The sequence below is a fragment of the Vulcanisaeta sp. JCM 14467 genome, from assembly GCF_001316245.1.
Classification (GTDB): domain Archaea; phylum Thermoproteota; class Thermoprotei; order Thermoproteales; family Thermocladiaceae; genus Vulcanisaeta.
Map to the genome: position 1 here is coordinate 1 of NZ_BBDM01000004.1, position 56,552 is coordinate 56,552.

The 56,552-nt window shown below is 46.5% G+C and carries 62 protein-coding genes, 1 tRNA gene, 12 pseudogenes and 1 CRISPR repeat array; of the genes and pseudogenes, 46 read left to right on the top strand and 29 right to left on the bottom strand.

The window, feature by feature from the left end; all coding sequences use genetic code 11:
- Positions 1–934, top strand: a pseudogene (locus JCM14467_RS04980) (hypothetical protein); the annotation flags it as partial.
- A 76-nt stretch (positions 935–1,010) separates the two neighbouring features.
- On the opposite strand, the gene JCM14467_RS04985 reads toward JCM14467_RS04980, so the two are convergent.
- Together JCM14467_RS04985 and JCM14467_RS04990 are read right to left on the bottom strand one after the other, a co-directional pair.
- Positions 1,011–1,787 (bottom strand): ARMT1-like domain-containing protein, encoded by a 777-nt coding sequence (locus JCM14467_RS04985; RefSeq protein WP_252900766.1) that lies wholly within the window; start codon positions 1,785–1,787, stop codon positions 1,011–1,013.
- A gap of 5 nt (positions 1,788–1,792) precedes the next feature.
- Positions 1,793–2,455 (bottom strand): sulfite oxidase-like oxidoreductase, encoded by a 663-nt coding sequence (locus JCM14467_RS04990; protein ID WP_252900767.1) that lies wholly within the window; start codon positions 2,453–2,455, stop codon positions 1,793–1,795.
- A 108-nt stretch (positions 2,456–2,563) separates the two neighbouring features.
- On the opposite strand from JCM14467_RS04990, the gene JCM14467_RS19875 reads away from it, so the two are divergent.
- Together JCM14467_RS19875 and JCM14467_RS19880 are read left to right on the top strand one after the other, a co-directional pair.
- Positions 2,564–2,899 carry a trimeric intracellular cation channel family protein gene (locus tag JCM14467_RS19875; RefSeq protein WP_342765470.1) on the top strand — a complete coding sequence of 112 codons (336 nt, stop codon included), beginning with the start codon at positions 2,564–2,566 and terminating at the stop codon, positions 2,897–2,899.
- A gap of 20 nt (positions 2,900–2,919) precedes the next feature.
- Positions 2,920–3,243: a trimeric intracellular cation channel family protein gene (locus JCM14467_RS19880; RefSeq protein ID WP_342765471.1), complete on the top strand. Its 324-nt coding sequence runs from the start codon at positions 2,920–2,922 to the stop codon at positions 3,241–3,243.
- Here the strand turns inward: JCM14467_RS19880 and JCM14467_RS16035 are convergent.
- Both JCM14467_RS16035 and JCM14467_RS05000 read right to left on the bottom strand, forming a co-directional pair.
- Positions 3,224–3,451: a hypothetical protein gene (locus tag JCM14467_RS16035; protein WP_252900768.1), complete on the bottom strand. Its 228-nt coding sequence runs from the start codon at positions 3,449–3,451 to the stop codon at positions 3,224–3,226. The genes JCM14467_RS19880 and JCM14467_RS16035 overlap by 20 nt on opposite strands.
- Entirely contained in the window at positions 3,402–4,709 is a 1,308-nt protein-coding gene (locus JCM14467_RS05000; protein WP_054849374.1) for a replication factor C large subunit, read from the bottom strand. Before JCM14467_RS05000 ends, JCM14467_RS16035 begins: the two co-directional genes overlap by 50 nt.
- A gap of 107 nt (positions 4,710–4,816) precedes the next feature.
- Positions 4,817–5,858: a CRISPR direct-repeat array (repeat unit 24 nt; unit sequence ATTTTAGTTTCTTATTGTTGTTAC).
- Positions 5,859–6,066: 208 nt separating this feature from the next.
- Here JCM14467_RS05000 and cas2 point away from each other — a divergent pair.
- Positions 6,067–6,357: a CRISPR-associated endonuclease Cas2 gene (gene cas2, locus JCM14467_RS05005; RefSeq protein WP_054849375.1), complete on the top strand. Its 291-nt coding sequence runs from the start codon at positions 6,067–6,069 to the stop codon at positions 6,355–6,357.
- Positions 6,338–6,832, top strand: coding sequence for a hypothetical protein (locus JCM14467_RS05010; RefSeq protein WP_054849376.1), 495 nt, complete (start codon positions 6,338–6,340; stop codon positions 6,830–6,832). The genes cas2 and JCM14467_RS05010 overlap by 20 nt, the downstream gene beginning before the upstream one ends.
- Here the strand turns inward: JCM14467_RS05010 and JCM14467_RS16040 are convergent.
- From JCM14467_RS16040 to csa3, 5 genes are read right to left on the bottom strand one after another with little or no spacing between them, the layout of a single operon-like run.
- Positions 6,820–7,194, bottom strand: coding sequence for a CRISPR-associated endonuclease Cas1 (locus JCM14467_RS16040; protein WP_252900769.1), 375 nt, complete (start codon positions 7,192–7,194; stop codon positions 6,820–6,822). The two genes, JCM14467_RS05010 and JCM14467_RS16040, sit on opposite strands and share 13 nt — an antisense overlap.
- 19 nt (positions 7,195–7,213) lie before the next feature.
- Complete coding sequence (locus JCM14467_RS16045; protein ID WP_252900770.1) at positions 7,214–7,723, bottom strand: CRISPR-associated endonuclease Cas1; 510 nt, start codon at positions 7,721–7,723, stop codon at positions 7,214–7,216.
- Positions 7,724–7,768: 45 nt separating this feature from the next.
- On the bottom strand, positions 7,769–8,332 hold the full coding sequence (gene cas6, locus JCM14467_RS05020; RefSeq protein ID WP_252900771.1) for a CRISPR system precrRNA processing endoribonuclease RAMP protein Cas6: 564 nt from the start codon (positions 8,330–8,332) through the stop codon (positions 7,769–7,771).
- Positions 8,287–8,610 carry a hypothetical protein gene (locus tag JCM14467_RS16050; protein WP_252900772.1) on the bottom strand — a complete coding sequence of 108 codons (324 nt, stop codon included), beginning with the start codon at positions 8,608–8,610 and terminating at the stop codon, positions 8,287–8,289. The genes cas6 and JCM14467_RS16050 overlap by 46 nt, the downstream gene beginning before the upstream one ends.
- A 4-nt stretch (positions 8,611–8,614) precedes the next feature.
- Positions 8,615–9,253, bottom strand: coding sequence for a CRISPR-associated CARF protein Csa3 (gene csa3, locus JCM14467_RS05025; RefSeq protein ID WP_054849377.1), 639 nt, complete (start codon positions 9,251–9,253; stop codon positions 8,615–8,617).
- A 112-nt stretch (positions 9,254–9,365) separates the two neighbouring features.
- On the opposite strand from csa3, the gene JCM14467_RS05030 reads away from it, so the two are divergent.
- The 9 genes and pseudogenes from JCM14467_RS05030 (at position 9,366) to JCM14467_RS19380 (ending at position 16,093) form a co-directional block, all read left to right on the top strand.
- Positions 9,366–11,225, top strand: a complete 1,860-nt coding sequence (locus JCM14467_RS05030; RefSeq protein WP_252900773.1) for a hypothetical protein — start codon at positions 9,366–9,368, stop codon at positions 11,223–11,225.
- Between the two features lie 29 nt (positions 11,226–11,254).
- Positions 11,255–11,464, top strand: a complete 210-nt coding sequence (locus tag JCM14467_RS16055) for a hypothetical protein (protein WP_252900774.1) — start codon at positions 11,255–11,257, stop codon at positions 11,462–11,464.
- Positions 11,465–11,498: 34 nt separating this feature from the next.
- On the top strand, positions 11,499–11,891 hold the full coding sequence (locus JCM14467_RS16060; protein ID WP_252900775.1) for a hypothetical protein: 393 nt from the start codon (positions 11,499–11,501) through the stop codon (positions 11,889–11,891).
- A gap of 21 nt (positions 11,892–11,912) precedes the next feature.
- Entirely contained in the window at positions 11,913–12,359 is a 447-nt protein-coding gene (gene cas7d, locus JCM14467_RS16065; RefSeq protein ID WP_252900776.1) for a type I-D CRISPR-associated protein Cas7/Csc2, read from the top strand.
- Positions 12,334–12,944 (top strand): annotated as a pseudogene (gene cas7d / locus JCM14467_RS16070) (type I-D CRISPR-associated protein Cas7/Csc2). Before cas7d (JCM14467_RS16065) ends, cas7d (JCM14467_RS16070) begins: the two are co-directional and overlap by 26 nt.
- Positions 12,945–12,950: 6 nt before the next feature.
- Complete coding sequence (cas5d, locus tag JCM14467_RS05040; protein ID WP_252900777.1) at positions 12,951–13,637, top strand: type I-D CRISPR-associated protein Cas5/Csc1; 687 nt, start codon at positions 12,951–12,953, stop codon at positions 13,635–13,637.
- 96 nt (positions 13,638–13,733) lie between these two features.
- On the top strand, positions 13,734–14,927 hold the full coding sequence (locus JCM14467_RS16075) for a DEAD/DEAH box helicase (protein ID WP_252900778.1): 1,194 nt from the start codon (positions 13,734–13,736) through the stop codon (positions 14,925–14,927).
- A complete protein-coding gene (locus JCM14467_RS16080) occupies positions 14,887–15,702 on the top strand; it encodes a hypothetical protein (protein WP_252900779.1) in 816 nt (271 codons plus the stop codon). Before JCM14467_RS16075 ends, JCM14467_RS16080 begins: the two co-directional genes overlap by 41 nt.
- 262 nt (positions 15,703–15,964) lie before the next feature.
- Entirely contained in the window at positions 15,965–16,093 is a 129-nt protein-coding gene (locus JCM14467_RS19380) for a hypothetical protein (RefSeq protein ID WP_256359210.1), read from the top strand.
- Between the two features lie 384 nt (positions 16,094–16,477).
- On the opposite strand, the gene JCM14467_RS05050 is transcribed toward JCM14467_RS19380, so the two are convergent.
- From JCM14467_RS05050 to JCM14467_RS05060, 3 genes and pseudogenes are all read right to left on the bottom strand, one after another.
- Positions 16,478–17,473, bottom strand: coding sequence for a replication factor C small subunit (locus JCM14467_RS05050; RefSeq protein ID WP_054849470.1), 996 nt, complete (start codon positions 17,471–17,473; stop codon positions 16,478–16,480).
- 118 nt (positions 17,474–17,591) lie between these two features.
- Positions 17,592–18,261 (bottom strand): annotated as a pseudogene (locus JCM14467_RS05055) (30S ribosomal protein S7).
- A gap of 87 nt (positions 18,262–18,348) precedes the next feature.
- Positions 18,349–19,802 (bottom strand): annotated as a pseudogene (locus tag JCM14467_RS05060) (RtcB family protein).
- Positions 19,803–20,061: 259 nt separating this feature from the next.
- Between JCM14467_RS05060 and JCM14467_RS05065 the strand changes: the two are divergent.
- From JCM14467_RS05065 to JCM14467_RS05080, 5 genes and pseudogenes are all read left to right on the top strand, one after another.
- Complete coding sequence (locus JCM14467_RS05065; protein ID WP_252900780.1) at positions 20,062–21,054, top strand: hypothetical protein; 993 nt, start codon at positions 20,062–20,064, stop codon at positions 21,052–21,054.
- 122 nt (positions 21,055–21,176) lie between these two features.
- The gene (locus JCM14467_RS16085; RefSeq protein ID WP_252900781.1) at positions 21,177–21,317 is read left to right on the top strand and encodes a hypothetical protein; all 141 of its coding nucleotides are present in this window, start codon (positions 21,177–21,179) and stop codon (positions 21,315–21,317) included.
- Between the two features lie 176 nt (positions 21,318–21,493).
- Positions 21,494–23,049 (top strand): annotated as a pseudogene (gatE, locus tag JCM14467_RS05070) (Glu-tRNA(Gln) amidotransferase subunit GatE).
- 151 nt (positions 23,050–23,200) lie between these two features.
- A complete protein-coding gene (locus JCM14467_RS05075) occupies positions 23,201–24,394 on the top strand; it encodes an acetyl-CoA C-acetyltransferase (protein WP_054849472.1) in 1,194 nt (397 codons plus the stop codon).
- A gap of 80 nt (positions 24,395–24,474) precedes the next feature.
- On the top strand, positions 24,475–24,909 hold the full coding sequence (locus JCM14467_RS05080) for a hypothetical protein (protein WP_054849379.1): 435 nt from the start codon (positions 24,475–24,477) through the stop codon (positions 24,907–24,909).
- Positions 24,910–24,955: 46 nt separating this feature from the next.
- Here JCM14467_RS05080 and JCM14467_RS05085 read toward each other — a convergent pair.
- Positions 24,956–25,818, bottom strand: a pseudogene (locus tag JCM14467_RS05085) (KaiC domain-containing protein).
- An 87-nt stretch (positions 25,819–25,905) separates the two neighbouring features.
- Here JCM14467_RS05085 and JCM14467_RS05090 point away from each other — a divergent pair.
- The 5 genes from JCM14467_RS05090 (at position 25,906) to JCM14467_RS05100 (ending at position 27,224) form a co-directional block, all read left to right on the top strand.
- Positions 25,906–25,999, top strand: a tRNA-Gly gene (locus JCM14467_RS05090).
- Positions 26,000–26,171: 172 nt separating this feature from the next.
- On the top strand, positions 26,172–26,300 hold the full coding sequence (locus JCM14467_RS19385) for a hypothetical protein (protein ID WP_256359211.1): 129 nt from the start codon (positions 26,172–26,174) through the stop codon (positions 26,298–26,300).
- Between the two features lie 14 nt (positions 26,301–26,314).
- Positions 26,315–26,584: a PaREP1 family protein gene (locus JCM14467_RS16090; protein WP_252900782.1), complete on the top strand. Its 270-nt coding sequence runs from the start codon at positions 26,315–26,317 to the stop codon at positions 26,582–26,584.
- 180 nt (positions 26,585–26,764) lie between these two features.
- On the top strand, positions 26,765–26,893 hold the full coding sequence (locus JCM14467_RS19390) for a hypothetical protein (RefSeq protein ID WP_256359212.1): 129 nt from the start codon (positions 26,765–26,767) through the stop codon (positions 26,891–26,893).
- A gap of 13 nt (positions 26,894–26,906) precedes the next feature.
- On the top strand, positions 26,907–27,224 hold the full coding sequence (locus tag JCM14467_RS05100; protein WP_252900783.1) for a SixA phosphatase family protein: 318 nt from the start codon (positions 26,907–26,909) through the stop codon (positions 27,222–27,224).
- Here the strand turns inward: JCM14467_RS05100 and JCM14467_RS05105 are convergent.
- Complete coding sequence (locus JCM14467_RS05105; RefSeq protein WP_054849380.1) at positions 27,221–27,421, bottom strand: DUF1922 domain-containing protein; 201 nt, start codon at positions 27,419–27,421, stop codon at positions 27,221–27,223. The genes JCM14467_RS05100 and JCM14467_RS05105 overlap by 4 nt on opposite strands.
- A 161-nt stretch (positions 27,422–27,582) precedes the next feature.
- On the opposite strand from JCM14467_RS05105, the gene JCM14467_RS05110 reads away from it, so the two are divergent.
- Genes JCM14467_RS05110 through JCM14467_RS05115 form a run of 3 tightly spaced genes read left to right on the top strand, consistent with a single transcriptional unit; the run spans position 27,583 to position 30,262 of the window.
- The gene (locus JCM14467_RS05110) at positions 27,583–29,289 is read left to right on the top strand and encodes an adenosylcobalamin-dependent ribonucleoside-diphosphate reductase (RefSeq protein WP_252900784.1); all 1,707 of its coding nucleotides are present in this window, start codon (positions 27,583–27,585) and stop codon (positions 29,287–29,289) included.
- Positions 29,274–29,456 (top strand): hypothetical protein, encoded by a 183-nt coding sequence (locus tag JCM14467_RS16095; RefSeq protein WP_252900785.1) that lies wholly within the window; start codon positions 29,274–29,276, stop codon positions 29,454–29,456. The genes JCM14467_RS05110 and JCM14467_RS16095 overlap by 16 nt, the downstream gene beginning before the upstream one ends.
- Positions 29,378–30,262: a hypothetical protein gene (locus JCM14467_RS05115; RefSeq protein WP_054849382.1), complete on the top strand. Its 885-nt coding sequence runs from the start codon at positions 29,378–29,380 to the stop codon at positions 30,260–30,262. Before JCM14467_RS16095 ends, JCM14467_RS05115 begins: the two co-directional genes overlap by 79 nt.
- Here the strand turns inward: JCM14467_RS05115 and rgy (JCM14467_RS05120) are convergent.
- From rgy (JCM14467_RS05120) to rgy (JCM14467_RS05130), 3 genes are read right to left on the bottom strand one after another with little or no spacing between them, the layout of a single operon-like run.
- Complete coding sequence (gene rgy, locus JCM14467_RS05120; RefSeq protein WP_252900786.1) at positions 30,259–31,665, bottom strand: reverse gyrase; 1,407 nt, start codon at positions 31,663–31,665, stop codon at positions 30,259–30,261. The two genes, JCM14467_RS05115 and rgy (JCM14467_RS05120), sit on opposite strands and share 4 nt — an antisense overlap.
- A 52-nt stretch (positions 31,666–31,717) precedes the next feature.
- Positions 31,718–31,921 (bottom strand): hypothetical protein, encoded by a 204-nt coding sequence (locus JCM14467_RS05125; protein WP_054849384.1) that lies wholly within the window; start codon positions 31,919–31,921, stop codon positions 31,718–31,720.
- Entirely contained in the window at positions 31,905–34,037 is a 2,133-nt protein-coding gene (gene rgy, locus JCM14467_RS05130; protein ID WP_342765477.1) for a reverse gyrase, read from the bottom strand. Before rgy (JCM14467_RS05130) ends, JCM14467_RS05125 begins: the two co-directional genes overlap by 17 nt.
- Before the next feature lie 122 nt (positions 34,038–34,159).
- Here rgy (JCM14467_RS05130) and JCM14467_RS05135 point away from each other — a divergent pair, with 122 nt between their 5' ends.
- Positions 34,160–34,699, top strand: a complete 540-nt coding sequence (locus JCM14467_RS05135) for a hypothetical protein (protein WP_054849386.1) — start codon at positions 34,160–34,162, stop codon at positions 34,697–34,699.
- 77 nt (positions 34,700–34,776) lie between these two features.
- Positions 34,777–35,118: a hypothetical protein gene (locus JCM14467_RS05140; RefSeq protein ID WP_054849387.1), complete on the top strand. Its 342-nt coding sequence runs from the start codon at positions 34,777–34,779 to the stop codon at positions 35,116–35,118.
- On the opposite strand, the gene JCM14467_RS05145 is transcribed toward JCM14467_RS05140, so the two are convergent.
- Together JCM14467_RS05145 and JCM14467_RS05150 are read right to left on the bottom strand one after the other, a co-directional pair.
- Positions 35,106–35,450 carry a hypothetical protein gene (locus JCM14467_RS05145; RefSeq protein WP_054849388.1) on the bottom strand — a complete coding sequence of 115 codons (345 nt, stop codon included), beginning with the start codon at positions 35,448–35,450 and terminating at the stop codon, positions 35,106–35,108. The two genes, JCM14467_RS05140 and JCM14467_RS05145, sit on opposite strands and share 13 nt — an antisense overlap.
- Positions 35,451–35,529: 79 nt before the next feature.
- Positions 35,530–36,405, bottom strand: coding sequence for a serine protein kinase RIO (locus tag JCM14467_RS05150; protein ID WP_054849389.1), 876 nt, complete (start codon positions 36,403–36,405; stop codon positions 35,530–35,532).
- 204 nt (positions 36,406–36,609) lie between these two features.
- Here JCM14467_RS05150 and JCM14467_RS05155 point away from each other — a divergent pair, with 204 nt between their 5' ends.
- The 15 genes and pseudogenes from JCM14467_RS05155 (at position 36,610) to JCM14467_RS19395 (ending at position 45,943) form a co-directional block, all read left to right on the top strand.
- The gene (locus JCM14467_RS05155) at positions 36,610–36,948 is read left to right on the top strand and encodes a 4Fe-4S dicluster domain-containing protein (protein WP_252900787.1); all 339 of its coding nucleotides are present in this window, start codon (positions 36,610–36,612) and stop codon (positions 36,946–36,948) included.
- A pseudogene (locus JCM14467_RS16100) lies at positions 36,932–37,641 on the top strand (2-oxoacid:acceptor oxidoreductase subunit alpha); the annotation flags it as partial. The gene JCM14467_RS05155 and the pseudogene JCM14467_RS16100, both read left to right, overlap by 17 nt.
- Positions 37,642–37,782: 141 nt before the next feature.
- Positions 37,783–38,112, top strand: coding sequence for a hypothetical protein (locus JCM14467_RS16105; protein WP_252900865.1), 330 nt, complete (start codon positions 37,783–37,785; stop codon positions 38,110–38,112).
- The gene (locus tag JCM14467_RS16110; RefSeq protein ID WP_252900788.1) at positions 38,109–38,402 is read left to right on the top strand and encodes a hypothetical protein; all 294 of its coding nucleotides are present in this window, start codon (positions 38,109–38,111) and stop codon (positions 38,400–38,402) included. Before JCM14467_RS16105 ends, JCM14467_RS16110 begins: the two co-directional genes overlap by 4 nt.
- Positions 38,403–38,404: 2 nt before the next feature.
- Positions 38,405–38,944, top strand: coding sequence for a thiamine pyrophosphate-dependent enzyme (locus JCM14467_RS16115; RefSeq protein WP_252900789.1), 540 nt, complete (start codon positions 38,405–38,407; stop codon positions 38,942–38,944).
- Positions 38,945–39,057: 113 nt separating this feature from the next.
- On the top strand, positions 39,058–39,648 hold the full coding sequence (locus JCM14467_RS05170; RefSeq protein ID WP_054849390.1) for a 2-oxoacid:acceptor oxidoreductase family protein: 591 nt from the start codon (positions 39,058–39,060) through the stop codon (positions 39,646–39,648).
- A 4-nt stretch (positions 39,649–39,652) separates the two neighbouring features.
- On the top strand, positions 39,653–42,043 hold the full coding sequence (locus tag JCM14467_RS05175) for an FAD-dependent oxidoreductase (protein ID WP_252900790.1): 2,391 nt from the start codon (positions 39,653–39,655) through the stop codon (positions 42,041–42,043).
- Between the two features lie 14 nt (positions 42,044–42,057).
- A complete protein-coding gene (locus tag JCM14467_RS16120) occupies positions 42,058–42,549 on the top strand; it encodes a hypothetical protein (protein WP_252900791.1) in 492 nt (163 codons plus the stop codon).
- Positions 42,465–43,040 carry a hydrogenase iron-sulfur subunit gene (locus tag JCM14467_RS16125; RefSeq protein WP_252900792.1) on the top strand — a complete coding sequence of 192 codons (576 nt, stop codon included), beginning with the start codon at positions 42,465–42,467 and terminating at the stop codon, positions 43,038–43,040. Before JCM14467_RS16120 ends, JCM14467_RS16125 begins: the two co-directional genes overlap by 85 nt.
- The gene (locus tag JCM14467_RS05180; RefSeq protein WP_252900793.1) at positions 43,040–44,023 is read left to right on the top strand and encodes a (Fe-S)-binding protein; all 984 of its coding nucleotides are present in this window, start codon (positions 43,040–43,042) and stop codon (positions 44,021–44,023) included. The genes JCM14467_RS16125 and JCM14467_RS05180 overlap by 1 nt, the downstream gene beginning before the upstream one ends.
- Positions 43,993–44,169: a hypothetical protein gene (locus tag JCM14467_RS16130; protein ID WP_252900794.1), complete on the top strand. Its 177-nt coding sequence runs from the start codon at positions 43,993–43,995 to the stop codon at positions 44,167–44,169. The genes JCM14467_RS05180 and JCM14467_RS16130 overlap by 31 nt, the downstream gene beginning before the upstream one ends.
- 2 nt (positions 44,170–44,171) lie before the next feature.
- Complete coding sequence (locus JCM14467_RS16135) at positions 44,172–44,504, top strand: hypothetical protein (protein ID WP_252900795.1); 333 nt, start codon at positions 44,172–44,174, stop codon at positions 44,502–44,504.
- A complete protein-coding gene (locus JCM14467_RS05185; RefSeq protein WP_252900796.1) occupies positions 44,489–45,151 on the top strand; it encodes an electron transfer flavoprotein subunit alpha/FixB family protein in 663 nt (220 codons plus the stop codon). Before JCM14467_RS16135 ends, JCM14467_RS05185 begins: the two co-directional genes overlap by 16 nt.
- A gap of 29 nt (positions 45,152–45,180) precedes the next feature.
- Positions 45,181–45,830 (top strand): annotated as a pseudogene (locus JCM14467_RS05190) (electron transfer flavoprotein subunit beta/FixA family protein).
- Positions 45,809–45,943, top strand: a complete 135-nt coding sequence (locus JCM14467_RS19395) for a hypothetical protein (protein ID WP_256359213.1) — start codon at positions 45,809–45,811, stop codon at positions 45,941–45,943. Before JCM14467_RS05190 ends, JCM14467_RS19395 begins: the two are co-directional and overlap by 22 nt.
- Here the strand turns inward: JCM14467_RS19395 and JCM14467_RS05195 are convergent, their stop codons facing one another.
- The 3 genes from JCM14467_RS05195 to JCM14467_RS16145 are packed head-to-tail and all read right to left on the bottom strand — an operon-like array spanning position 45,944 to position 47,245.
- On the bottom strand, positions 45,944–46,261 hold the full coding sequence (locus JCM14467_RS05195; RefSeq protein WP_054849391.1) for a translation initiation factor aIF-1A: 318 nt from the start codon (positions 46,259–46,261) through the stop codon (positions 45,944–45,946).
- A 44-nt stretch (positions 46,262–46,305) separates the two neighbouring features.
- Positions 46,306–46,611: a hypothetical protein gene (locus JCM14467_RS16140; protein ID WP_252900797.1), complete on the bottom strand. Its 306-nt coding sequence runs from the start codon at positions 46,609–46,611 to the stop codon at positions 46,306–46,308.
- Between the two features lie 49 nt (positions 46,612–46,660).
- Positions 46,661–47,245 carry an NMD3-related protein gene (locus JCM14467_RS16145; RefSeq protein WP_252900798.1) on the bottom strand — a complete coding sequence of 195 codons (585 nt, stop codon included), beginning with the start codon at positions 47,243–47,245 and terminating at the stop codon, positions 46,661–46,663.
- A 261-nt stretch (positions 47,246–47,506) separates the two neighbouring features.
- Here JCM14467_RS16145 and JCM14467_RS19885 point away from each other — a divergent pair.
- A pseudogene (locus JCM14467_RS19885) lies at positions 47,507–48,252 on the top strand (S1C family serine protease); the annotation flags it as partial.
- A 61-nt stretch (positions 48,253–48,313) separates the two neighbouring features.
- Entirely contained in the window at positions 48,314–49,459 is a 1,146-nt protein-coding gene (locus JCM14467_RS05210; RefSeq protein WP_054849392.1) for an alkaline phosphatase family protein, read from the top strand.
- 13 nt (positions 49,460–49,472) lie between these two features.
- Here the strand turns inward: JCM14467_RS05210 and JCM14467_RS05215 are convergent.
- From JCM14467_RS05215 to JCM14467_RS05240, 7 genes and pseudogenes are all read right to left on the bottom strand, one after another.
- Positions 49,473–50,800, bottom strand: a pseudogene (locus JCM14467_RS05215) (signal recognition particle protein Srp54).
- Between the two features lie 35 nt (positions 50,801–50,835).
- Positions 50,836–51,889, bottom strand: a pseudogene (locus JCM14467_RS05220) (ATPase domain-containing protein).
- 56 nt (positions 51,890–51,945) lie between these two features.
- Positions 51,946–53,533 (bottom strand): annotated as a pseudogene (locus JCM14467_RS05225) (ATPase, T2SS/T4P/T4SS family).
- Positions 53,534–53,599: 66 nt separating this feature from the next.
- A complete protein-coding gene (gene mvk / locus JCM14467_RS05230) occupies positions 53,600–54,355 on the bottom strand; it encodes a mevalonate kinase (protein WP_252900799.1) in 756 nt (251 codons plus the stop codon).
- Between the two features lie 8 nt (positions 54,356–54,363).
- Positions 54,364–54,591 carry a galactokinase family protein gene (locus tag JCM14467_RS16160; RefSeq protein WP_252900800.1) on the bottom strand — a complete coding sequence of 76 codons (228 nt, stop codon included), beginning with the start codon at positions 54,589–54,591 and terminating at the stop codon, positions 54,364–54,366.
- Between the two features lie 26 nt (positions 54,592–54,617).
- Positions 54,618–55,226 (bottom strand): hypothetical protein, encoded by a 609-nt coding sequence (locus JCM14467_RS05235; RefSeq protein WP_252900801.1) that lies wholly within the window; start codon positions 55,224–55,226, stop codon positions 54,618–54,620.
- Positions 55,227–55,308: 82 nt separating this feature from the next.
- Positions 55,309–56,508 (bottom strand): MFS transporter, encoded by a 1,200-nt coding sequence (locus JCM14467_RS05240; RefSeq protein WP_054849394.1) that lies wholly within the window; start codon positions 56,506–56,508, stop codon positions 55,309–55,311.
- Positions 56,509–56,552 lie beyond the last annotated feature (44 nt).

A 56,552-nucleotide genomic window follows, 5' to 3' on the forward strand; every position in this document is an offset into this window, starting at 1 on the left:
ACAGACGGTAATTACGAGGTTTATCAACATAACTAGGGAATTGAACAGCGCTGGACTATCTAATTTAACGCCGTACTTACTCAATCAGTACCTTCAGTGTAGGTCTGAGCTAGTTAATGCCTTCAGTAGTGGTAATGTTACGTTAATAGGGCAGGTACTGAGTAAGTGCGAGACAAGGATTCACAATTATGAGAGGGAGACGTACTACGCAGTCTGGGCCATGAACTCGACCAGGAATTACTTATCATACATAAACTACACCATTTGGAACCTGGCGAAGCAGCATGGAATTGTTGGTACAGTACCCATGCTGTGCTACGTTAAACTTAACAGCAGTATAGTGGGTAATATAACCTCAATACTTAAGGCGATGCTTAACGGGACGATAACGCCGATGGAAGCTCAAGCACTAATAAATGAATACTTAAACAGTATAATTAATTCTACACCATCACTAATCGCTGGCTGCCTAGGCATAGCACCAACACCACCACACACCTACATACCGATGATCAACTCAACAATCACGATGCCCAGCACCAGCGGTAAATTGTCAATAAGCGCTAATGGGAATGCTGAATTGATCATTAACATAACAAACCCAACCCAGGAAAACCTATACATAAGTGGGTTCAGCATTGGGGAATTAACATGCACGTTCTCAAGCAACATAGAGGTTCTCGCCAACTCCCAGGGAACCCTAGAGCTGGGGTTAACAGCCAGTAATGGCGTAATCACTGGTGTGTCGAGTTTAAGTGGGTCGGGTAGTGTCGTGATTCCGCAGGGAACGACCGTGAACTGTATTGGGCGTTCAATAATTACGTACATACCCACATTGAGTGGAAGGCTTTACCTAAGTAATGGTTTATGGATACCATTCTTCATAGTAATTAACGGTGGAACAAACGCAATAAGCGGCTACGGCTGGTGGTAGGGATAAAGAGACACTTAAATACTCAGTCCCATTGATATGACCGGTTTATTCCTCTCGACATTAAACAGCCTAGCTATTAACGGGCACTTAGCCTAAATAGGAATAATACGTTATCAAGCCCCGGCTTCCTCTCCATAAAGGTCTCCAGGTTATCAAGGCCCTTGGAAATAACCAAGTCATAACCAGCCAATTCATTAACCACATCGCCGTACCAAAAGGCCGAGTAATTACCAGGTAATGCCCTAACCCTGAAATTCCTTGCTAAACTAGCGACGTAGTCGTAGGTAACATCAACCTCATACGGCCTACTCCTCGCATACACCACGACATCGACACCCATTGAGGATAACTTCCTAATTAGGAGTAGGTCAAATTGAAACTCACCAGCATTATCAACGAGGTAAGCCACAGACCTCACATTACCAAGCCTACTCCTTAGGCTGGCTGGGTCCGTACCAAGCCAAATCGGCTCCTCAAGTATCCTATCCACGAAATCCTCAACCCTAAAGTCATAACCCTCATGTATATCCACAGAGTTAGCCGAGGCTGCGAGTCTCACGTAATCAAGAACATCATCACCGAGCCTCAACCTACCAATCAACTCACTGGCAACTCTCTCGAGCATTGCCTTCTCATCAGCATGAGGATCGGCATTACCAATCATCCTCACCATGCTATTAAAGGACTCAATGAATACAGCAGCCCTACCGAGGGAAGCCAGGTCCATAACCGCCTTACCAAGGTCAGCGAAGACCCTAACATCACTAATGCCCAACCTCCTCAACTCGCTGAATCTCGACTCAAGGGCGCAGAGCAAACAATCACTAACACTAACGTACCGTGGACCACCCACGAGAATCACCTCAACACCCTAACCCTCCTTCTCATGGTCGCTGGGCCCGTGCGAAACCTCTCCTCAAGCCATGGATCACCATTCTCATGATAACCAAGCAACTCCCAATAGCCGGGCTCATCCTCATCCATAATTACCAACTCATTAACGTACTTCGCGGACTTCCAACCGTAGCGAGACGGCACCACGAGCCTCAGTGGAAAGCCATGTTCCCTGGGCAGTACCTTACCGTTCATTGCGTAGGCTATTATCGTGGTCTCCTCAAGCAGGGCACTTAGCGGTAAGTTCGTGGTATACCCATCAGCTCCAACGGCCATTACATAACCACCCCTCGGCTTAGCCATGTCCATTATATACCTAGTCGGCACCCCTCTCCAGGTCACGTTCAATACCGACCAGCCCGTGACGCAGTGGAAGTCAGTGGTTAGGTCTATGCAGGGTGCCTTAGTGATTAGGTCGATATATGGGATCTCGACCCTATTCTCAACGAGTCCCGTAACCTTCAACTTATAGTTAAGTAGGTCGATATTCTCGGGAGGATCATAGACGTCGTAGATTATGAACTTGGGGATGACCCTCTGGTTGGGTGGTAATTCGCGTTTGTAGACCAACTTATTGCAGGGTCTGGTCAATGCCTCCTTAAGGGCTTCCTCAACGGTATTAAGCACGACTAATACATAGGGGCATTCCTAATTAAGGTTTGGGCATGGCCCATTGAAATTAACACGCTAATGGGGTAGTTAGGATTAAATACCTTAATACGTACCTTGCCTACCGTGGGTTTCGTAGACCTATTGATAAACCTATTTAATTATATCGGGATAATAGCCTTCGCAGCCTCAGGCGCCTTCAAGGCCTATGAGAAGAACCTAGACATCCTCGGCGGGATAGTCCTAGGCTCCTCCGTAGCCCTGGCAGGAGGTGTGATTAGGGACGTGCTTGTCGGAGTATTCCCACCCGTGAACATAGCATACCTGCCATACCCAATCACCGCCGCACTCGCCTCACTGGCGGCCTACGTATTCTACCCATGCATATCCAGGTATAGAAACGCCCTAATGTACGCAGACGCCATTGGCTGGGGACCTTCGCGGCAATTGGGGCCGAGGTAGCTGTTGAGCATCACCTAAATGTGCTGGGCGTGATGCTCCTGGCAGCCGTCACAGCGGCGGGCGGCGGCGTGGTTAGGGATGTCCTGGCCAATGAGGTGCCCATAATATTTAGACAGGACATCTACGCAACCCTGGCAGCGGTGGGTGGCCTGATATACCTAGCATTCAACTCACTACTCGGTAGTGAGGTCGCAATCCTCACCACGGCAATAACGATAATAGTCATTAGGTTCATAATAATAATGAGGGGCCTCGACAAGTCATACCTAACAATACGCCTAACCCACGGATTACACGGCGAGGCGAGAAGTAGGGAGCAGGACATCAATCCTCATACACACTAATGCCCAACTCACGGGCAGAATTCACGAGCCTCCTTATACGGCTCCACGACTTATCCCTAACAATCACGACGTTACCCACAGTCTCCACCGAGAGGCCGAGCCTATTAATCAATTGCTTGAGCAATTCGTAGGTTTCCAGATCCATGGTAACTACGTAATTACCCCCTGGATCTCTTCGACGACCTACGTTGAGCCCCCTCACCCTCACCACTGGCTCCCACCCCCTCGATACCCAACGCCTTCTCAACACTCTCCAGGGAGTAGCCCATGACCTTCATCAACCGCTCAAGTAATTTCTTCTTGAATACGTCGCTCGTAGCCATCAACCTTAGTAGCGGCATGTAGTAGAGCGAAACCTCGGAGCTACTCACGTGGAGCTCGACCTTAAGCCTATTGATCAGCGCATCCCTAATCTGCCTAACCTCCTTGGTACTCGCCAACAACCTAATCCTCTCAGGGAATGAGAGCCTAACGAACCTGGCAAGCCCAGGCTTATTACGCACCAACGCAACGCCCGCGGTCATTAACTCAAGCATGTAAGGCATCAACTCCCACTCCTGGGTCTTAACAATCCTACCCCTAACCACGTCGGATAGGGATAGGTTATCGAGAGCATCACTAACGGCCTCAGGGGACTTCGCATACACCGTGGGTATATTGTCCAGGGCCCATGGGTAATAACTCTCCCAGTCGAAACTCGGTAGGAAGGTTACGGACCTAGCATCCTCAAACCTCCTCGCATGGAACACCCTATCAAGGACCTTGAACATGTCGAATTGGTGGGCCCTCTCCGTAACCGCAACATCATCCCTGGTAAGGACCCTCTTACCCTCCGCAGCAGCCTGAAGGTCATTAATCGCAGCCCTAACATCACCGCCCGATGCCTCGGCAATGAGCTTCAGAGCATCCTCCTCACACTTAATGCCCTCGGCATTGCAAATCCTCCTCAGTATAGTCATTATGTCACCCTCACTCAACGGCTTAAGCTGAATGACCTCAGCCTCATCCCTCAACTCCCTAAACTTCGGGTCCCAGGGATTGTTAGCCGTCATTATGATGGGCCAGGTGGACTCCCTAATCAACTCCACAATGGCAGCCAAGCCACCGCGATCCTCCCTAACATTAAGCCCATCAACCTCATCAAAGAGTATGATCCTACCCCTAAAACCAAACAACGAACCCATCCTCATGGAACCACCAATGACCTGCCTAATCCTCTCACCAGTCCTAACATCACTGGCATTCAACTCAAGAACCTCATAACCCCTCTCATTAGCCAGGGCATAGGCAAGCGTCGTCTTACCAACACCAGGAGGACCAGCAAGCAACACAGCCTTCTTACCAGGCCTACCCTTCTCCCAAGCATTAATCCAATCAAGCAAAGCCCTCTTAGCCTCCTCCTGATCAACAACATCATTAAGCCTCCTAGGCCTATACTTCTCAACCCAAGGCACTCTACTAGACATTACAGAAAAACAAGGGCAAGTAACTAAATAAACGTTTCCAAACAAAAACAAAGTACTACAACAAATCAACTAAGCCAAGAATACGATAATTCAATCCACCACGAAGAATTTTAGTTTCTTATTGTTGTTACTGGATGAATGAGCCACTACTGACCTCGCTAATCACTATTTTAGTTTCTTATTGTTGTTACTTGATGCCTAATGTTGGGCCTTGGACTGAGTACAATTTTAGTTTCTTATTGTTGTTACGTAATAATAAGTCAGCCACGTCATATAGGTCAATAATTTTAGTTTCTTATTGTTGTTACATCTTGATTGGCATAGCCCTACTCACGGTATTTGTGTATTTTAGTTTCTTATTGTTGTTACCTGCAGGCTCGTGTAGTTAGTCTTCAACGCCTGGTACTATTTTAGTTTCTTATTGTTGTTACCCCTATTGGGACGAACGTGTATGTGAGACGACGATAGATTTTAGTTTCTTATTGTTGTTACTCTGTTCCTGTTGCTGCTGAACAAGGGTTATCGCTGGATTTTAGTTTCTTATTGTTGTTACACCTAAGCAAGATGGCTGTGGTGAGGCTACACATCCATTTTAGTTTCTTATTGTTGTTACCGGCAACATCGCGGTCTACCCAACCACAGGCGTAGGATTTTAGTTTCTTATTGTTGTTACAGCTTTATCCTTCGTGTAGACCACGAATCTGGATTAATATTTTAGTTTCTTATTGTTGTTACAGAAACTATGTCATTCAACGGCTCCAACTCTTTCGAATTTTAGTTTCTTATTGTTGTTACCGCCTTTCCTAATCTGCTCTCTGAGGGCCATGTAAATTTTAGTTTCTTATTGTTGTTACACGATAGACCAAGCCCACGATAATCATAGGCCTAATTTTAGTTTCTTATTGTTGTTACAATTCCCTCAAGGTCGTCATGCTAAATCACCCATATTTTAGTTTCTTATTGTTGTTACAATGATGCACTTGGTAGTGGTGTAATTGAGAAATATTTTAGTTTCTTATTGTTGTTACATACGTAATGAGTAATCAGACAAACACGGAGATTATTATTTTAGTTTCTTATTGTTGTTACCTTGACCAAGTACTATGGGGAACAATACTTGATTGGATTTTAGTTTCTTATTGTTGTTACTGGATCGTGGCTGTTCGCCGCACCTACGCCCCACTCAACGATTTATAAGCATTTCTGGGCATTAAATATCGTAGAAACTCCATAACTCATTTAACGGCGGATTTACGAGAAGCAGAATGATGGGTCGAAAACGAGGAAGTAAACTCATTTAACGAGTAAGGGGTCGTGGAGGTAAGGAATTTATAGTTTATTAAGTGGGTGTTGTTGCATGTATGTTGTAGTTTCTTATGACATTTCTGATGAGAAGGTACGTGGAAAGGTTCGGCGATTATTACGGCGTTACGGTCTATCATTTATATCCAGATCAACCTATGCAGGAAGAATTTCTTGGAACAGGATCAATTTCCTATCAGAGAAGATTAGTAGAATTATTGGAGAGGGAGATATCGTGGCTTTCATACCAGTCCAGAACGTTGACTTTGAAAGAACACTTATCGTCACCAAAAATAAGGTATCGGGATACGAGGTACAGGTTGTCTTTGCCGGCGAGGATATTTGATGACTTACTGGTTTGTAGGTTACGGAGTAGATTTGCGATTGAGAGGGTTAAGGCTTTGGAGGATCCTAGGATGGAGTATGAGAGGAGGGAGGGTGATGTTAGGTTTGGCGAGAGGAGAAGGATGGAGCTTTACTTCTATGCAGGGGAGTGGGTTAGGATCGTGGGCATACCCGACGCAATAATTAATAACGTAGTTATTGAATTCACAATTACTAGGCAGAATATTAGGCACATCCTGGGTAGGGCCGTGATCTACGCATACATGTGCATGAGGGAGAATACGGGCTGTGCAACCCTGATAGTCCCTACGACGGGAGGTGGTGATGAGGTGGGCTACCTGGTAATACCAAACTCCGGGTTTCTTGAGTACTTATCTAATGAGTTGGCTGAGGTATTGAAGGGCGAGGTTGAGGGGTTGAGGAATCCCTTCTGTAAATCCTGTCTCTACAGGAATGTATGTCCCTATGGTTTATAAATGAATGGTTGAAAGTCGATGGACTCGACCACGAACTTCCTTAGGTCATTGGCCTTACTATAGATTTCTCCCCTCACTGTTCTCTTACCCTTCTTCTTATGCAGTATGGTGTATAGGTGCTTCGTTATTAATTCAAGCCCGTCCTTCCTGAGATAACCCTCGCTGTCCAGGGACAACTTACTTCTCCTTGACACTGCAATCACGGTATGAATGGCAACGGGCTTAAACATCTCCGAGAAGTCGTAAACAAGCGATGGCCTACCTGGCTGGTCCACGTGTAATAAGCCTGCGTAGGGGTCTAGTCCCGAGGCTATTAGAGCGTGTGTTGAGAGTGTGTATATTATTGCGTATGCGTAGTCCAACGCCCTATTTATTGGGTCATCACCCTAGCTTCCTGCCTGGGAATTCCTTGGGCATGAATTTTCTCAATTCCTCCCACGCCATTTTACTGAGTTCAGCCTCCTCGAGTATTAACGACTTCCTATCCCTAGCCTTAAGCCTTACCTCGAATTCATTCACCACCACCTTATCTATGTAGGAGAAGTACTTAGCCACATTAAGTATGCCGCGGATTTTACCCTCAATGAACTTCCTCGCCAACAATAGCCTAGAATCCTCATCCAATGCGTAATACTTCCTCCTAATCTCACTTATCGTGTTTGTGAATGGCGTAACTAGAATAGTGTCTGTCCTCCTTCCATGAATTAAAATGGGTATGTTCAATGATGAGAGGAAGTTTATGACCTCTGAGGAGAGACTCACGTTATTCCCAACGATAATGAGTAGTTCTAGGTCTAGTGTAGATACTTGTCTCACCATATTATCGCCCCAATTAATAATCAAGTCGGAACCCTTCCTCCTAATGTTGGCGTTCTTAACAATCAGTATCATAGGATTATCAGTAAATTATCAGTTTAAATTATTCTTATTTAAAGTTTATCCAAACTTTATTTTTACAAAACCAAAACCCGCCGCCCTACCTGACCCTACGCCCATCTCCATGGCATCCCTTAGTATTTCTCTAATAGCCCTCTTAGCCCTCTCGGGCGTGTTTCTCCGCAGGAAGTACTTTGCATAACCTATGACCCCAGGTAACCATTTCCCATCATAGTAGTACCAGGTCTTGGTCACAGTATTGAGGATGGTGTGCGACTCCACGAGTGCGTAGGAAAGCCTGATTATGTTTCTGACGTACTCATCCTTAAATATGTCGTAAACATTTACTGAAAAGACCACGGCCGGGTGCGGTATGAACCTCCTGGCCTTATCACGACTTTCGGCTAGGGATATCTTAGCGAATGGGTCAACAAAGAGGGCTGGGGTTATGAAGTAAACCCTAACACTATTAAAGTCCTCTGGGGCTGTGGTATCGATTCTCTCATACTCAATGAGCTTAACCTTAACCCTGGAGGACCCGTAATCAAACTCTAAACCACTGGTTAATCTCGAGACTGCTAGGGCAATCTGTAACTCCAGGGGTTCCCTATAACCAATGTACACGTTATAGCGCCGCCAACACTTATTGGCTTAGGCTCCTGCCTAGGCCTTCCTGAACTCTCGCCAAACCTAGTAATGATTATCCTGGGGTAGACTGGCTTTTCATCACCTTCATTAAGTAGTGGCGTGATCCTAATGGGCTTGGGCGTTGGTTGATCCTTACCTTCAAAAATGCTCTGTAGCTCCGGGTTGGCATTCATTAATATGGTTTTCACGAACTTCCCGGTGAAGTCCTTGGTCACGAAGTGCGAGACGTAGATTTTTAGTTTAATTAGCGGCACTTAATCACCTCATTAGGTTCAGTATTACCTTACCCATTATCGTTGTCTCGCATAACTTGGTCCTCCTACCAATTCTTTCGCAACTTACCAACTCACCCAGGGCATTGAGTTGGCTCACTATGGTTGACTCTGACTTATCCATAATCCTGGTTATGTCGCTTAGACTCAACTTTGTCGTTAATAATTCAAGTAATTTCAATTGTTCCTGCGTCGGTATCCTGGGGATTGATACAGGTAACTCATAGAAATTTTGCATGTTCTCATCGAATGCGTAAACCCTAACCCTCCTAATCTTACTTAAGATAAGTGCCAGGTAATATAGTGCCAGGAGCAGTATACGCATTCCACCTATTAGGTAAAATTCCACGTAACCATCAAATCCCCCCATACTCGATATCTGCAGCAGTACACTATCAAATGGTACATCCACATTAACGCTAATTACCTTAACGTCCCTAATCCCAACAATGTCCAGGTACTTCAAGATCGCGCCCATGGCATCCTCATTCCTCCTCCTGGAAAATTCATCCTTAGGCATGGCCGTAACGAGGATCACCTTGGACACATCATTCACGCCCCTACGCGTTAAGGCCTTTATTACGTACTCCGAGGAGAATCCCACGTTGAATACCAGGGTGGTCATTAATATTCATGTACTCATAAATAAATATAAACCTTTTTCTACATTATCGCCAAAATATCACGAACATGAGATTAAGTGATAAAGCTTATAAAGGGATACTATTAACATACTAATGATGGCTTACGTAGGCAGTAAGGAGGTTGACCTGGTCTCTAGTGCGTTGAGGTCAGTGACGTTTAAGCAAGGGGTTAGAGAGGCTAAGAAGAGATCGCCGCAGTCATATATATTCCACGCAGTCTCTGTAGGTGTCTTATCTCTCGACATTTGTAGGGCAATATATAACGAGAGCGATGTAGGTAGGCAATTACTTAGTAAGTTGGCGGATAACTATGGGATGCCATATGAGGAATTATGTTTCTATGGCGGTTTCCTGCATGATTGGAATAAGCTTGAGGGTAAGGAGGAGGGTGCGAGGGAAATAATGAACAAACTGGGCCTTGGTGGCCGTGAGGAGTTCCTTCATGGGATAGCCGCAATGGCTGAGGGCTCATTACCAGATAATCAGCACCTACCCCTTTGGGTATCGATTAAGTTAGCCGACATGCTCATGATAAGTGAGATAAATAGCGTCAATGATGTCTTTAAACACGTAAGCTCACGTGCGTACCAGGATGCGGTAAGGGCCCTTGAGAACTTTGGGCTAAGGCTAGGCCGCATCTCCGCAACATTTCGTTTATTCACCCTAATAGCATCAAGGGATTTACTAAACGAGGTAATTAATGGCCCAGGGTACTACCCACTAATATCCTACCCTGACGGGCTAGTATTCCTACGTAGGCGGGATGCACCGCCAATACCGCTAAGTAAAATCGCAGACGTACTTAATAAAAGGGTATTCACATCATCAAAGGAGGAAGTAGAAAGTAAGGTTGAGGAAATAAGGAGGTGCCTAAACAGTAAGATTAAACTATTCAGGGAAATGAACATAGACGTTAAATCGGCCATTTATAAGGACGACGGAAAAATGAGACAAGTCAATGAATTCCTACCTACAAAGGTATGTAAGCCCTTCGAGGACATTGTCGGCAACCTAGATAATGCAGCAAAGCTTGAGGTGGCTAGAAGTATCATTAAGGAGCTCGGGGATGAAATACCGTATGGTGTCCTAATGTATTTCGTACATAAGTTTAGTAAGAGCGATAAAGATTACATAAGGAGAGGACTAGGAATTAGTGAGGGATCACTGGAATACCTGGAGAGCCTTGATCTACAGAGGGCGAGGGAGATGCTGGGTAAAATACTTGAGCTATTGCAGGCTAGGTACCCATTGAATGCCCAGGGCATTGATAAGACGCTTCAATACTATGTGAAACACTCATTTAGTGGGGACGTGATTGATGACCTACCACCCATCAATGAGAAGCCGAAGAATTACTGCGTGGTCTGTGGTATGCCCATATACTCAGAAGGTTCCGTAAGGTTTGTCCAATATGCCACTGAATTAGGCGGTAAGTCCGAGATTTGGGTACCTAGGGAGAGGGGGTTGGAGAATATTGACGATATAAGAGATGAACTGAGGGTGTGCCCGATCTGTACTTATGAAGCCAACGCATTAAAGAGCGTGGCTAAGCCTCCGTACTTCATCATTACGTTCCAGCCAGGCGTGCCTGTAAGTCTCCTTGAGATTATAGATTTTGAGCAGGTGGATATTAATTACAGTATTGATGAGGATGAGAATTATTACAGCGCATTCAAGAGGATGGGTGGGGGCTTCAATCCAAATTCACCAAGGGTTTTACCAGGTTTCTTCTCATCGAAGGTCCTGATCAAGGCATCGGAGGTAATTGAGTCTAAATTATCGAGGTCCACGAGATTAAGTAAGAGTGAACTGAATAAGTTATTGCCATATGCGCACATGATTTCAATAGTATTCCTAACCTCCCCAGTGGCAATATCCTCAAGCATTTATGAAATACCCTCAACACAGAATTATGTTGTTTCAGTAACATCGGCATATAATTATGCTTCATAAATCCGCTCAAATTTAAGACCAACCTAAATATGCTCTACGCCTTATCCGCATACTCGGCTAAGTACCTCGTGATTAGGAGCGTGAGCGTCAGCAAGGATGAGTTGGACAATAACTTGAATAGTATGGTTAATGAAGCCGACCTCTACTCCACCGTGGATCCATCCCTCGGCATCTTAAGCGTGGGTATGGGTATTGGAACCCCCATTGAGCTTGATGCCAGGTTTTTTTCGAAACCTTAAATTACTTAGATACATATTGGATGTTGCCGGGAGGGTGAGTGAGATGGGTAAAACCATCAGATCTTCCATTTACACGATCGCCCACGTATTGAGAGAGGTGGTTAGGAGCCAGGACGTGACTAAGTACGATGTAGTGGGATTCCTGAGGGATGGCGTGGATATGTTCTTCAGAACCTCAACCATAATACATGATAAGGATGATAGAATTGGCGTCTCAATAAACGCGGCGATTTCGTCACTTGAGAATAAATACTCACTAAATGATGTGCAGAGGGCGAAGGTATACTCAGCCTTAGAGGACTTATTCGAGTCCTTATATGAGATTGAGGAGAAGGCGGATAGGAGCTTAGCAATTTCAATAGCCAACACCCTCTCAAACTGGCTATATATTGCTTATAAAATAGTCACCCAAGGTGATAAGTCATGAGTGGGAGGGACGTATTAGCAGGTGTTTGGCTTAAAGAGCTTTGAGGAGATCAGTAGGTACTTTGCAGACCTTAGTCAACCCAATAAGGAAAACGCGGTGCCCAGGGGTAGGGTGGCGAACGTATTCGTGGTAATACAAGCCGAGGGTGAGTTGGTAATTAGGCACGAAGGCGGCGAGGACGTGACGCTGGCCACGATAGACGGCGATAAATACCCAATGATACTGCATGAGAAGCTGGTCTCTGCCTGGAGGAGACAAATGTTAGAGATATTAAGAAGTGACTACGACATCCATAGGAAGGAAATTAATGAAATACTTGGAAAGGGTGAGAATTACCAGTGGCACTGCTCGTTAAGGCCGACCATCACCGTAAAGAAGAGTAGGGGTAGGGAAAGTACGGAGGAAAAAAATGGGCGGTCTTTGCAGGGAATGCCCCAATTGCATGGTGTTCGGCTTCGCAGTAGGTGAGGGCGAGAGGTATAACTTAAAGAGTAGGGTTGAGGGAGACATATACCTAGCAACGACGCCTGAGAGCAGGAGCGTGGTGATTAGAACCTTTAATGCCGTTGATGAGGTTACACACACGACCTACATACAGGCTGAGGGTGAAAGAACTGGCGCCCTCTTTAGGCTTTCCCTGATAAGGGAGGGCACGCTATTCGTGGGAAAGATCGCGCTTAAGGACTATCACCGGCAGAATTTGCCTTGGCCCTATATAGCCTGGCGGTTACAACGAGGATTGGCGGCGTCAAGAGTGATTTTGGTAAGGTCAAGATAATAATCCCAGCAATAGCCCTGTGCGATCATGAGGTCTCATCAGGCTATGAAGTCTTTGGAAGGGTTAAGGGTCTCGATAATGTTAGTGAGGTTGTGAGGATAATCAACGACCACGTTAAACAATTCAGCAGTGAGTGCCGTGTATTTACCTCAGAGGATTTTGCAAAGAGGATTATCGAGACCGTGGGTAAGAATAAGCATGAGATAATAGCCGAGGCCTGGAGAGATGGTCTAAACTTCAAGAAGAGCATTGAGGCCTTCATTGGGGCAGAGTGATCGATAATGAAACTATACAGGGCCTACTTCAAACTCCATGGTATATTAATATTTTCCTCAGAGATCAGACCCATGATAACTGCTGGGGAAGCGATGGGTTCCTACATATCTCCGTCACCCTACATTCATAATTACCCCGTTATGTACGGTTTAATGGGAAAGCCATCAGAGACCTACTTCGTTTTCCCATCGCTGCATTACTTAGATTATGAGGAGAGGATGAGGAGGACGCCAACACGAAGGGGCTTGCAATACACGAGTATTAGGAAATTATTAGAGGATTTTAAGAACGGAAGGGATTCCTTCTACGTATTCCCCTTAATACCCACCAAACTTGTGGTATCATCATTCCTACTTTCAGCCGAGTCCTGGAGTTACGTAATCCCCACCAGGTCGCCAACTAAGAACGTATTCCCCAGGCTAACGAGCTATGCCGCATTCATGCCAGGTAGTGAGTTTAAAACCTACGTGGTTGTTCAAGGCAAGGTCAAGCTACCGGAGTGGGTAAGAATCGGCAAGAAGAGGTGGGGCATATTTAGGGTTGATTATGATGAGGTGAGGGTTGAGGGAGTGAGGATAGAACGTAATAGGGTAACATCCATCCCAATAAACTATAACGATGCCAAGTTCTTCGGCTTTGAACTAAGGTCATTTTCAAAGGTCTTGGAAACACCAAACATCGAGGAAGGCTGATAGGCTGGGCCGAGTTGGAGGAGTGCACCGTGATTCGAGGCACGATTAATAAGGATAAGGTTGAGGTTTGCCTACCCATAAGGTGGGGGGATTGAAATGAAGAGTGGGTTGACAGGCATATCATTCACAGTGAAGGAGGCGTACATCGAGGAGGGGGATGCGATAATCAACGGAATCAGGCTAAGGAGGTTCCAGGAGGAGTTATTCAACTCCTTAGGGAAATATAGGAGGATCCTGTTAAGGGCACCAACGGGCTCCGGTAAGACGTTCACGCTAATACTTGCGGCAATAAAATCCCGCCTAGAGGCGCAGCACTACCCAGTCGTTGGAATCTACCCATCAAAGGCCCTGGTTTATGACCAGGCAAGAAGTATATGCGAGACATTGAGAAAAATGGGGCTTAGGCAGTATGAGAATCGATTTATCGGCGATATAGTCATTAATGGTGAGAATAAGGGAAGCATTGAATTGAACATCTACGTGGTGACCAGCGAGAGTAGGAGAGGCATCGTTACGGCAGAGGACGATTGTTGGCAGGGAGATATACCAAGTGATTACCCGCCCTCGGTAATACCAATAGTCCTCACAGTCCCTGAGTATCCCTACATGATCATAACCGCGATGAATAGGCAGTACACTGCGTCACGAATCATCGAGGCTGCGCTTAAGTATGACTTCGACGATGCGGTGAGGGTGTTGGGCGGCTTGAGGAGTGAGGTTAGGGAATTATATAATGACTTTGCGAGAGCCTTCAATGGGTATTGGTTCATAGATGAGTTCCATCTATATTCAGGGTTAGCGAGAAAGTCAATGCTAGCCTTAATTGAGATGTTCGAGAAATACAATAGTGTGATTAAGAGCAATAAGAGTGTCGTGTTCTCATCAGCAACGCCAGTACCAATAAGCGTTGATAAGGCTATAGAGGTTAAAACCGTGGATAAAGGCAGCAGGATCAGAAAGGCAACACACGTTGTATTTCATCTATCTACCCATAATCCTCAGGAGGAGTTAGTGAATTACGTGCAGGAGGGTGGGGAGGTAAGGACTGCGGTCATACTGGACAGAATTTATTACATAGCTGAATTATGCAGGAGGGTTAAGGATGCAGCCGTGGTTTGGGGTCTTGACATAGCCTACGGAAATTGTAGAAAGGTTGAGAAGGGATTGGATAGGGAGAAGTTCATAATAGGGAATCAGGCTATGTCCTTTGGTATTGACATAGACCTCGATAAAGGCTTCATCCACGCGCATGACGCGGAAACTAATACAGAGGTTCGGGAGGTTTGGTAGGCATGGGAATGGAGCTGCCGAAGTTCACGTGTTCATCGAGGCTGGAGCAAAGGCAATACATGAGTTAAGCAGCGTTAAAGGTAAGGACGTGAGTTATGAGGAATTCCTCGATTTAATCAGAAAGATATATAGGGAGAGAATTTATGATAAACTCGATGAAATATTCTTTTCAAGGATAAGGTATGACATAATGATGAGGGTATTCACATTAACCTACGCAGTTTCACAGGGTGAACACGTTTATTCACTTGCTAGGCAATGGTATCCCAGTAACGAAGCTTTAATAAATGGTAAGCCCATTCACGAAATTTTAAGGCCATCATACGACGAGTACTTCTACGTCTTCGCCTATAGACCAGGCGGTTTAAGGGGACGTTGGTGTGAGGGTGGAGAAGATGAGTTATTCTCGATGTTACGAAACTTCGCGTACGATCACTACAATCACTGTTTCACGAAGAACCCATTGAAGGAAATGCCCGCTATTATCCCAAGCGAGCGAAAGATAGGTAGTGTTAAGTGCGACTTTATGACATTTAACGACTTCAGCAGGAGTCTAAGCCCGAGACTCATCCTACAGAGACAGGGCATGTCCGTACCAATGAGTCGAATGAGGGAATTCGAAAACTCTTACGTGGTGATGCTCACGAGAGAATGCACGGACTGGGGCAGCGATTTCCCAGAGATGGCTAGGCTAGTCTCAACCTACGAAAACGCAATACCAATATACAGGGATGAACAGTTAACAACGGTCATTGGACTAGCCCTATTCATTTAATCCTCAAATAATCCAAAAACTCATTTACCGTATCCATCCTACGTCAAGCCCAAATTAACAAAACACCAACGCATGAAGCAAATAACATAAAAATTACAATAAGTCCCTAGACACCCTAAATCTTCCCTATCTTTGACTATATATCTAATATCTTGACATCATGTACGCATCCAGTAACAACAATAAGAAACTAAAACGAGATATTCAGGCGAGTGGCCGTGGATAAGCCACTGTAATAACAATAAGAAGCTAAAGTTCCTATATGAGGTGTCATATCATTAATGAGGGGATTGGGGATTTGTCCGTAATATGGATTGGTAAGGGTGTGGCTTTGGGGTTTGGTTATGTGGTTGCGGAGGTTGTTGGTGAGCGTCCTATTCCTCATCATTGATTGGGCCTTTACTTATTTTCATTAAGGCGGCTAGATGCTCTTTTCTACTGTTATTTAATGATCCTTTAGTTTTTCTTACGCTAGGCACGATAAGAGGAGGTTATACATTGGGCTATGCTGCTTTTACCTCGCGTGTTTTTATCATAGTTAGATATTACGGGTCCAATGGGCGTTTTTAGCGGTTGGTGTCTTTATAATTGCTTGGAGAATTAGAGTTGTGAAGTCGGGCCCAGGGTGTGATGATGGTCCAAACCACTGACCCTTGATGAACTGTCCTTGGGCTGACCCTTCCCTGGGCCCTGTTTTTATTATTGTATTGGAGTTATAAGCCTTTCGTTGTTTTATGTCGTTGTTCTTCTCCTGGTTGTTGTCGTTTTGGTCTCCCTAGTCGTAGTTGTTTCCCTTGCCCCTAACCCGTGTTTTTTTGCCTATTAGCATTAGTTTTGCTAGGAAGGCTGTTAGTTGTATTTCCTCGTCTGAGCCCTCGGTTAATCTGTAGTCTATGTCTGCTGCCGTCTCGGCTATCTCGACCTTAGCCTCGTCTGGTACGTTGATGGCTCCGCTCATTATTTGTCTCTGTATTGCCCTGAGGATCTCCGTGCCTGACACGCCGTGCTCATACATTAGCATCCTCAACTTGTCCCTGGCCTTCATGAAGTCTCCGCTGAATGCCGTGTTTACTAGGTCGATTATGTCCTTAGGCTCTATGTAGCCCACTGTCTTGTAGATGACCTCTGGCGTTATCTCCTTCGCTGTGGCGGCGGCTGCCTGTAGCGTGTTTATGGCTTTCCTCATGTCTCCCTGGCTTACGTCCCAGATGGCTTCTAGGGCTTCGTCTGTTATTTTCACGCCTTCCCTCGAGGCGATTTCCCTGAGTCTGTTTAGGACTGCGTCCTTGGGTAGTGGTGAGAATCTGAACATGGCGCACCTGGACTGTATTGGGTCTATAATCCTGGACACGTAGTTCGCAATTAGTATGAACCTGGTGACCCCTGCGTACATCTCCATCATCCTCCTCAGGGCCTGCTGTGCGTCGGAAGTCATGTTGTCTGCTTCGTCGAGTATGATTAACTTGTAGGGTGCCTTGCCCATTGGTGCTGTCCTTGCGAATTCCTTAACCCTCTCCCTAATCGTGGTTATACCCCTCTCATCACTCGCATTAAGCTCCAATACGTTTTCGCGCCATGCGTCGCCGTATAATTCGTGGGCTATTGCCAGGGCCATCGTTGTTTTGCCAGTGCCTGGTGGTCCGTAGAATAGCATGTGGGGCATGTTGCCTGTCTTCAGGAATTGCTTGATCCTGTCCTTAACCTCCTCCTGGTCGATAATGTCGTCAATCCTCGCTGGGCGGTACTTCTCAACCCATATTAATTCTGCGATTGACATTACGGTATTAATGAACTAGACCTGGTTAAATAAGTATTCCTCCTGGTTGGTTGGGGGTAGTTGATAAGTATTATTATGATGCTGTGTTGGGTATTAGTTTTGGTGATGGGGCTTACCTTGCGCTTGCGGCTACCCTCTCCATCTCGTCCTTCTTCCTAATGGCATATGACTTCTGGTCATTCTGGGCCGCAGCTATGATCTCATCGGCCAGGCACTCCTCAATTGGCTTTGGATTGTTGAAGGAGCACTGCCTCGCTCCCTCGGTTATCCACCTAATGGCTAGGTCAAGCCTCCTCAGTGGCGATACATCCACGGAGACTGGGTAGGCAATACCTCCGTAGACGACCCTCGTGATCTCCTCCCTCGGTGCGGCATTCACTATTGCGTCAACGAAGACCTGTATTGGGTTTTGCCCGGTCTTTAGGTGTATCATTTCGAAGGCCCTCTTAACGATGTTATACGCCTTATGCTTCTTACCAGCATTCCTGCCGGGTGCATTAATTGGTTCATCAACCTCTCTATGGCCGGTATCCTAGCCTTACCAAACTTCCTCTTCTGATACCTACCACTCGTGTGCGGCAGGTACATGGGCTTTAGGCATAGGTACCTCCTAAGGCTGGATCCCTAACAACCACGTTCTCAAAGGTCCACTTACCAAATAACTTAATGGGTTCTCCATCAAGGGTCTTCAAATCCCTTGGACACTCCTCAATTATCGTTACACCACCAACTTGGTAAGTAACCGTCTCCTTGGATAGTGTAATTCCTTGATCGCTACTCATTACGCAGGTTAATAAACGAGTGCCTTTTTAAAGATTTGCCGCACGGTATGGTTAAACGTGGTTTGTGGGTAATGGATTGATTTTTACTTATCCCTTAACGACGCCTATTGGTACGTGCCTCGAGACCCTCTTGGCCATGCCCGTTAGCTCGGCAACCTCGGCGACCTTGTCAACGTTCTTATAAGCTCGGGAGCCTCCTCGGATATTATCTCGCTCTCAGCCGACCTAACGATTATGCCCCTACTCTCCAGTGCTCCCCTGACCTTGTTCGGCGGTAGCATTCTGACGGCTGCTGACCTACTCAGTGTCCTGCCTGCGCCGTGTGGTGCTGTGCCGAAGGTTACCTGGAATGATGTTGGTAGTCCAATGAGTACGTAGGACGCAGTGCCCATACTACCCGGTATTAAAACCGGCTGCCCAATGTCCCTGTACTTAGGTGGTATCTCGGGCCTACCCGCTGGGAATGACCTTGTGGCTCCCTTCCTATGCACGAGAACCCTCCTGACGTGACCCTCATCATCGATTACGTGATCCTCGATCTTGGCAATGTTGTGGGCAACGTCATAGACGATCTCGAGACCGAGCTTGTCTGGGTCCTTGCCAAAGACCCTCCTGAAGGCCTCCCTGACCCAGTGCGTTATTATCTGCCTATTAGTCCATGCGTAGTTGGCGGCTGCCTTCATGGCTGCTAGGTAGTCCTGGGCCTCCCTGGTGTTTAGGGGCATTGATGCCAACTCCCTGTCCGGTAGGAATAATCCCCACTGCTTCAACTTATTCTCAGCAACCCTTATGTAGTCAGTGGCGACTTGGTGACCAAGGCCCCTACTACCCGTGTGTATTAGGACCATTACCTGCCCCTCCTGCTCAATACCAAGTCTCTTAGCCAGTTCTGGGTCGAATATCTTATTAACGACTTGAATCTCAATGAAGTGATTACCACTGCCCGTAGTCCCAAGCTCATCCTTACCCCTCTCCTTAGCCCTCTGACTAACCTTGCTCGAGTCAGCACCCTCGTAATGCCCAAACTCCTCAATGAAGTTCTTATCATCGCCCCACCCATAGCCCTTACTCAACGCCCAATCAACACCCTCATCAAGCACCTTATCAAGGTCGCCAAAGGATAGCCTTAGGAGCCCAGTCTCACCAACACCTGCAGGGACCAACTTGAATATCGTGTCCACTAACTCCCTGAGCTTTGGCCTAACGTCCTTCTCCGTCAGGTTGGTCCTAAGGAGCCTAACGCCGCAGTTAATATCATAACCAATGCCTCCAGGACTCACCACACCGTTTTCCATATCCATGGCAGCCACACCACCCACTGGGAATCCATAGCCCTGATGAGCATCTGGTAGGGCTATGCTGTACTTGTAAATGCCGGGTAGGCAGGCAACGTTGGCTGCCTGCTCAAGTGTCATGTCGGTCTTCATTTTCTCAAGTAGTGTCTCGTCTGCGAATATCCTGGCTGGCACCTTCATGCATGGTTTGTATCCCTTTGGTATCTCCCACACATAATCGCTTATTTTCCTCAATGGTGGTACCATAACCTAGTCCTAAGTCATTAATGGGTTAATAAAACTTCACCCTGCATGCAGCGGATTTAGCCGACGTGGGCCTAATTACCCTCGCTTGATCATTTATCATACCCTATTTTTGAATATTAATACTCCTCACTAAGCCATCAGTAACTATGATATTACGGCATCAAGCATGCATTTAACATCCAACAATGCCTAAGCATTACTCGGCTCACCTTTTATGAACACCCGAAGTAATAAAAAGTCCAATATTAATGCCTAATTGATGACTATGGAATTCAGGATGAAGGTAGTATTAGTAATCGCTATGGTTATTGTGGCGGTTGCTTCGTTACTCGTTGTTTTGCATATACATGTAACCAGTAATTATGTTAGGCATGTGTATATAATTAATAGTACAGCTAGCAATAATGGTTTAGTATTGGTAAATGTGACTAAAACTAATGTAACTAATAATACGCATGGATCTTCCCGCCCTGTAACCCCGATTCCCAGCTATATTAGTTTTGGCAGTCTCGCTTGTTACAATGATGACGTCATTATATCCAATAGTTCGATAGTTGTTCTTCATTATCAGGTTCATGGTAACGTTAGTATTAATGGTATTGGCGTTTACATTTCATTCCCGGCCAGCATTATTAATGAGACTCTGAGCGACTTCTCGAGATTGCAAAATTCAAGTGGTGTGATGATTATCGGCATTTACGTGAATGGTAGGTTAGTCATGCTTCAGGCAACGTCGTTACCAATTAATAGCCTAATCTTCGCAGTTAACCAACCCTATATCTACGATAATAAGCCCATGAACTTATGGCAATACCTCAGGGCCACCAACAGCACGGGTAAGTTCGTAGTTAACACCGTTATTAGTATTGGCTTCCCAACGATTAATCTGACGGATGGGGACGCAATAACCGTGGCCATATACTCGGCGGTACCCTATGCATTACCATCGTGTAGAGTAACCAGTGAGGGTGCTGAGGTTGAGTTAATGGTAGTGAATGATTGGATTGGCAGCTTTGGGGTGTCGAATGCCGTATTATCGGCGAGGCAGCTTTATGTGGAGGGCAGGTACGTAACTGAGGAGCCGGTGATATATGTAGTGAACGTTACAAGTCCAATAAGCCAGCTACCGCAGGTATTAAATCAGGGAGTTTTAACTAGTGTGAGTCCGTTCATTACTGGGTATGCGCCATCATTCTACATGATATTAAACTTACCACCAGCATCGCAGGTAAGTGGTGCGGGTAGTGGGTGATTAGGCATGATAGGGATTATGGTTACATTAATGGTCGTGTTGATGTTTCAATTCTTCATGATTAACGGGCTACACCTAGGGCAAAATAAATTAATTTAGGTATGACGATGTTACGGCTGAGTATGCCGATTGATTATAGGGCTGTTGGGCTTAAGGTCGGTTTGGAGATTCACGTGCAGTTGAACACGGGTAGGAAGCTATTCTGTAATTGCCCACCCATTGTTAGGAATGACGAGCCCCACTTCAGGTTGTTAGGAGGTTGAGGCCGAGCATGAGTGAGCTTGGTGAGGTTGACCCTGCGGCTATTTGGGAGTTTAGGAAGCACAGGACCTTCATCTACGAGGGTTACTACGACACAACATGCCTAGTGGAGCTCGATGAGGAACCGCCGCACGACCCTGACCCCGAGTCTCTCGAGGTTGCCCTTGCCGTTGCCATGATGTTTAATGCCAAGATATTTGATGAGGTTTACGTGATGAGGAAGACCGTAATCGACGGCTCGAACACCTCGGGCTTTCAGAGGACGATGTTGATCGCCCATGATGGGTTGGCCAAGTTCTTTGATTATAAGGTTCCAATACAGACCATAGCCCTTGAGGAGGATGCGGCTAGGAAGATTGAGGAGAAGGGTGACACAGTTGTTTATAGGCTTGATAGGCTCGGCATACCGCTCATTGAGATATCCACGGGAATCCTGACCTACAGCCCGCAGGAGGTTATGGAGGTTGCTACTACATTGGTCATAGCATTAAGATGACGGGTAAGGCGAAGAGGGGTCTCGGCACTGTTAGGCAGGACGTCAACGTGTCTATCGAGGGTGGTGCGAAGACGGAGATTAAGGGCGTACCCGACCTAAGCCTGATACCCAAGGTCATTGAGTATGAGGTTCAACGCCAACTAAACCTGCTAGCCATCCGTGATGAGCTAATTAAGAGGGGTGTTAAGGAGGATTGGTTTGTTAAGGACTTCGTTGATGTAACGGACATATTCTCGGCAACTAAGTCGAACATAATAAGGAAGGTCATTGATGGTGGCGGTAGGGTCATTGCCATAAAGACGCCGGGCCTAAAGGGTATACTGGGTAGGGAGGTTCAGCCGAATAGGAGGTTTGGCACTGAGTTGGCGGATAGGGTTAGGGTTTGGACGAGCTTGTCAGGGTTGATCCATAGTGATGAGTTGCCTGGCTATGGAATAACTGCTGAGGAGGTTTCCAAGGTGTCCTCGAGGCTCGGTGTTGACTCGTTCATACTCTTGGCCGGCACCTCGGATAGGGACTTGGTGGATGCTGTGGATGTGATTGTTGATAGGATTAGGGAGGCGCTTCATGGTGTTCCTGAGGAGACTAGGGCGGCTAATCCAGATGGTACGACTAGGTTCATGAGCCTAGGCCTGGCGCTGCGAGGATGTACTGAGACTGACCTTAGGCCCATTAGGATTACCGAGGACATGTTGGCCAGGGCTAGGGCGTTAATACCGGAGCCCATTGAGTCCAGGGTGAGTAGGTATGTTGGTTATGGCATGAGTAGGGAGTTGGCGATGCAGGTTATTAAGTCGTCGTTTTATGACTTAATTGATTACTTAATAGGTGAGTTTCAGGGCAGGGTCTCGGCGACGTTGATAGCCAACACGATAGTCAATACCATGAAGTCCCTCCAGAGGGATGGCGTTGATGTTTCGGTAATAACTGAGGACCACCTTAAGGCCATATTTAATGAGCTAGCCCAGGGCGTGATAACGAAGGAGGCCATACCAGACATAATAGCTGCCTGGAGTAAGGAGCCTGATAAGCCGATTAATGACGTGATCAATAAGCTGGGTCTCAGGAGGATGGGCTTTGATGAGGTTAGGAGGTACGTCATGGAGAGGGCGCCGAAGCTCGGGATAACCGATAAGAATAAGCTAATGAATGTGTTGATGAGGGAGTTGAGGGGTAGGGCTGACCCTGGTGATATAATGAGGGCTATCGATGAATACTTAAGGAGTGCCCTTCATTGAGGACCGCAGGATAGCCACCCTTCCACGATATGGTCCTTGCGAACCCTGGCCAGCATTTGCCTCTTAAGTAATGCGCGTCAACGTGTCTTACTATATAACCTATATTTTAACAAGCATTATTAATCACTGCATATTAATGGGCTTGATAGGGATGGGTGAGGATAGGGAGGCATACATAGTCTATTTTAAGAGGACTGCGTTCTCCAGGGTTAAGAGGGAAGACCCAAAATTCGACGTGTTCTATGACATAACTGGGCCAACGCTCTTCTCGAAATTACTTGTCAAGGCTGTTCAGGACCTTGGTATAAAGCCTGAGCAGATAGACCACGTGATAGTTGGTAATGCCCTGCAGGGTGGTGATAACTGGAGCATGGGTGGTAGGATACCGGTATTCCTCGCTAAGTTCCCAGTCACGATACCTGCCATGGCCGTTGACATGCAGTGTGCCTCGTCATTTGACGCAATTGGCATTGGTACCATGGAGATTTGGACTGGGCAGGCTGACATAGTGTTTGCTGGGGGTTATGAGCACATGTCGAGGGTCCCCATGTATAACAACCCATACATAGTGCCGCACCTGGAGTTAGCCACTAACCCTGAGTATGCGATGTACGACATGGCCACTGGGTACGTGATGGGGCTTACTGCCGAGAAGTTGGCAGCTCTCAAGAAGATAAGTAGGGAGGAGATGGATAGGTGGTCGTACAGGAGCCACATGCTCGCCACGAAGGCTTATGAGGAGGGTTATTTCAAGGATGAGATATTGCCAATCGAGGTTGTCAAGGATGGGCAGAAGATAGTGGTTGATAGGGACCTAAGCGTTAGGCCAAACACATCACTGGAAGCCCTGGCGAAGTTACCATCTGCCTTCAAGCCTGGCGGTGTGATAACCGCCGGTAACTCAGCACCTCTTAACTCTGGCGCATCGTTGGTGGTACTGATGTCGGGTAGGATGGTTAAGGAGCTTGGCATAAAGCCGTTGGCCAGGGTTGTGTCGCTTGGTTGGGCTGCCGTTGATCCATCAATAATGGGCGAGGGCCCAGTACCCGCATCGAGGAAGGCGTTAGCCAAGGCTGGGCTTAAGGTTGAGGATATAGACCTTTGGGAAATAAATGAGGCGTTTGCCGTGGTTACACTAAACGCAATTAAGGAATTAGGCATTGATGAGAATAGGGTCAATCTTAGGGGAGGCGCCATAGCCATCGGCCACCCACTCGGCGCTACTGGCGCTAGGCTGGTCGGTACCCTGGCAAGGCAGCTGCAATTGACTGGTAAGGAGTATGGGTTGGCCACGGCATGCGTTGGTGGTGGTCAGGGTTACGCAATAATTATTCAAAGGGCATGAGTTAAATTTAAGAAATTTATTTAATACCTAATTGGTTAATCTTAAAAATAAACCCTTGACCTAAATCATTTTGATAACTCATGTCAGAGATACCACTCAAGCCGATGGGTAAGGAGGACATTAGGAAGCTCGAGAGTGCACTGCTTGTCATGTCCTTATTCTCTCAGGAGACCCTTGAGACGCTTAAGAATCCGCATGAGAGACTTACCTGGGTTGACAGTTTATACACGGCTGCCGCCGCGTTTGCTAGGGATAAGGCGGGCATGCCCATATCGCAGATAGCCGATGAGATTGGCGTGACGGAAGCCACAATACGTAAGCACCTTAGGGGTGAGACTAAGGCAGGGCAACTCGTGTTAAAGGCCTATGAGAGGCTTTCTAAGGAGGGTTTTAAGATTGAATTACCAAGCGAGTTGGCAGGTGCCGTAACCACCGAGGACGTGAGTAAACTAAAGGAGAAGATAGAAAGGGTCAAGAAACTGCTTAATGACGCACTGAAGGAGTTGAGTTCGTGATATTCCATGCCAGGGATTTAAGGGTGAGCTAATAATCAATAATATTTTATTCTTCCTCTTCTTCCTCAGTCTCACGGGTCGCAGTCTTAGTCTCCTTAACGGCCTTCTCGGTTTCCTCAACCGCCTTCCTCATTTCCTCAACCTCCTCCTTAGGCAGTGGCTGTACTGATGCTGAGGTTGCCGTTAGTTTCAGGTACTTGTCCCAATAAATGACGACTCCCTCGTCCGTTATATCCATTGGGTGCCTAACCATGGATATCTTCGTATCCCTCATCTTCCAGATGATTATTGACCTGTATAACTTACCATCAATCTCATCAAGGTCAAGCCTAATGATACCATCAACCGCATGCTCAACACCAGGCCCGCCAAAGCCGCGTTCACCAACCGATACCTGGCTTATGAAGAGGGCTGTCGTGCCTAGCCCTGCTATGATCCTCTTTAATAACATGACCGTTGACCTAGCTATTGATGGCTTGGTTAGGTATAACGTGCTTACCGAGTCTATGGTAACCCTCTTGGCACCCGTATCCTTAATCGCTTGTCTCAGCACGTCGACGAGCTCGTGGACATTGTCGATATCCTTAACCACGTACTTCTCCCTCTGAGATGCAGAGCCGATACCCGCCGTGAACGCATCAACAATTGCGAACTTACCCTCCTTCTCGAACTTCGTGATATCCCAATTAAAGTGACGGAAACTACGTCTAACAGCCACTGGGTGTTCCTCCAGTGCCACGAAGACGCCGGGCTCATTCCTGCAAGGCCGTTGTATAGGAATTGCTTACCGAGTATTGACTTACCAGTGCCAGGCCCGCCAGAAACAAGGACAACACTCCTCTCTGGAATACCGCCATACAATATCTCGTCAAGTCCAGGTACGTAGGTCCTAACCCTAGGTACAGTCATTAAGTGCGGTTAATGGTCTCGCTTAAAAATCCTTATCCCGTGGATGATGGAAAACGCTTTTAAGTAAGGGCAATGAATTACTCAACCGCGGCCGTAGTCTAGCCTGGTCTAGGATGGCGGCCTTCCGAGCATGTGCGTGGATAGCCGCAGAACCCGGGTTCGAATCCCGGCGGCCGCACCAAGCCACGTCTTAATCTTGGTAAACCATTACTAACCATAACGATGGTAAGCACATACCTGTTAATTCCTCACGATATTCAACGCATAAATGCGAAGGTATATATTTCTAGGCAATCATTAGTAATCAATGACCGAGGAGCTCGTGTTACCAAGCTAATAATTGAGGGATTGAGGTGGAGGGGCTTAATCTTGAGGATGTAATACTCGACGCGTTAATAAGGGTCATAGACTTGGGTCCGAATATGGTTGTTGAGACTAGGGTTGAGCTTTCGGTTAAGTACCTAAATGAGGGTAGGGATTAATCGATAGAGGCCATGTGCAGGCTAGCGAGAAGCTTTATAAGGCGGCTAAGGAGTGCGTTAAGGGCCTAGCCCAGCACTATAACCTTGAGGATGTATTGTTCAAGGTCAATGAGAGGGGTAGGTGGACCGTGACAGAACTCGAGAAGGCCGTTGAGAAAATAAGCGAGAAACTAGGCGAATGGTTCGTAACAGCCTGGGATAAGGCATGGGTCCTACATGCGTGGGGACTTCACGAAGAAAAACTGGATTCGAACGCTGTAAGTGTCAGATTGCCCTTATATTGAAAGGATGGTGAATGAAACCACTAAGATAGTGAGGATGGGTTAAGTTCAGTTATTTTGCTTTTACTAATGTTATTTATTTAATCTTAATTACGTTCAATTTGATTAATCCATGAGGTATGGCCTTAAATTACGGCTTTAAGATTAAATTTAAGGTGCTGGGTTGCGCATTAATGATGCGCTATGGTTAGTCTATACCTTGTTCAGCATGGTAAGGCATTTGACGAGAAGGTTGACCCAGAGAGGAGGTTGACTCCTGAGGGTGTTTCTGAGACGGAGAGAGTGGCTAAGTACTCAGTGGCTTGGCATTAGCGTTGCAGAGATCGTGCATAGCGGTAAGGCTAGGGCTAGGCAGACTGCGGAGATCCTGGCAAGGTACCTGGGTGTTAGTAATGTTAGGGAGGTTGATGGTTTAAACCCAAATGATGACCCGAGGATTTGGTTCGAAAGGATCTCAAGCCTTGACCATGACCTAATGATGGTTGGTCACCTACCACATCTCAGCCGCCTGGTCTCATTGCTAATTGTGGGTAATCTGGACGTTAAGGTTGTCGAGTTTAGGTACTCTGGTGTTTTGAGGCTTAGTAGGGTTGAGGGTGGTTGGGTCATTAATTGGTTCATAACACCGGACCTGGTGCGTTAACGTTTACTCCTTAATTCCCTGGGTGTTTTCAATTTCAAAAGGATTTCCCTAGCCTCCCTACCATTCTTGGCCTTTGCAATTATTGATGCTTCCTCGATACGCATTACATAGCCGCAATACGGGCATTGATGTGTCTTAACTGTATCGCGGGTGACGGAGTAATTTCCACACCTTGGGCATGCAACGATTAGGTACATGGCTATTGAGCATTATAAGGTCTGGAGATAAATTGCTTTTTGGGCTTTGGTTCTTACAGTAGAGGTGGGTGAAAGCAATATATATCCCTTCACTTGAGTTCGTGCTGACTTATTTTATCCAATTCCTTTCTAATAAAGTAATTTAAATTTCCTGTGTGCAATTGAGTACTGAAGCAATAAGCAAGGTGATTGGGATAAGGGTCTTGAAGAGGAATGGAAATACAGAGGACTTCTCAAGGGATAAGCTAGTCCGCTCTCTAAAACTCGCCGGCGTTCCAGACCCTGACCTAGTGATTAACGCCCTCGATATTAAGGGCACCGTACCAAGTAGTGAGTTATCAGATAGGGTTCAGTTAATCATGCTTAACCTAGTGACCGACGACCTCAGGTGGCATGATGCTGCTAGGAATTACCTACTCTGGAGTGTTTACAAGCAGGTCTGGGGTAAGGACATCGTTAAGGCTGTTGATGAGGGCAGGGCTAGGTTCGAGGATACGTATAGGGAGGGCTTCAAGGCTTGGTTCAGGACTGGGCTTGAACTTAGGATTTGGGACTCTGAAATGAGTGCCTGGTACGCCCAGCACATTGATGAGCTCGCAAAGTACCTTGATCCAAGCAGGGACTTACTACTAACATACAACGGCGTTAGGACCTTGATGAGTAGGTACCTACTCAAGAGGCTTGATGGGACATTCTTCGAGGCACCGCAGTACCTCTGGATGAGGACTGCAATGGGCGTGGCATACGCCGAGCTAAGGTACGGTGGTGACCCAATAACATGGGCTAGGCGCTTCTACGACCTCATGAGTCAGTTAAGGTTCATGCCAAACTCACCAACACTCTACAATGCAATGACTAGGCTTGGCCAGCTCTCGGCATGCTTCGTCGTGCCCATTGACGACTGCCTATCCAGGGAGAGTGACACGAATAGAGAGGACCCTGAGTGCAACTTCGGCATAATGGATGCACTGAGGCTCGCAGCCCTAATATTCCAATCAGGCGGTGGTGTTGGTTATAACTTCGGTAAGCTTAGGCCTGAGGGCGACATTGTCAGGAGTACCACGGGCATTGCCTCTGGGCCCCTGAGCTTCATGAGGTTGTTCGACACCTTGGTTGACACGATTAAGCAGGGTGGTAAGAGGCGTGGTGCCCAGATGGGGATGCTCTTCTGGTGGCACCCTGACATTGAGAAGTTCATAACCTCGAAGAGTGGGGAGCTTAAGGACGTGCAGTTGCAGAACTTCAACATAAGCGTCACCATTGACGACTACTTCATGCAGAGGGCACTAAAGGGCGAGAACGTGTACCTGATAAACCCGAGGGAGTGCCCATGCCTATACAAGACGTGGGGTGAGGAGTTCGTTAGGTGCTACGAGTCATGTGTGGAGGCCATAAAGGCTGGTAGGGTTAGGATTTGGAGGAGGGTGAACGCCAGGGAGTTGTGGGACAAGATAGTCAGGTCAGCCTGGGACAGCGGAGACCCGGGGCTGTGGAACAGGGATCTGGCCAATTATATAAATAATGAGAAGTTACCTGGCGAGGTAATAAACGCCACCAATCCATGTAGTGAGGAGTCACTCTATGACTTCGAGAGTTGTAACCTCGGCAGTATTAACTTGGTTAAGTATGTACATGATGGTAAGATTGACTGGGATTCCCTGGCTAGGGATGTTCAGTTAGCGGTTAGGTTTCTCGATGATGTTATTGATGTTAATAAGCTACCGCATGAGAGACTTAGGAAGAGGGTTCTCGAGACGAGGAGGATTGGTCTCGGCGCTAATGGACTTGCCGATACATTAATAGCCCTTGGGCTTAAGTATGACTCACCGCAGGCGTTAGCGTCTCGAACGAGTTGGCGAGCTTCATAGCTAGGATGGCCGTTAGGGCCAGCGTTGAGTTGGCTAAGGAGAAGGTGTATACCCAGCGTATAAGCATAGTGATTGGGCCGAGGGTATATTGCCGTGGACAAAGCATAGGGAGAGGCTTGAGAAGTTCTCGAGCACCATCGATAAGGAGGCGGTCGACGAGTACATGAGGACTCTTGATGCTGGTTATGCTGACCCAAGGGTTAAGGTTATCATTGATGGCTCAACGACTGTACTTAAGGGGTATAGGGCGTTGGATAGTGATTTATCGATAGATGTAAGTATGATAGGTATTAGGAATGGTTCAATAATGAGCATAGCACCTGAGGGTTCAAGAAGCCTAATCGCCGGTGTTAACTCAAGCATTGAACCTCTCTTCGCAATTGCTTACATTAGGAACTTATCAATTGGGAAGCTAATTGAGTATAATTACACGGCACTTAAGCTGCTGATGCAGACGAAGACACTTGATGAATCTACGAGGAAGTTTGTCGAAGAGTATGGGATATTGCCAAGTGGTCACCCATTGGCTGAACTGCTTAGGACGGCTCATGAGATTCACTGGAAGTGGCATGTGTACATGCAAGTGACTTGGGCGAGGTGGAATGATTCTGGCGTGAGTAAGACGATTAACATGCCGAGCAATACGCCTATGGAGGATGTTGAGCAGGCATATAGGCTTGCATGGCTACTTGATGCCTTTGGAATAACGGTGTATAGGGATAAGAGCAAGTCTGTACAGGTAATATACACGGGCGTTAAGGGCGCCGAGGCTAAGCCTACGGTTGAGGTTAAGGAGGTTAAGGTGGAGACTAAGCCCAAGATCGAGGCCAAGGCCAGCTATACATCCCTGTCAGCACTTAAGGATAAGTTGGTTAGGATTAAGGGTAATGGTAGTGAGAGCATTGAGGAGGAGATGAGGGAGGAGCTTGGGGAGACCGATGACCCATATTGTAAGACTGGTTCATGCGGTTAAGTTTGATTAATAACGTTCTCCTTAAGTATACCCTTACTCATCGCCTCATTAAATAACTCATTAAGCACATCCATGTAATCCCTCTCACCAACTTCAACATCATCCATGTGCTTCTCAACAATCCTAGTCCTCTCCTCACTAACTAAGTCGCTAAACTCCTTCCTCTCCTCGGTTAAGTACTCATAGACCTGGCGTCCAAGGTTTGTGGGCACCACGTACCTAGTCCTCCTACCAACAACTAAGGCATAGCGCCTCTTCAATATCACATCGACAATCTTAGCATAGGTACTCGGCCTACCAATGCCCCTCTCCTTCATCATCGCAATTATATCACCCTCCCTAAGCGGTGGTGTCCTACTCACCTTCTTAATATAATCGACACTGGACACGCCATACTCGCCAGGCGTAAGCTCCTGATACTCCCTACCCTCAATATAGCCCCAAATCTTCGTGAATCCCGGCTCCAATATCTTAGACACCCTTTCCACCTCCTCCTCATGCACATTCGCACCATTAAGGTAAATGCTTATTTTCAACTTCTCCTTTAAAACCCTGGCACTCCTCATTTGACTCGCCATGAACCTCCTAAATATTAAGTCGTAAACCCTGAGGTGATTCGCCGTAATCCTAATCGTAAGCTGAAGCAGGCCCGTGTTGAGTAGGTTCCTTAAGTCATCACTATCAATGGGCCTTGTCGGTCTTATGCACTCATGAGCCCCAATCTCCTTACCACCCCAGGCCCTACCAACGAAGTAATCACTGCCAACCCTCTCGCTTATGTACTCCTTGGCAATGCCAATACCCACTGTCGATACTCTGGTACTGTCTGTCCTGTGGTACGTTATAAGCCCGGACTCAAATAACTCCTGGGCGATTGCCATTGTCTGCTCAACACTTAAACCAAGTATGTTAGCCGAGTCCCTAAGTAGGGCATCTGTCGTGTATGGTGGGGCTGGATTCAACTCCTCCTCTTCCTCACCAACCTTAGTCACCTCAATCTTAACCTCAACCTCTGCCTGCTTATTCCTATGAATTGCCTTAAGGGCCTTTATCAACTCCTCCTTATCTGGCGGTATGTTTAACCTTAGCTTTACGCCATTACTTAATGTCACGGTCACTGAGTACACCTTATCTCTCCTACTCTCGTCATACCTCTCAATTATCCAACCAAGGACGGGTGTCTGGACTCTACCGGCTGACAGGGTCTTCCTACCAAACTTCTCCTGCACAATCTGGCTAAGGCCAAACCCAATCCACCTATCCTCAATCCTCCTCACCAACTGCGCACTAACCATGCTAAGGCTTATCGTTCTCGGATTCGTAATAGCATCAATAATGGCCTTCTTAGTGACCTCGTGGAACTCAATCCTAGCGATATTGCTCACGTAGGGCCTAAGCATCATGTAGACGTCCCAAGCAATCTTCTCGCCCTCGGCATCTGGTCCGTGCCAATCATTACCTGGTCGACTCCGTGGCTATGTCCCTTATCGCATTCACAATATCCATTGCGTCGATGAGCTTAACACCGTGGATCTTACATGTGTCTACATCCTCAGTATATGTCTCACCACCAACAGGGCACCTCTTTATTGTTCCGTAAATAGGCACGAAGTTGTTACTAACTCTGAGTATTCCGTAATAATCAATGACCTTCCCCACTCTTAGCTGGCATTAGCTCCTTAACATCGGTTGGGCTCGCCGGTATTAGGTCCCACATGTGGCCCTTAGTGGCCGTTATCAATAGGTATAGGTTACCCAGGGTTGCTTCGTAAATAATCAATGGGCCAACCTCCCTCCTAGTGGGCACTCCGAAGAAGCTCGCAATCGTCCTTGCCTTGGTCGGCGATTCAACGATTACGAATGCAGTCCTTAACGGATCCTTTTCGAGGAATTGACTTGGTATCTTCCCAAGCATTATATTCCTAATCAACTCCCTCTCCTCCCTAATCCTTCTCATTAAATCATCAATATTGACCTCACTGATATCCTGGATCCTAACGTCCTCAAGCCTATACCTTAAATTCCTAATTAAGCCATTAAACACCTTCTCATCATCTACTATCAGTACTGACAAGCCCTGGGAAACACCACCAACGTAAAGCCTCGAAGTCCTACCACTACCCTGGATATATGTAGTTACGTCGGGAATAATCACGTAAAGTTCATAACCCCTATACTCAAGGCCAACCTCGTTGGACTGTTCTATTGCCCTCCTAATATTAGGATCGCTTAATAACTTATTTACCAAGTCTACAGACTCCCTGATTACCTCAGCCGCGTACTTGTCGAATCCACTCAGCTCCCTATTCTCCTCAATGGCCCTTAGTAAATTGTTTATTTGCTCTTGATTTAGCGCTGTTAAGTTCCTGAGCCTTGCAATGACCCTATCAATGTCATTCCTCAGGTATTGAGGGACGACATTCCTAATGGTGAATAGGAACATTAAGTACCTCATTGGCGTGAACTCCTCAAGCCTAAGCCTAAACCTCATGCGTGGAACACCCACAAAGACAACATACGCAATCCTCTGTGGTAAATCAATACCCCTAACCAGGGATGACCTAGACGTGGCAAGTCCGATTAACACATCGACCTTACCCTCAACGAAGTCATTAAGTAATGACTTACTGGGTTTTATGTAGGGCGCTGACTTAATACCATTATTATTTAATGCCTCATTTAATTCATCAATGACATCCCTCAGGTCGGGCGGTACGTAGATTATACCCCCACCACCCAATTTCTTTACTATATCAACGGTCGTATCTATTAGCGAGCCTTTGGGTTTCACGTAAACATCAACCACATTCCTAAGTCCCTCAGCCCTGCCACCAGTCTCGAAGCCGAGGAACTCCCTGAATAGGAATAGCCTGGCGGTCCTCCTCATCTTCGTTAATGCTCCAGACGCTATTAGTATGCCGATGTTGTTATTCCTAGTGTAGTTCGTTAATTCAGCGTTCAATTCCTTAATATTCTCCCTAAGCTTATTAATCTCCTCCTCACTAGCCCTAAACCTAACGGCTTTCCTTAGCTTCTTCATTAGGTCGACCACGGTCAAGGCCTTACGGAGAGCCTCCTCACTAATGCCAAGCAATAGTAATAGCCTATCGATATTCTTACTTGACGCCTTCAGGACGCTATCGACATCATCAACGAAAATCAGTGAAAACCTATACTTACTGAGTAGGTCCATGTGCCTCGGTAGGAAGGCATTGGTTATTATCAATATGTCGAAGTTACCCTCCTCAACAGCCTTCATAGCCTCAGCCAACTCCTGCTTGGAGAGTATTGAGGATGCCATGACTACCCTAACATCGGCACCAATCTTAGCCGCATAATTGCTCAGTCTCCTATGAACGTCATAAGCCAAAGTCGATGTTGGAACAACAATTAACACCTTTCCCTTCCTCTTTAGGACCACGTATAACGATGCAACCATGCCAAAGGTTGTCTTTCCGCTTCCCGTTGGCGCAACTATTGCGAAGCTCTTACCCTTAATGATCCTCCTAGCCCAAAGCCTCTGGGCACCCCACATGTTTGTTCCAATTATTTTCTTGAACATGTCGGCAAACTCGTTATACTCATTGACCATGTTCGCTAATGACCTTAACCTATTTATGGTGCCAAGCTTCTCCAACATATTCAATACCTCAATAGTGCTCGCCACCCTCTTTGGAATGTCAGGTAAGCATTTATGGCACGGTAATCCGGAGGCCAGCCTATCCGATGTTATGTCCCCTCCACAGTTTGGGCATGCCTTCGGTATATTACTAATGGCTGCCTCTCCATTTAATTCCCATCACATTAACTAAACCCCTTAATAAACATTCGTTACCAACGAACAATCTTAATTGTTAGTATTAAATATTGATATTACATTGATATTGTTTGAGTAATATGTCAGTTAATACAGGGGGTATACAGGACTACGTGAGGTACGTATACATAATGTCGTTAGTGTCCGCTTTAGCTATGGCTATTGCTGTGGACTATGTATTAACTGAGTTGTGGATTTATGGAACTGCGGACTTAACAATACTTGTGATAACGCCGGTGTTCATGTTCATGCTTTCAATGCTAGTCATATCATCCATAACAATGATTAAGCAATTGAGGGGTAACTTTGGCAGGATGTCATCCAAGGCTAAGGCGCTCATGATAACCTACATTACGTTTTTCATGATAGCGCTGATGTACTTCACATACATATCAATAATACACTATGCGGGTCTAGGGCTCACTATCTCGGATCCGCAATTAGTTGGTGATCATTACCTTGGCTTTGGGCTTGCTCTCTATGATGCTGGTTTACTGACCATGTCGTGGCAGTTAATTGAGGATTTACTTAATAATAAATTATCGTCATTGTATAAATTCTTCATTATGATGTTTAAACCTAATTCAGACGATGATGACGACGTAATTGTCATAAAATAAAGGTTTTCTTCCTATAATATCCGTATTACGTGGTTGCGGAACAGCATGATTTTAAAAATAGGCGCTGGGGAGGGTTAATGATTATGCGCATAGCCGGTGTAGTTGCTGACCTACTGATGAGGACTTGCAACGTAAGTTCAGTGGAGAGGCAGTCATTCGTTGATGGGTCAAGGTACATGATTAGGTTTAGTGATAATCATAGCATGGAAGTTCACCTAGTGGATAAGGGTGAGAGACTCTTCGCTGAGTTCTGGGTTAATACTCATGCGGCGCCCCTAATGATTATTGAGTACGTGTACGCAGGGATAACGCCATCAAGTATTTGCGAGGAAATATGCGAGTTGGTGCGTATAATTAGTGAATCATTGGTAAAACAGGGCGAAAGGGGTAGTAAGGCCCAGGTTGCTCAGCCTAGGTAATCAAGTATTCCACCCCTCTTGCTGGTGGTCGTTACCTCCGTGCTTGGTGATAAATCGTTGGCAAGTATTCTCATTAGGTCATTCCAGGTAAGCGTGTTTCTAATGGCCCAGTCGATTAGTTCCTGTGTATGGTTGCTTAGAATTGAGAGGAACCTCTGCCAGTTAATGCCTATCCTAGTTAACTCCCTACCCCAATGATCCCATAAGTACCTCGCAACCTCATTACCAAACCATACGGAAAAGGAGTCACAGCCAGACCCCGTGCACACGCTCCTCCTCTTGATTATCCTATCCTTAATGTCCCTGGGCTCGGGTGGTATTGGGAGTGTCATTAATACCTAGTACTACGTGGAATGAGCATTATATTAAGCTACTGCCTAAGTATTACGATTAAACCTTAATCTAAAATGTTCATTGAGTCGCCGCCTCATCGATTATCCTCTTACCACCTATTAATAACCATCCATCCTCATCACTCATCACTTGGCCCCCACTCTCATACCTACGCAGTAAGGCATTGAGCAACGCCTTACTATCAAAAACCTCGACATGTAGCTCCTTACTGAAGTACCTATTAACGTTCTCAACATCCCTAAGCAGGAACTCGATAGCATTCGGGTGATTAGCCTTTACAGCACTGCCCCAATCAATTATTACTAACTCATCGCCGGTATTAACGATGTTAAATTCACTCAAGTCCGCATGAATTATCCTACCTAAAATAAATGCCCTTTCCACGTATTTAATTATCGTTAGGTAAGCAGACTCAGGATCCTCCGGCGGCTCATCCTTAATCAGCGGCGCCGGCACGCCGCTAACTCCCTTATAGCTTATGAACTCCATGACCAGGATATTCCTATTAAAGGTTATTGGTTTAGGAACCCTAACACCTGCATTGTACGCATCGCTTAAGTTACTGAACTCCTTCCTGCACCAATACTCAATGAGCTTCCTCGTATTACTAATCTTAACACCGGTAAACCGCGGATCGCCAAGCAAGTACTTATACCTGCCCCTAATGAACTGTGCCGTGGATGTGTAGAATATCTTCAACGCAATGTCAATGCCATCAGGCGCCCTTGCCCATATTACCTTGGCCTCCTTACCCTGGGCCACTGGTCCATAAACCTCATCAATAACGCGCCTATTCATTAATTCCCTTAGGGCATCTATGGTATATTGATTAAATACGTCATCAACAGTCTTCAATTGGTCAATATCTTTTATCCTAAACCTCCTACTCTCTACCCTCTCCCTGATAATCCTATCAATATCGTGACCACTCACTAGGGTAATGAATTACTGCAGTCTTTATATACCAGTTTGGTTCGTAAAGATCGTTTTGCTTACTTTCATGGAAAATATTCTAATGAATTCAATAAATAAAGGTGAATTAAAATGCATGCAAAAGGTTAAAATCAATAGGTATTGTACGATTGAAGAAGAAAAAAAGATTTAAAAATGTTTCTAATGAATAATAATTCAGGAAATATGGCTTTACTTCAGCAAGACGAGACCTGGTTCATGCGTAGGCTCGTTAATCTCCATAAGGTGAAGAGGCCGATTGGTAAGATCGTTGTTAATATTGACCTTTGCAAGGACTGCAGGTTCTGTATCGAGTTCTGCCCTAATGGTGTTCTCGAGGAGTCTAAGGACGTCAATTCCAAGGGTTATCACTACCCAGTTGTTAAGCCTGGTAAGGAACTTGATTGTGTTGCTTGTAGGATGTGTGAAAAGGTATGCCCTGACTTTGCAATTACCGTGGTCTCCGAGGAGTACATAACGTATGATAAGTACTACGGGGTGAGCAGGCATGCCCACGGTGGCTGAGTTCTACAAGAAGGACCTTGATAAACTATTGAGACCGGGGATTCACTTCCTAGATGGCAATACGGCAGTCGCTGAAGGTGCAATAACAGCTGGTTGTAGGTTTTACGCTGGCTACCCAATAACGCCGTCGAATGAAATAGCGGAGTACATGTCGTATAGGTTGCCACAGGTTGGTGGTAAGTTCATACAGATGGAGGACGAGATAGGCAGTATAATGGCGGTGCTTGGAGCATCAGCCGCTGGTGTTAAGTCCATGACCGCAACATCAGGTCCCGGCTTCTCACTAATGCAGGAGGAAATTGGGCTTGGCTCGATGCTTGAAATACCGGCGGTAATCGTCGATGTTATGAGGCCGGCCCATCGACCGGAATACCAACATTACTAGGGCAGGGCGATATACTACAAGCTAAGTATGGCTCCCACGGTGATTACGAGATAGTGGCCTACCTACCGGCTAATCCGCAGGAGGCCTTTGACTTCACAATTAAGGCGTTTAACATGGCTGAGAAGTATAGGGTCGTGGCTATTGTGCTCTCGGACCAATTGGTTGGGCATATGTATGGTAGGGTTAGGGTTCCCGAGTTTGATGAGATTGAGATAGTCGAGAGACCAAAGCCCACGGTACCCCCTGACCAGTATTTGCCCTATGACAGTAGGTACTTGGTCCCACCAATGGCAATAGCAGGCATGGGCTATAGAGCTAACAATGAGTCATTAACGCACACGGATAAGGGTTACCCAACCACCGATAGGGATGCGTCATTCAAGCTTGTGACGAGACTTGTGCGTAAGATTAGGGAGAATGAGAAGGAGATAGCTGAGTGGGAGGAGTACATGCTCGATGATGCGGAGTACGTAATCGTATCTTACGGCTCAACATCAGGCTCAGTGAGGAGGGCAATAAAGGTGTTGAGGGCACAGGGCTATAGGGTTGGCATGCTTAGGCCAAAGACTGCATGGCCATTCCCAGGCTGGGTGGTGGAGAACCTGGTCTCTAGGGGTGTTCAGAAGTTCATAACCGTCGAGGTTAACATGGGTAAGATGTACCACGTGGTTAAGGAGTTCTCGAGGGGGGTTCTCGTGGAACACATACCGTATGCCCCTGGTTATATTCCGGATCCTGACTATGTGGTAAATAACGTGAGGAAGGTGATCGAAGGATGAGTGTAGAGGCTGAGGTAACAACCACGGGAGTTAAGGTTGAGCTGCCTAAGTCTTATGAGGATATCAAGGACTTGATTAGGGTCGATAGGTTACCGCACATTTGGTGCCCAGGCTGCGGATTGGGAATATTACTTAAGTTGTTGGCGAGGGCCATTAAGAATTCGGGTATACCAATTGAGAAGCATGTGATAGTCACAGGGATAGGCTGCACGGGCAGAATTGGTGGGTATCTTAAGCTAGATGCGTATCACGTGACTCATGCAGGGCCATACCCTTCGCCGTTGGTTTGAAGATGGCGAACCCAGAGCTTGAGGTAACCGTTGTTGGAGGTGACGGTGATATACTGGCTATTGGCGGTAATCACTTCATACATGCGGCCAGGAGGAATGATGACATTAACGTAATAATAGTAAATAACTTCATCTACGGAATGACTGGCGGTCAATACAGCCCAACCACACCGAAGGGTGCTAAGACAACGACATCGCCATACGGGCACTACGAGAATCCATTCAACGTGCCATTACTGGCGTATGCCGCTGGTGCCTCGTATGTGGCGAGATGGACTGTTCTTCATCAGAATGAGCTTTATCAATCTCTCCTGGAAATGTTTAAGGTCAAGGGCTTCGCCGTTATTGAGGTATTATCACCCTGTATAATCTATACTGATAGGAATGCCATGGGCGACGCAGTTGATTTAATGAAGATACTAAAGGAGAGACCAGTAATTGACCATAACGCTAACCTGGCTGACTTGGACATTGATTTTAGTATGAAGAAGATTATCCTGGGAAATTTTGTGAAAAGAGAGAGACCTGTATCATATGGATAATTATCATAGACTTCAAACTTTTTTTTCTTATTATTATGTGTAATTTAAAATAACTTTTGTCAAATTAGAATAAGATTTATTAAGGTTTCATAATTATTTATCAATAGAAGAATATGCAACAACAGCTCGATCAGATACGCGTCAGGCTCATGGGGCTCGGCGGCCACGGCATAGTCTTTGCTGGAAGACTCCTAGGTATGGCAGCTGCAATGGGCGGTCTTGACTCGATATTAACAATAACGTATAGCCCTGAGCAGAGAGGTGGTTGGTCAAGGGCTGACCTTATAATAGCTAAGGAGATGGTTGATTACCCACTCATTGATGAAGCTGATATATTCCTCGCAACCACGCTGCAGGCATTCAACCTGGAATTTAAGAGCCTCCGTAAGGGTGGCGTATTTATTTATGAGAGTACGATCTATAAGCCATCAATTCCAAACACAAATGATTACCTAGTGATTTCAGTACCCGCGACGGAGATAGCCGAGAAGGTAACAGGTAGGAGATTAGCAATGAATGTGGTCCTTGTAGGTGTTATAACCTCGGTTCTCGAGCCATTACTGAAGGAGGAGTACATAATCAATGCCATTAAGAACATGACCAGGAGGGCTGGCAAGCTCGATGCGTCTATTCAGGAAATGAACATAAAGGCATTCCAGGCAGGGCTTGACTATGGCAGGAAGTACTTACAGGGGTTGAGGTGATTTAATGCCAACAAATAGAATACTTATCCTAGGCGGTGGTATCGCCGGTATCGAGGCTGCCTTGGCTTTGGCTAACATGGGTTATAGGGTTACGTTGGTTGAGAAGTCTCCAGCCATTGGAGGTAAGATGGCGATGCTTGATAAGACATTTCCAACACTCGACTGCTCAATATGCATAGAAGGACCATTGATAAGCGACGTTGCTAGGCACCCATACATCGAATTACTGGCGCCCGCAGAATTACTTGATCTAACGGGCTCCCCAGGTGATTTTAAGGCTAGGATCCTCGTTAAGCCCAGGTACGTGACCGATGATTGCACTAAGTGTGGTCAATGTGAGGAGGTTTGTCCCGTAATTGTCCCTAGCGAGTTTGAGGCAGGTATTGGCGCTAGGAAGGCAATATACCTACCCTTCCCACAGGCGGAGCCCGGCATATACATGCTCGATATTGATCACTGCCTAAATAAACCGCCAAATTACTTCCCATGTGATAGGTGCGCGAAGGCTTGTGATAGGAATGCCATAATATATACAATGATGCCCAAGGTCATAGAGCGTGATGTCGCCGCTGTAATTGTATCGACAGGCTTTGAGTTAGAGAAGGGTGACATACTTGGGGAGTACGGCTATGGTAAGCACATGGACATTGTTTCATCGCTCGAGTTCGAGAGGCTCGTCAATGCATCAGGACCCTCAGGCGGCATCGTTATTAAGCCGAGCACTGGTGAGGAACCTGAGAATATATTGCTTGTATCCTGTGTTGGCTCTAGGAATAATAAATATAATGATTATTGTTCCGGGTTCTGCTGTACATACCTGCTTAAGCAGGGTATATATGCCAAGGTACTCCACGGTATTAAGAACGTCACAATAATGTACATGAACGACGTCAGGACCTACGGTAAGGGCTTTGAGAGCTTCTTCGATAGGGCACTCAAGGAGGGTATAAACATTATTTGGGGTAGGCCGGAAATTGTTAGTGAAAGGAATGGTAAGATAATCGTTAGGTTTGAGGATACGAGGAATAAGAAGGTCGTAACTAATGAGTACGACATGGTCGTACTGGCACCCTCTGTAAAGCCCGTAAGTGACATGGGCAAGTTAAGTAAGATACTGAACATTTCATTGAATAGGGCCGGCTTTGTAAAGACTGACCCCACTAACCCAACACTAACAACTAGGTCTGGGATCTTCGTGGCCGGATCAGCGAGTGGTCCTAGGGATATTTCTGAGTCCGTAGTCGCCGGACTGGCAGCAGCAATACAGGCTATTAGGTACGCTAGTCCCGGAGTTATTGAGGAGGAGAAGTATGAGGAGACCATAGAGCCATACCCAATTAGGGTTGGGGTATTCGTATGCCACTGCGGCACGAACATAGCTGGCGTGGCTGACGTGCCGGCACTAGTAGAGGCTGCGAAACAAATGCCCGATGTGGTCCACGCTGAGGATCTACAATTCGCATGTGCAAAGTCATCACTGGACAGGATAACTGAGGTTATTAAGGAGAAGAAGTTGAATAGGGTTGTCGTGGCATCGTGCTCCCCAGTCACGCATTTAAGGTTCTTCCAGGACGCAGCCAAGAGGGCTGGGCTTAACCCGTACCTCGTTGAGATGACCAACATTAGGAACCTGGACACCTGGGTCCACAACGATAGGAAGGTAGCCACAGAGAAGGCAAAGGACATGATAAGAATGGCCGTAGCCAAGGTTCACCACATGGTGCCTCTACAGACGATAAAGCTGCCAGTAATTAAGAGGGCGTTAGTTGTTGGTTGCGGTCCTGCAGGACTCGCAGCGGCCACGGGACTTGCTGGCGCCGGTATTGAGACTATACTCGTTGAGAAGGCGGATGAGTGTGGTGGCATGCTTAGGCGTTTAAATAGGCTTGAGCCTGAGGGTATTGAGGCTAGGAAGCTGCTTGATAGGATGGTTGAGGAGGCCAGGGAGGTTGGTGTTAAGTTCATGCTTGGAACGACGATTAAGGACGTCTCTGGGTTCACCGGCAACTTCCACGTGGTTCTCAGCAATGGTGTTGAGCTTGATGTGGGCGCCATAATTGTGGCGACGGGTGCTAAGCCGTACATACCGACAGAGTTTAATTACGGTAAGGACCCCAGGGTATTAACGACACTTGACCTCGAGAATGGGAAGACCGTCGATGGTAAGAACGTGGCGATAATAAACTGTGTAGGTTCAAGGGCAAGTGGTAGAGGGTGTTCAAGGTATTGCTGTGCAGTGGGTTTGAGTAAGGCCATTGAATTGAGGAATCAGGGTAAGAACGTGGTTTTGATATACAGGGATATAATGGGTGTTGATCCCGAGGTTGAGGACCTATACAAGAAGGCTAGGGATGCGGGTGTTCTCTTCATTAGGATACCTAGGAAGCTGAGTTAACGGAGGCCATTAAGATGGATAGCGATAAGCTAATAGTCCATGATGTTGAGCTGGGCGATGATGCTGAAATACCGTTCGATAACATAGTCCTCAACATAGGGCTTATACCCAGTGAGGATACGGATGAGGTATCCAAAATCCTAAGGCTCTCTAAGGATCAGGAGGGCTTCTTGATGGAGGCTCACCCGAAGCTTGGTCCCGTGGACACCATGACCCCTGGAATATTCATAGCAGGCGCAGCGAGGGGTCCAAAGAACGTGGCTGAGACAATTGCCGAGGGTTACGCGGCAGCGTCTAGGGCGCTCATGATGCTTGCCCAGGGCTATGTCACCAAGGAGCCGTTTATACCGAAGTTCGACTGGGCCAAGTGCACTAAGTGTGTCTATGCATCAAGGCTTGCCCATACGGCGCCATTAGGGGTGTGCCGGGTAAGTGGATTGAGCACATACCGGCTGCCTGCCAGGGCTGTGGTGCATGTGTGGCTGAGTGTCCGCAGGATGCCATAACACTTGATGCATTAAGTGATGACGCAATTATGGCTCAGATAGAGGCTGCTTTGGCTGAGGAGCCTGAGAAGAAGGTGATTATGTTCACATGCGCCTACTGCTCATACTGGGCTGCGGATAATGCCGGTATATTCAAGATGCAATATCCGCCATACGCCAGGATAATCAGGCTTCAGTGTAGTTCTAGACTATCCTGGAAGCATGTTAAGCGTGCCTTTGAGCTTGGTGCTGCCGGTGTATTCGTGACGGGTTGTAGGCTTGGTGACTGCCACTACATAACGGCGAATTATAACACCGTGAGGAGGTTCGAAAACTGGAAGAAGAGGTTGAAGAACATAGGCGTTAGGGAGGAGAGGTTCCAGCTTAGGTTGTTTGGCGCACCCGATGTTGTTGATCTTGTTGAGGCTATGAAGGAGGCTGAGAGGGTGGTTAAGTCGGTGACTAAGGAGGAGATCGAAATGACAAAGCAAAGAATCAAGCAGTTGAGGTGATGGGCATGCCGGTCACCGTAAACTTTGGTCTTAGGGAGGAATTACTTAAGCTAGTACCCACGCTAAGTCTCTGCTATCAATGCGGCACCTGCAGTACCTACTGCCCAATAACCGATGAGACGTATAACATAAGGCTCATGGTCAAGAAGGCTCAACTTGGTGTTGTTGATCCAAATGACTTCAAGGTCATTTGGAATTGCGTGACCTGTGGTACCTGCCAAGCCCTATGCCCTAATAATGTCGAGATTGTTAACCTTGTGGAGGTCATTAGGACGATGGCCATGAAGTCTAAGGTATTTCCAACGAAGATCAACGAAATACTCTGGAAGATATATGAGAACCAGAACCCATGGGGTTACACAGTCACTGATAAGAGGAGGTTCCTGGCGCAGTTCAGTGGATTAATTAATAATGAGAATCCAGACGTGGTGATATACCCATGCTGCCTATCGGTTGGCGACCCAAGGCTTCAGAGACACATTAAGGCCCTGATCAGGGTGCTTACAAAGGCGGGCCTTAAGGTTGGTATGTACACGGGCCTATCCTGCTGCGGCGATATAATAATGCACACAGGCAATAGGGCGTTCTATGAGGAGTACACGACTAAACTGAGGGACTCAATAATGAGCAGTGTTAAGGCGCCAATAATAGTTACGTTATCACCTCACTGCGAGTATTCGCTAAAGAAGTACCTTAAGGGCGTTAGGGTTGTTCACTACGTTGAATTACTCGATGGGCTAATACGTAGTGGTAAGTTAAAGGTTGATAAGAAGGTTGACATCACCGTGACGTATCACGACCCATGCTACCTATCAAAGCACCAGAGGGTTATTGAGGAGCCCAGGAGAGTTATCACGTCAATACCTGGCGTTAGGCTTGTCGAGATGGCGCACTCGAGGGAGAAGTCACTCTGTTGTGGTGCTGGTGGTGGGGGTATAGCCTTGAGACCAGGGTGTCGACTGAGTTGTCAAAGCGTAGGTTGAAGGAGGCTGTTGATACGGGAGCATCCGTAGTCCTCACAGCATGTACTTACTGCTTCAGGATGCTTGAGGATGCGAATAAGGTGATGAGGACGAACTTAAAGGTGATGGACCTGGTGGAATTCCTAGATAGTGTGATGGGTGATTAGGTATGAGTGAGTGGAGGGGAATCTCGGTATTCATTGAGCAGGATAATGGTGAGCTGGAGAGATCATCGCTTGAGATTTTAACGAGAGCCGGTGAATTAGGTAGGAAGTTTAATGAGGAGGTCCTCGGCATATTACTAGGTCATGAGTTAGGCAGCTTGATTAAGGAATCCTCCAGGTACGGTGCCGATAAGCTAATCGTTGTTGATCACCCCGACCTTAGGCATTACAATAGTGATGCCTATACGGAGGTCATGGCTTACCTAATTAATAAGTATAGGCCAGGTACCTACTGCTGCCTGCCACTAGGAATTCCAGGGATTTGGCGGGTAGGTTAGCCGTGAGGTTTAGGACCTGCCTTAGTGCTCATGTTATCATGGTGGATATCGATGAGAAGGATAGGAAATTAGTCACCGCAGTACCTGGCTTTGGTGGTAACATAGTCGCTACTGTGGTTTGTACGGGAGGTAAGCCTGAGATGGCTACCGTGAGTCCAGGCACCTATGAGGCGAAACCAAGTGATAAGGAGGCTTCGGTGATAATGGAGTCAATCCCCGAGGATTTAGTAAGGAAGCGCAGGATTGAATTGGTGGAGAAGAAGACCTCGCCAATGCCCGACCTATCAAGGGCTGAGAGGGTCGTTGTGGCAGGGCTTGGGACTGGTGGCGACCTAGAACTAATTAGGGAGTTCGCCAATTTAATAGGCGCGGCTGTGGGTGTTACGAGGCCGCTTGCGGATATGGGTATAATGCCCAGGGATTACCAAATAGGTACCACGGGTGTCTCGTTGAGGGCTAAGACCGTGTTCGTGTTTGGTGCAAGTGGCGCTCCGCACTTCGTCTATGGCATTAGGGATTGTGGCACGATAGTGGCGGTTAATACAGATAGGGAGGCGCCGATTTTTGAAAACTGTGATTACTGCGTGGTGGCTGACTTATTTGACGTGCTTAAGGCATTGATAAAGGAGTTGAGGGGTGGTAAGTGATGGTTTCCCTCAGGAATATAATAGTCACGATGAAGGTAACGCCAAAGCCCGAGGAGATAAGGTTTGACCCAGTCACCAAGACCGTTGACAGGTCCAAGGCGACGAATGAGATAAACCCAGCCGATAAGAACGCACTCGAACTAGCATTACAACTCAAGGAGAAGTATGGAGGCAGGGTAATAATCCTATCAATGGGCCCACCATTTTGGGATCAATTCATAAAGATGGGCATTGCCATGGGCGCCGATGACGCAGTCTAATAAGTGATAGGGCCTTGGGCGGTTCGGATGCCTTCGTAACGTCTAAGGCCCTTGCGGCCGCCATTAGGAAAATAGGTGATTACTCACTCGTCATTACTGGTGAGGAGAGTGAGGATGGATCAACGGGTCAGGTACCTCCTGGCATTGCTGAGTGGTTGGGCATACCTATCGTTACCTATGTCTCCCAAGTTGTTGACGTGACTGAGGACTCAATAATTGTGAAGAGAACTATTAAGGGTGGTTACGAAATCGTTAAGGTCAGAATGCCCGCAGTAATATCCGTGGAGTTGGGCGTTAACACGCGAGATTCCCAGACTTTGAGAGACTACAGTGGGCCCAGAGCCAGTTTAAGACTACGGTATGGGGCATCAAGGACCTTGGGCTTACCGAGGATGAGGTGGGCTTCAAGGGTTCATTAACAGCGGTCACGGAGCTAAAGGAGTTAAGGCCCCGTGAACGCCTACGCCAATTCATTGAGGGAGGTCCTGAGGAGATAGCCAGGGAGCTCATTAAGAGGCTTGGCTTGAAGTAATTAACCAGCTAACTCATCTAATTGGTTTAAAACATCGGCGTAACCGCTTTGTCTTAGTTCGTTTACCTCGTTCTTCTCGTACTTATATATCAAATCCGCCCTATTTGGTTCAAAGTCCCAGGGCGCAACCAGTATGTAGTCACCAACCCTAAGCCACATCTTCTTCCTATACTTACCCGGTATCCTAACAAGCCTAACTTTACCATCCTGGCAAATAGCCTTTGCCCTATCATCACCGACTAATTCAATGACCTTAGCAAGCATTTCACCCTCCCCAGGCAACCTAACCTTGCCTCCCTGCTGATTCTCCTTAGGCATCCTCGATAATAAATCTCATACCTTTATAAACCCAACCTTCACCATTAACACATGCCATTCAGTACATACCTATCACTGCCGATCACGATCTCAAGGGCCTTCAAGCCCTGGTTTTCAACGCACCTAGCCTCATAACTCGGCACAGTCACGTTACCCCTAATAATATCACTCAACCTAACATTAACAACCTCCCTACTGCTCAACTCCATTAACCTAAACGTACTCTGTGAGTAGGAAAGTACGTAGTAAGGCTTGTTTGAGTAAATGATTATTGAACCGCGAGTGAGAGGGACTAAGACAACGCTAATGTTCAATTTGGTAACCACCTTATCACCACGCCCCCTAACCACACTCTGGCTCTCGGTTACCCTACTAGCATTGCCTTATGTATTTTATAGGCTATGGTCCTCGCCAAGCCCTGGTCTGATAACTTAATATCGAAGCCCTCACCCACATCCTCAACCTTAAGGAAGCCACTCCTCTCATCCTAATTGTCTCCTTCCTAACCATGTCAATTATCAACTTCTTCAACTGACCACTCATTGGGATGACGCTCCTAACCTGAACTACGGCTCTCTCCCTCTCATTAACCATGTCCCTACACCTCGGGCATAACTCCTCGCTATACCTAACCTTGACCTGCACCTCCTCATCATAATCGCTAATGAGATCGTGAACCGAGCCCCTAACCCTAACCACGGCAGTGTTTAGTCCCGGCCTTAAACTCAGGGTTTCAATGGAGGTATTAGTGACCCTGCCCATGTACTCCAGCGACTCAAGTATTAACTTCTCAATGACCCTTGGGTCCCTAACCCACCTACCCCTGTAGAGCATTGCGCCGCAGCTTGGGCACCTAACGATGCCGACGAAATCCCTCTTAACCCTAACGAGTGGGTGCGTCTTCCTATAGCAGTCTGGGCATAAACCCTCAATTAATATGTCGGTCTCCCTACCGCATAATGCACATACCTGCGCATTCCTCATTAACGCCTTAGGGCTGGGATAAATAAATCCTTTCTATCACCGTAATGTTTAATACACTGAGAGCGCGCTAAATTAGTTGTGAGTAAGGACGTGGAATCAAGGATTATAGACATAGTTAATGAGATGAGGTCTTCAGTCGTGAGCATTATAACGACGAGGTTAATGGTTGATGAATGGTTAAACGCAACGCCGGTCAGGGGTCTTGGTACGGGGTTCTTCGTGGATAATAAGCACGTGGTCACGGCAAACCACGTGGTGCAGGACGCAACGGAATTAGTTGTGGTTACGCCAGATGGTGATGAGTATGAGGGTGAATTGCTAGGTAGGGATCCGGAGTTTGATACTGCATTAATTAGGGTTGAGGGCGCTAGGTCCGTTAAGTCAGTGAAACTCGGTGATTCCGATAAGCTCAAGGTTGGCAGATGGTGATAGCCATAGGATACCCACTTGGCTTACTTGGTGAGCCGACGGTCACGTTAGGCGTTGTTTCAGCGATCGGTAGGAGTATAAGGACTCCAGTGGGTGTTCTCGAGGGTTTGATACAGACAGACGCAGCAATAAACCCAGGCAATTCAGGCGGTCCCCTACTTAACCTCGATGGTGAGGTTGTCGGTATGAATACCGCAATAATAGCCGGCGCCCAGGGAATTGGGTTTGCAGTACCGATAAACCTGGTTAAGCTAACGATTGAGGAGATCCTAAGGTTTGGCAGGGTCGTTAGGCCGAGGCTAGGTATATACGGGGTTGACCTCAGTAAGCCCATGGCTAGGTACTTCAGGCTGCCCGTGGAGAAGGGAGTATTAGTGGTGGGGGTCTTACCTGGGTCGCCAGCTGATGATGCCGGTCTTAGGCAGGGTGACGTAATTACCGCCATTGATGACGAGGAATTATCGAGCATAGTCCAGCTGAAGGTTCACCTGGCGAGGAAGTTTATTGAGGGTAATAGGGTTTTTGATTTGACGGTGGTTAGGGGCAGGACTAGGTACAGGATTAAGGTCAGTATCTAAACTATTACTCAATGCTACCCATAAAGAATTATTAAAAATAAAGAATTGATGAGTTAAGTTAATGAGCGAATTTGTAGTGCCTGATTACTCAGGCGCCAGTATTCAAAACCTAGCCAACACATTACTATCACATTTCGGTGCAGTGCCCAGGGGACCTAAGTTAAGGCTTGACCTTGACCTTAGTGATCGTGTAGTCTTAATACTAATTGATGGGCTTGGCTATAAGGACCTAATAAGTAGCATGGGCGATTCATTACCAGTGAGTAGGCTATATAGAATAACCTCCGTATTCCCAACGACGACATCCACTGTATTGACAACCTTATTCACAGGCCTAAGCCCTGGGCAGCACGGTGTCCTGGGCCCTAACGTCTACATTAAGGAGATTGGGACCATAGTCAATACACTGTCAATGGGTCCAGTGATTGGTGAGAGGGATGGACTCCATAAGATGGGTTACGACTTGAGAAAGCTCTTCCCAATAAAGTCAACGATATTTGAGGAGTTAAGCAATATGGGCATAAGGAATAGGGTTTACGTTCCCAAGGGCTTATCTGGTGGTTTGTCTAGGATAACCTATGCAGGTGCCGAGATTGTCGAATACGTTACACTGTACGACGCAATAATAAATGCATCAAAGTTCCTAAGTGACTATAAGGTTGGTTTTGTGCATATATACATAACCACGGTGGACTCCGCAGCCCATAAGTATGGGCCTGACTCCGAGGAGTGTAGCGTCGTAATTAGGGAGACTGTGGATTCCGTGATTAGGATGGCTAAGAAGTACATGGAGGATTCCACGGTATTAATAACGGCCGACCACGGACATGACAACGTTAAGATCAACACCAAGGCTAATGATGTTCAGGGATTAATGAAATTCCTAAACGTGCCTCCCTACGGCGATGCCAGGGCCATATATCTGAAGCTTAATGATAAGGCAAGTATTGATGAATTAACCTCATTACTCAGTAGGTATAACGTAACTGGGCGCTTCATAAGTAAGGATAACGCAGTCAGCATAGGCTTATTTGGTGAGGTGTCCAGTGAAATGGTTGATAGGGTTGGTGACGTGATCTTCATACCCAATAGTGGGTCATCCCTCATTTACCTGTATAAGCCGGACAATGAGGAATTACTAACCCTTAAGGGTCAGCACGGTGGCTTAACCGAGAGGGAATTGTACATACCACTAATTCAATTATAGCGCTACCCACCGACTAGCTACCTAGCCTTCTACGTGACTTCTTTATTTGATTAACCATTCTCTTCATTAACTGGTAGTAATTCAGTAGTTCCTTAACATCCTTTGGAGTTACTCCAGCACCCTTGGCTATCCTGCGTATTCTCGATGCATTAATAATGTCCGGGTTTAGTAACTCATTCTTCGTCATGGAATCAAGTATGTACCTCCACCTCCTAAGCATTTCCTGGGCATTACTCATCTTCTCCTCATCAAGCATCACGGCCCTATACTGCATTGGCAACATACTCGTTGGTAGTAGCTCCAGGATCTTACTGAGGGGTCCGAGCTTCATTAATGAGTCAATCTGTCTCTTAATGGTCAGTAGGTTTATCTTGCCCTCCTCTATCTCCTCCATGATCTTACTCTCCTCCTCAATGGCCCTTATCCTCTCGATTAATGACTCAAGGTCACCCATACCCAGGAGCCTCGATACGTACTTATTGGCGTCAAAGACCTCGACCTCATCAACATCCTCACCAACGCCTATGAACTTAATCCTCGCACCACTCTTTATAACCGAGGTCAACGCACCGCCTGCCTTTGCCGTACTATCCATCTTCGTTAGGAAAACGCTGTGTATCGGCACGTACTTCATGAACGCCTCCGTCTGGGCGGCGGCCTGCCTACCAATTGTTGCGTCTATCACGAGCATGATCTCGTCGGGCTTAGCTTCATCATAAATTGCCTTAGCCTCCCTCAGCAACTCCTCCTCATTCCTATGCCTACCTGCCGTATCAATTATTATTAAGTCCACCTTATTCCTCTGCATGTACTCAAGGCCATGCCTAAGTATGGCTATTGGATCCTTTGAATTCTCCTCACCATAGAACAGGGCATTGACCTTCTCGGCTAATTGCTTAAGCTGGTGATACGCACCTGGCCTATACGTATCAGTCTCGATAAGCCCAACCCTTAGGTTTCGCTTAATGTAAAACCTGGCCAGCTTAGCCGCTGATGTTGTCTTGCCACTACCCTCAACGCCAATTAGCATTAGTTATAAGGTCTCTTGCTAATGTTTACGTTGGGCGTCTCTTCACCACCAAGTGCCTTAACCAACTCCTGATATAGCAGGTATATCAGAAACTCCTTACTCGTGATTCCCTGGGGAGGCTTATCTTGCCTGAACCTCTCCTCGATAGCCTTCGTTATTGATAGGACAACGTCAGCACTAACGTCAGCCTTAAGCAGTATCCTCTGGATCTCCCTCAGAACCTCCTTAAGCGTTGTCTCATCTATGTAATTCAACCCTCTAATCCTATTAACCAAATTCGTGAAGGCCTCAATTAATGGGTTCGGTGCCACTGCAATCTTGTTCCTTTACCTAATCCTTTAAATAATTATTGCGGGTATTGCTGCGATTCGTAATACTGAGACGTGTAGTACTGCTGTGGGTAGTAATAACCGTAATAGTTCTGCGGGTACTGCTGACTGCTGCAGTAACTCCTGTAATAATTGAGTGTGTTCTCGTCATTCAGAGGCCCAATTACGTAAATTCCACCAGGCTCCTTTATCTCATATATGAGCTTTATTGGCCTAATGGGCATCCACCTCATTTTCCTAATGAACATTATTCTGACCAAGCAGCCAAGGCCGTTATTAAATAGTGGTAATTCCCTGAGGGAAAGCATGATCACACCACTGGCCAGGTACTCCTCAACGCCAAACCTGCTGAGCTTATTCTCCTCACCGGTGGGTATCTCTGACGTCATTACCGTGGTCACGTCCTTAAGCCTCTTAAGCTGAAACACCAACTCCCTAAGGTACTCCCTAATCCAAATAACGTCCTGGTGACTCATTATTATTAACGGCGCGATTGGGTCAATGACGAGTCTCTTAACATCATACTTCTTAACCTGTTCAATAATCATCTTAGCCAAGTCCCTTGGGTCAAGGGTTATCTTCTCATCACGTGCATAAATCCTGAAGTAAGTCCTGAAATCAGCCATGATTAACTTACCGCTTTTTTTCATATGTATCAAGGTCCCAGCCAAGGGCATCACGGACACCCCTCTTAACGTCCTCTGATGGTTCATCGACGGTCACGTACATGCCCACCTCGCCAAGTTCGGCGCCCGTCCTTAGGAATGTTAGGCTAAATATAGTCTTCCCAGTACCAGCCTCACCAGCTATTAGGTAGACCTCACCTCTCTTGAACCCACCACCTAGTATGTATGTGTCCAGGTAGTTAATCCCGGTTAGTGCCTTGTCTTCATAGTAATAGTAGTAGTATGGGTATTGATCCTGCGGATACTGAACGGTTTGCGTATTGTAGGGATATTGATAATATGCCGTCGTATCGTTATAGTAATTACTTGATTGGTAATTTCCATAATAATCATAATAATTAGAGTTAGAGTAAGTATCCGAGTCTGAAGTAACCTGTCTCTTCATTGAATTCATATTATCCTGACAATTGTTATAAGAGTACTTATATATGTTGCGTTTCGTCAATGTTCCTTCGGCCTTACCTTGAGTTGAACATTGAACTTCTTCCTAATATTCTCGAGTTTAGGTAAGCCCTTGGAAATAACTACGCCTATATATGCATCAGGTACTTGAATTATTATTGACCCATCCTCACCCTTAATTATCGACACCTCCTCAGGGGGCACGTACTTCCTCAAAACCCTAATAATCCTACTAATCAACCTCTTATCACCAACGGCCTGGCTAACCCTACGCGACTTACTTATCGGCGTTACGAATATCTCCTCACCAAACACATAGATCTCATACTCAACCGTGTCGTTTATGAAGTCCTTAACAATAACCACAGGCCTTGCGAGATCCTCCTCACTCATGCCCTCAGGTACCTTAACCGTGAGCTCAAGGCTATACACCTTCTGAACCTCGCCATCCTTCATGAAGAGTACCGTGTCTATTATGGACGGGAGCATTCCAAGCTCGGTCCTACCTATAAACCTCTGTATCGCGTCTATAGGGCTTGTCGCATGGACGACACCAACCATACCAACGCCAGCCAGCCTAAGGTCTATGTATAATTGGAAGTCCGCAGTATCCCTCATCTCGTCAAATATCGTGAAGTCAGGCCTAGATAACAGTAGTAGGTCATGTATTTCCTCAGATGATGCGTACGTCTTCGATATTTGCGTTATCTCATTGGGAAGTATCATGTCTCTCGGCGACTCCACGGTCTTAACAATCTTACCAAGGCTCATGTAGTACTCAGCCAATGCCTGGGCGAAGGTCGTCTTACCAGCCCCTGGCGGACCAGCAATTAGTATTCCTTCAGCCTGCCTACTTAGCCTATCAAGAACCTTAGGATGAAGTGAGTACTCCTCAAGTCTCCTCTTAATCAATGGCTTAACGGCAGTTATCTCAATACCATCAGACACGGGGGGTAGTGCAACAACGATCCTATACTCACCGTGCTGAATTATCAATGAGTTCTCCCTCCTGATCTCAATCCTAGTACTACTATCAGCCATTAGTGATGCCGATATTAACTCCCTAACCATCCTCTCAAGATACTCCCTACTAAGTGGTTCATTGCCGAGGGGCACTAACTGCCAATTACCTGGCCTACCCTTCTTGGCGTATGGTATTGAGCCTCCTTCAGGTGAACAGACATTGTGTCATTATCGAAGAACTTCTCAATCTCCAGCTATCCTTATGTTGACCGATGAATAGGGTCTCAATGCCCATGGCCTTTGAGATCTCATAATTCATCTCATCACTAGTCACCAGGGTTGCACCCAATTCCCTCGCTAACTCCCTAACAATCTCATCAACCGAGTGCTGGTCAGGTCTCGGTATTGATTTAGGAAGTACTGATACGTACTCAATCCTTACATCCTCAAGGCCCAGCTTATTTATTGAGTCCGTTATGTAGTTCAACTCCCTAATACCAAGCCAACCCAATGCACCGCCAGCCCTGGCCTCGCTCTCGAACTTCCTAATTATCTCAGTATGAATCAATAATCTGCCCTTGATGCTACCCCTCAATATTGCCTCCTTTAGGCTTCCATCCAAGAACACCGATGTATCTGGTATGTAAATACTGCCTACTTGCATTCCGCTTATCGCTATGTAATCGATAGCAAGTACCCTTAATAAACACTTTTATTCATAATAAGCCAATTAATCATTACTAACGACGGTAACGCCATTAACATCAAGCACGGCCTTCAACACAGATCCTCCCGTGAGCTCTATGGCCTTCTCAACCTCAACCCTATCAGATAGCGCTATCATGCACCCACCACCGCCGGCACCCGTCAACTTCGAGCCGAGGGCACCAGCACTCCTGGCTGCATAAACCAACTCATTCAATTGCTTAGTTGATACACCGAGCGCGTCGAGTAATCCGTGATTAATATTCATTAGAGCGCCCATTAACTCTAGATCACCCTTCTCCAGGGCCTCCCTACCTCTTTTGGTGATTGTGCCTATTGACCTTATTATCGGCTCTATCACGTCTCTCATTGCCTCATACTTCCTCCTAACCATAGCCACCAAGTCCTTCGTCGTGCTCACCCTAGGCACGTACCCAATAATCAATGGTACATTAATACCGGGCCTTACTGGCTCCATTACCGCATTATTACCCTCGGGCCTCACATACATTATACCGCCGAAGGTTGCCATGGTTGTGTCCGTAGGGCTTGCGGAGCCCTGAACATCCCTCTCAACCTGCCACGCCAGGCGTGCTAACTCTCGCTTATCAATGTCATAACCCAATTCCCTTATGTATGCATATATTGTTGCGACGGCCACAGCAGCCGACGTACCCAACCCAGCACCCACGGGCATTTCGGACCGTATCTCCAGGTCAATACCCGATTTCTTATCGACATACTCCATGGCAAGTTCAACAGCTCTCTTAACATAACTCAATGCGGAGATTACCGCGCCGTAATCAGTCCTGCTATTACATCACCGTTCTCATTAATAGTTACGGAAATGCCCGCCAACTTCAAATCCCTAGCATTTATGTTGATCCTATTATCACTCCTGGCCCTTGCCGTGACGTAGACATACTTACTAATAGCCATTGCCAGGGCCGGCTCGCCATAAACGACAGCATGTTCCCCATACAATATCACCTTGCCCGGCGCCTTTACGGTAACCACAAGTAGTGATGAGTGGGTTTAGAAAATTAAGTTCTTCCACCGAACAGTCCCGAGCCACCGGGCTTACCGAGTTCAATAATTAAATTAGTTATGGTTCTACGCGCATCATTGAGTCCCCAAATTACCAGGATGTAACTAGGCACGGCTATGAATGCCCCAGTGAGTAATAAGTCACTACCAGCCAGGTAATTATGGAGAACCACGGCAATGGTTCCTAGGTATACTAATGCAAAACCAAGCATTAGGAAGATCGATGAGCGTCTAAGAATATTACTGTAATAACCCAGCCTATAAAGCGAAATAATAATCATGACCTGACCAATCGTACCCTCAACAACCCCTACCGCGTCAATTAAATTAACAATTAATTGATGAACCCTAATTGCGGCCATGATGTTCATCAACAGGGACAACAGGGATGCGAAGGCAATGATGAATACACCAACCAACCCAATATCATAATCCTTAGGGTCAGCCTTAACCAGTAGACCGAATCCCCACCTAAATATGATCATGTATAGGGCTAACGTAATTATTGATTCCACCGCATTACCCACGTATGTAAATACTGGCGACAAGTGAATAAGTAATCCCGTGAGTGCTATCATGGAAAATGTATAGAATATGGATATCACCAAATCTAATATTAGCCGGCTATGAGTGCGTCAATACCCCTAATGAGTAGGCTCAACCTATCAATAGTATCATTGCTCATCACTAAACATTACGGCGAGCCCTACTTAAATGAATCGCTATTAAACCCAATGATAGGATCAACGGCATTAGGAATAGGGACTCCGTACTAATTCTATAGAACTCACCAGTCAGGTAACTGCCGATTGTCTGCCCAATCAATTGAAACACAATTAATAGGCTCATCCCGTAACCCCTCCTATCGACCCCAATCCTACTACCCAACTCACTCTGTATTGCCGTAATAACTAACTGAACACCAACCTGAAGCATGAGTAGGTAACCCACGACTGGGTATACACCTTTAACCAACCCTATTGCGCTACCCACCGCGCTAATTATCGTGCCCAAGACAAACAATTTACTCCTATACCTATCAACATAGAATGTTAAGAATATCCCTATCACGATGTAAGCGGCGTACGAAAGGGATACTAAGTAACCCCAATAGACTGTGGCAAGTCCTAATTTGTAGATTACGTATATGGGTAGTAAGGTGTTAATGGGCATTACGGCAATGGATATTAACAATGCCGATACGTAAATCATCAGTAAATCGCCAGGTAAATTGGCAATACTAGTTAGTTGATTGTATGAGTGCAGGAGTTCCCTAAGGGTTACCTTACCAACCCTATTCCCCAGGGTCTCCTTAATTGTGAATTGCCTAATTACCGCAACAACCACGGAGATTATCGAGGAGATTAAATACGCAAGTCTAATGCCGAGCAGACCGTACTTATTGATTAAAAAGCCACCGAGAGGGGGCAAGACCAACCAGGGTATTTGGGGTAGTACTGAGGTAATTAATATACCGCTGGCGTACTTGTCCTGAGGCAGTGAATCCATGAGGATTGCGAGTAATGCGGGTTGGTAAAACGCTGCGGCCATGTTTAATGCGTAGAATACCGTGAGTAATTGCCAATTGGGTGCTATGACCATTAGGAATGACGTTACCGTAATCAACCAAGTCCCCACAACTATCGATAGTCTCCGTCCCAATGTATCGGTTAAGTACCCACCAGGTATTATTGTGATCAACTGCATTATTATAGCAATTGAGTACGCTAAGCCGATATCCACAGAGTTGGCACCTAACATCTTTAGGTAGATCGAGAAGTACGGTATTGTTATGGCATTACCAATTGCGTAAAGGAACCAGGTAAGCAGTAGTATCCCCACGTTACCTGTCACGTAGTACCTAATGTTTCTTCTTACATTACGCAATGAGAATCCCCTTCATGTTCATGGGGTTATACCGATTTTTAAAA

What these genes read in the sequence shown, in the direction of transcription:
- JCM14467_RS05000 (WP_054849374.1), bottom strand. Translation starts at nt 4,709, where the DNA reads ATGTCTAGTAGAGTGCCTTGGGTTGAGAAGTATAGGCCTAGGAGGCTT.
- cas2 (WP_054849375.1), top strand. Translation starts at nt 6,067, where the DNA reads ATGTATGTTGTAGTTTCTTATGACATTTCTGATGAGAAGGTACGTGGA.
- JCM14467_RS16045 (WP_252900770.1), bottom strand. Translation starts at nt 7,723, where the DNA reads ATGATACTGATTGTTAAGAACGCCAACATTAGGAGGAAGGGTTCCGAC.
- csa3 (WP_054849377.1), bottom strand. Translation starts at nt 9,253, where the DNA reads ATGACCACCCTGGTATTCAACGTGGGATTCTCCTCGGAGTACGTAATA.
- JCM14467_RS05030 (WP_252900773.1), top strand. Translation starts at nt 9,366, where the DNA reads ATGATGGCTTACGTAGGCAGTAAGGAGGTTGACCTGGTCTCTAGTGCG.
- JCM14467_RS16055 (WP_252900774.1), top strand. Translation starts at nt 11,255, where the DNA reads ATGCTCTACGCCTTATCCGCATACTCGGCTAAGTACCTCGTGATTAGG.
- cas5d (WP_252900777.1), top strand. Translation starts at nt 12,951, where the DNA reads ATGAAACTATACAGGGCCTACTTCAAACTCCATGGTATATTAATATTT.
- JCM14467_RS16075 (WP_252900778.1), top strand. Translation starts at nt 13,734, where the DNA reads ATGAAGAGTGGGTTGACAGGCATATCATTCACAGTGAAGGAGGCGTAC.
- JCM14467_RS16080 (WP_252900779.1), top strand. Translation starts at nt 14,887, where the DNA reads ATGACGCGGAAACTAATACAGAGGTTCGGGAGGTTTGGTAGGCATGGG.
- JCM14467_RS19380 (WP_256359210.1), top strand. Translation starts at nt 15,965, where the DNA reads ATGAGGTGTCATATCATTAATGAGGGGATTGGGGATTTGTCCGTAATA.
- JCM14467_RS05065 (WP_252900780.1), top strand. Translation starts at nt 20,062, where the DNA reads ATGACTATGGAATTCAGGATGAAGGTAGTATTAGTAATCGCTATGGTT.
- JCM14467_RS16085 (WP_252900781.1), top strand. Translation starts at nt 21,177, where the DNA reads ATGCCGATTGATTATAGGGCTGTTGGGCTTAAGGTCGGTTTGGAGATT.
- JCM14467_RS05075 (WP_054849472.1), top strand. Translation starts at nt 23,201, where the DNA reads ATGGGTGAGGATAGGGAGGCATACATAGTCTATTTTAAGAGGACTGCG.
- JCM14467_RS05080 (WP_054849379.1), top strand. Translation starts at nt 24,475, where the DNA reads ATGTCAGAGATACCACTCAAGCCGATGGGTAAGGAGGACATTAGGAAG.
- JCM14467_RS19390 (WP_256359212.1), top strand. Translation starts at nt 26,765, where the DNA reads ATGGTTAGTCTATACCTTGTTCAGCATGGTAAGGCATTTGACGAGAAG.
- JCM14467_RS05105 (WP_054849380.1), bottom strand. Translation starts at nt 27,421, where the DNA reads ATGTACCTAATCGTTGCATGCCCAAGGTGTGGAAATTACTCCGTCACC.
- rgy (WP_252900786.1), bottom strand. Translation starts at nt 31,665, where the DNA reads ATGATGCTTAGGCCCTACGTGAGCAATATCGCTAGGATTGAGTTCCAC.
- JCM14467_RS05135 (WP_054849386.1), top strand. Translation starts at nt 34,160, where the DNA reads ATGTCAGTTAATACAGGGGGTATACAGGACTACGTGAGGTACGTATAC.
- JCM14467_RS05140 (WP_054849387.1), top strand. Translation starts at nt 34,777, where the DNA reads ATGATTATGCGCATAGCCGGTGTAGTTGCTGACCTACTGATGAGGACT.
- JCM14467_RS05145 (WP_054849388.1), bottom strand. Translation starts at nt 35,450, where the DNA reads ATGACACTCCCAATACCACCCGAGCCCAGGGACATTAAGGATAGGATA.
- JCM14467_RS05155 (WP_252900787.1), top strand. Translation starts at nt 36,610, where the DNA reads ATGGCTTTACTTCAGCAAGACGAGACCTGGTTCATGCGTAGGCTCGTT.
- JCM14467_RS16105 (WP_252900865.1), top strand. Translation starts at nt 37,783, where the DNA reads ATGCTCGATGATGCGGAGTACGTAATCGTATCTTACGGCTCAACATCA.
- JCM14467_RS16110 (WP_252900788.1), top strand. Translation starts at nt 38,109, where the DNA reads ATGAGTGTAGAGGCTGAGGTAACAACCACGGGAGTTAAGGTTGAGCTG.
- JCM14467_RS16115 (WP_252900789.1), top strand. Translation starts at nt 38,405, where the DNA reads ATGGCGAACCCAGAGCTTGAGGTAACCGTTGTTGGAGGTGACGGTGAT.
- JCM14467_RS05170 (WP_054849390.1), top strand. Translation starts at nt 39,058, where the DNA reads ATGCAACAACAGCTCGATCAGATACGCGTCAGGCTCATGGGGCTCGGC.
- JCM14467_RS05175 (WP_252900790.1), top strand. Translation starts at nt 39,653, where the DNA reads ATGCCAACAAATAGAATACTTATCCTAGGCGGTGGTATCGCCGGTATC.
- JCM14467_RS16120 (WP_252900791.1), top strand. Translation starts at nt 42,058, where the DNA reads ATGGATAGCGATAAGCTAATAGTCCATGATGTTGAGCTGGGCGATGAT.
- JCM14467_RS05180 (WP_252900793.1), top strand. Translation starts at nt 43,040, where the DNA reads ATGGGCATGCCGGTCACCGTAAACTTTGGTCTTAGGGAGGAATTACTT.
- JCM14467_RS16135 (WP_252900795.1), top strand. Translation starts at nt 44,172, where the DNA reads ATGAGTGAGTGGAGGGGAATCTCGGTATTCATTGAGCAGGATAATGGT.
- JCM14467_RS05195 (WP_054849391.1), bottom strand. Translation starts at nt 46,261, where the DNA reads ATGCCTAAGGAGAATCAGCAGGGAGGCAAGGTTAGGTTGCCTGGGGAG.
- JCM14467_RS16145 (WP_252900798.1), bottom strand. Translation starts at nt 47,245, where the DNA reads ATGAGGAATGCGCAGGTATGTGCATTATGCGGTAGGGAGACCGACATA.
- JCM14467_RS05210 (WP_054849392.1), top strand. Translation starts at nt 48,314, where the DNA reads ATGAGCGAATTTGTAGTGCCTGATTACTCAGGCGCCAGTATTCAAAAC.